Annotated in this window: 48 protein-coding genes (2 of these 48 cut by a window edge); 33 read left to right on the top strand and 15 right to left on the bottom strand. The window is 61.5% G+C overall.

Features of this window, described 5'->3' with window-relative positions:
* From ACDC66_RS10605 to ACDC66_RS10585, 5 genes are all read right to left on the bottom strand, one after another.
* Nucleotides 1-41, bottom strand: the 5' portion of a protein-coding gene (locus ACDC66_RS10605; protein WP_376696692.1) for a hypothetical protein. The gene continues 1144 nt to the left of window position 1, outside the view; 41 of the gene's 1185 nt are visible here — the first part of the coding sequence; the start codon lies at nt 39-41; the stop codon falls past the left edge of the window.
* A 135-nt stretch (nt 42-176) separates the two neighbouring features.
* Nucleotides 177-392: a hypothetical protein gene (locus ACDC66_RS10600; RefSeq protein ID WP_376696691.1), complete on the bottom strand. Its 216-nt coding sequence runs from the start codon at nt 390-392 to the stop codon at nt 177-179.
* Between the two features lie 95 nt (nt 393-487).
* Nucleotides 488-988 carry a response regulator gene (locus ACDC66_RS10595; RefSeq protein ID WP_376696690.1) on the bottom strand — a complete coding sequence of 167 codons (501 nt, stop codon included), beginning with the start codon at nt 986-988 and terminating at the stop codon, nt 488-490.
* Nucleotides 989-1050: 62 nt separating this feature from the next.
* The gene (locus ACDC66_RS10590; protein WP_376696689.1) at nt 1051-2328 is read right to left on the bottom strand and encodes an HD-GYP domain-containing protein; all 1278 of its coding nucleotides are present in this window, start codon (nt 2326-2328) and stop codon (nt 1051-1053) included.
* Nucleotides 2329-2401: 73 nt separating this feature from the next.
* Complete coding sequence (locus ACDC66_RS10585; protein ID WP_376696688.1) at nt 2402-3688, bottom strand: HD-GYP domain-containing protein; 1287 nt, start codon at nt 3686-3688, stop codon at nt 2402-2404.
* Between the two features lie 165 nt (nt 3689-3853).
* Between ACDC66_RS10585 and ACDC66_RS10580 the strand changes: the two genes are divergently transcribed.
* From ACDC66_RS10580 to ACDC66_RS10520, 13 genes are all read left to right on the top strand, one after another.
* Entirely contained in the window at nt 3854-4534 is a 681-nt protein-coding gene (locus ACDC66_RS10580) for a TIGR00153 family protein (protein ID WP_376696687.1), read from the top strand.
* A gap of 33 nt (nt 4535-4567) precedes the next feature.
* Nucleotides 4568-5818 (top strand): inorganic phosphate transporter, encoded by a 1251-nt coding sequence (locus tag ACDC66_RS10575; protein ID WP_376696686.1) that lies wholly within the window; start codon nt 4568-4570, stop codon nt 5816-5818.
* A 123-nt stretch (nt 5819-5941) separates the two neighbouring features.
* Complete coding sequence (locus ACDC66_RS10570) at nt 5942-6289, top strand: ArsR/SmtB family transcription factor (protein ID WP_376696685.1); 348 nt, start codon at nt 5942-5944, stop codon at nt 6287-6289.
* A gap of 58 nt (nt 6290-6347) precedes the next feature.
* Nucleotides 6348-6551 carry a YgaP family membrane protein gene (locus tag ACDC66_RS10565; RefSeq protein ID WP_376696684.1) on the top strand — a complete coding sequence of 68 codons (204 nt, stop codon included), beginning with the start codon at nt 6348-6350 and terminating at the stop codon, nt 6549-6551.
* A complete protein-coding gene (locus tag ACDC66_RS10560) occupies nt 6551-7114 on the top strand; it encodes a Tll0287-like domain-containing protein (RefSeq protein ID WP_376696683.1) in 564 nt (187 codons plus the stop codon). Before ACDC66_RS10565 ends, ACDC66_RS10560 begins: the two co-directional genes overlap by 1 nt.
* 247 nt (nt 7115-7361) lie before the next feature.
* A complete protein-coding gene (locus ACDC66_RS10555) occupies nt 7362-8465 on the top strand; it encodes a Glu/Leu/Phe/Val dehydrogenase dimerization domain-containing protein (protein ID WP_376696682.1) in 1104 nt (367 codons plus the stop codon).
* Nucleotides 8466-8723: 258 nt separating this feature from the next.
* Nucleotides 8724-9872 carry an isovaleryl-CoA dehydrogenase gene (locus ACDC66_RS10550; RefSeq protein ID WP_376696681.1) on the top strand — a complete coding sequence of 383 codons (1149 nt, stop codon included), beginning with the start codon at nt 8724-8726 and terminating at the stop codon, nt 9870-9872.
* Between the two features lie 251 nt (nt 9873-10123).
* The gene (locus ACDC66_RS10545; protein ID WP_376696680.1) at nt 10124-11944 is read left to right on the top strand and encodes an SLC13 family permease; all 1821 of its coding nucleotides are present in this window, start codon (nt 10124-10126) and stop codon (nt 11942-11944) included.
* A 190-nt stretch (nt 11945-12134) separates the two neighbouring features.
* Nucleotides 12135-13304, top strand: a complete 1170-nt coding sequence (locus ACDC66_RS10540) for an acetyl-CoA C-acyltransferase (protein WP_376696679.1) — start codon at nt 12135-12137, stop codon at nt 13302-13304.
* A gap of 4 nt (nt 13305-13308) precedes the next feature.
* Nucleotides 13309-14202 carry a hydroxymethylglutaryl-CoA lyase gene (locus ACDC66_RS10535; RefSeq protein WP_376696678.1) on the top strand — a complete coding sequence of 298 codons (894 nt, stop codon included), beginning with the start codon at nt 13309-13311 and terminating at the stop codon, nt 14200-14202.
* A 122-nt stretch (nt 14203-14324) separates the two neighbouring features.
* Nucleotides 14325-14711 (top strand): GxxExxY protein, encoded by a 387-nt coding sequence (locus ACDC66_RS10530; protein WP_376696677.1) that lies wholly within the window; start codon nt 14325-14327, stop codon nt 14709-14711.
* Nucleotides 14712-14794: 83 nt separating this feature from the next.
* Nucleotides 14795-15565: an SDR family NAD(P)-dependent oxidoreductase gene (locus tag ACDC66_RS10525; protein WP_376696676.1), complete on the top strand. Its 771-nt coding sequence runs from the start codon at nt 14795-14797 to the stop codon at nt 15563-15565.
* Nucleotides 15566-15796: 231 nt separating this feature from the next.
* The gene (locus tag ACDC66_RS10520; protein ID WP_376696675.1) at nt 15797-16633 is read left to right on the top strand and encodes a mechanosensitive ion channel family protein; all 837 of its coding nucleotides are present in this window, start codon (nt 15797-15799) and stop codon (nt 16631-16633) included.
* 146 nt (nt 16634-16779) lie between these two features.
* Here ACDC66_RS10520 and ACDC66_RS10515 read toward each other — a convergent pair whose 3' ends face one another.
* The 3 genes from ACDC66_RS10515 to ACDC66_RS10505 all read right to left on the bottom strand — a co-directional run bounded on the left by ACDC66_RS10515 (nt 16780) and on the right by ACDC66_RS10505 (nt 20435).
* Nucleotides 16780-17583, bottom strand: a complete 804-nt coding sequence (locus ACDC66_RS10515; protein WP_376696674.1) for an NYN domain-containing protein — start codon at nt 17581-17583, stop codon at nt 16780-16782.
* Between the two features lie 336 nt (nt 17584-17919).
* Nucleotides 17920-19824: a DUF2207 domain-containing protein gene (locus tag ACDC66_RS10510; RefSeq protein ID WP_376696673.1), complete on the bottom strand. Its 1905-nt coding sequence runs from the start codon at nt 19822-19824 to the stop codon at nt 17920-17922.
* 35 nt (nt 19825-19859) lie between these two features.
* Nucleotides 19860-20435, bottom strand: coding sequence for a LemA family protein (locus ACDC66_RS10505; protein ID WP_376696672.1), 576 nt, complete (start codon nt 20433-20435; stop codon nt 19860-19862).
* A gap of 320 nt (nt 20436-20755) precedes the next feature.
* On the opposite strand from ACDC66_RS10505, the gene ACDC66_RS10500 reads away from it, so the two are divergent.
* On the top strand, nt 20756-21283 hold the full coding sequence (locus ACDC66_RS10500; protein WP_376696671.1) for an alpha/beta hydrolase: 528 nt from the start codon (nt 20756-20758) through the stop codon (nt 21281-21283).
* A gap of 285 nt (nt 21284-21568) precedes the next feature.
* Here the strand turns inward: ACDC66_RS10500 and ACDC66_RS10495 are convergent, their stop codons facing one another.
* Nucleotides 21569-23518 carry an acetoacetate--CoA ligase gene (locus ACDC66_RS10495; RefSeq protein ID WP_376696670.1) on the bottom strand — a complete coding sequence of 650 codons (1950 nt, stop codon included), beginning with the start codon at nt 23516-23518 and terminating at the stop codon, nt 21569-21571.
* 146 nt (nt 23519-23664) lie between these two features.
* Here ACDC66_RS10495 and ACDC66_RS10490 point away from each other — a divergent pair, with 146 nt between their 5' ends.
* The 3 genes from ACDC66_RS10490 to ACDC66_RS10480 are packed head-to-tail and all read left to right on the top strand — an operon-like array spanning nt 23665 to nt 26391.
* Nucleotides 23665-24648: a peptidylprolyl isomerase gene (locus tag ACDC66_RS10490; protein WP_376696669.1), complete on the top strand. Its 984-nt coding sequence runs from the start codon at nt 23665-23667 to the stop codon at nt 24646-24648.
* 22 nt (nt 24649-24670) lie between these two features.
* On the top strand, nt 24671-25618 hold the full coding sequence (locus tag ACDC66_RS10485) for an ABC transporter ATP-binding protein (protein WP_376696668.1): 948 nt from the start codon (nt 24671-24673) through the stop codon (nt 25616-25618).
* On the top strand, nt 25615-26391 hold the full coding sequence (locus ACDC66_RS10480) for an ABC transporter permease (RefSeq protein WP_376696667.1): 777 nt from the start codon (nt 25615-25617) through the stop codon (nt 26389-26391). Before ACDC66_RS10485 ends, ACDC66_RS10480 begins: the two co-directional genes overlap by 4 nt.
* Before the next feature lie 164 nt (nt 26392-26555).
* On the opposite strand, the gene ACDC66_RS10475 is transcribed toward ACDC66_RS10480, so the two are convergent.
* The 3 genes from ACDC66_RS10475 to ACDC66_RS10465 all read right to left on the bottom strand — a co-directional run bounded on the left by ACDC66_RS10475 (nt 26556) and on the right by ACDC66_RS10465 (nt 33195).
* Nucleotides 26556-28346: a DUF3300 domain-containing protein gene (locus ACDC66_RS10475; protein ID WP_376696666.1), complete on the bottom strand. Its 1791-nt coding sequence runs from the start codon at nt 28344-28346 to the stop codon at nt 26556-26558.
* 352 nt (nt 28347-28698) lie between these two features.
* Nucleotides 28699-30015, bottom strand: coding sequence for an alkaline phosphatase D family protein (locus ACDC66_RS10470; RefSeq protein ID WP_376696665.1), 1317 nt, complete (start codon nt 30013-30015; stop codon nt 28699-28701).
* 123 nt (nt 30016-30138) lie between these two features.
* Nucleotides 30139-33195 carry a DEAD/DEAH box helicase gene (locus tag ACDC66_RS10465; RefSeq protein WP_376696664.1) on the bottom strand — a complete coding sequence of 1019 codons (3057 nt, stop codon included), beginning with the start codon at nt 33193-33195 and terminating at the stop codon, nt 30139-30141.
* Between the two features lie 226 nt (nt 33196-33421).
* Here ACDC66_RS10465 and ACDC66_RS10455 point away from each other — a divergent pair, with 226 nt between their 5' ends.
* Entirely contained in the window at nt 33422-37048 is a 3627-nt protein-coding gene (locus ACDC66_RS10455) for a hydantoinase B/oxoprolinase family protein (protein ID WP_376696662.1), read from the top strand.
* A 247-nt stretch (nt 37049-37295) separates the two neighbouring features.
* On the opposite strand, the gene ACDC66_RS10450 is transcribed toward ACDC66_RS10455, so the two are convergent.
* From ACDC66_RS10450 to ACDC66_RS10440, 3 genes are all read right to left on the bottom strand, one after another.
* The gene (locus ACDC66_RS10450; protein WP_376696661.1) at nt 37296-40349 is read right to left on the bottom strand and encodes a diguanylate cyclase; all 3054 of its coding nucleotides are present in this window, start codon (nt 40347-40349) and stop codon (nt 37296-37298) included.
* 134 nt (nt 40350-40483) lie between these two features.
* The gene (locus tag ACDC66_RS10445; RefSeq protein ID WP_376696660.1) at nt 40484-41422 is read right to left on the bottom strand and encodes an electron transfer flavoprotein subunit alpha/FixB family protein; all 939 of its coding nucleotides are present in this window, start codon (nt 41420-41422) and stop codon (nt 40484-40486) included.
* Entirely contained in the window at nt 41422-42168 is a 747-nt protein-coding gene (locus tag ACDC66_RS10440; RefSeq protein ID WP_376696659.1) for an electron transfer flavoprotein subunit beta/FixA family protein, read from the bottom strand. The genes ACDC66_RS10445 and ACDC66_RS10440 overlap by 1 nt, the downstream gene beginning before the upstream one ends.
* A 165-nt stretch (nt 42169-42333) precedes the next feature.
* Here ACDC66_RS10440 and ACDC66_RS10435 point away from each other — a divergent pair, with 165 nt between their 5' ends.
* From ACDC66_RS10435 to ACDC66_RS10365, 15 genes are all read left to right on the top strand, one after another.
* Nucleotides 42334-42846, top strand: coding sequence for a transcription termination/antitermination NusG family protein (locus ACDC66_RS10435; protein WP_376696658.1), 513 nt, complete (start codon nt 42334-42336; stop codon nt 42844-42846).
* A gap of 218 nt (nt 42847-43064) precedes the next feature.
* Nucleotides 43065-44897 carry a glutamine--fructose-6-phosphate transaminase (isomerizing) gene (glmS, locus tag ACDC66_RS10430; protein WP_376696657.1) on the top strand — a complete coding sequence of 611 codons (1833 nt, stop codon included), beginning with the start codon at nt 43065-43067 and terminating at the stop codon, nt 44895-44897.
* Nucleotides 44898-45424: 527 nt separating this feature from the next.
* Nucleotides 45425-46486: an NAD-dependent epimerase gene (locus tag ACDC66_RS10425; RefSeq protein WP_376696656.1), complete on the top strand. Its 1062-nt coding sequence runs from the start codon at nt 45425-45427 to the stop codon at nt 46484-46486.
* 184 nt (nt 46487-46670) lie between these two features.
* Nucleotides 46671-48083, top strand: coding sequence for a nucleotide sugar dehydrogenase (locus ACDC66_RS10420; RefSeq protein WP_376696655.1), 1413 nt, complete (start codon nt 46671-46673; stop codon nt 48081-48083).
* A gap of 239 nt (nt 48084-48322) precedes the next feature.
* Nucleotides 48323-48568, top strand: a complete 246-nt coding sequence (locus tag ACDC66_RS10415) for a type II toxin-antitoxin system ParD family antitoxin (RefSeq protein WP_376696654.1) — start codon at nt 48323-48325, stop codon at nt 48566-48568.
* Complete coding sequence (locus tag ACDC66_RS10410; protein ID WP_376696653.1) at nt 48565-48852, top strand: type II toxin-antitoxin system RelE/ParE family toxin; 288 nt, start codon at nt 48565-48567, stop codon at nt 48850-48852. Before ACDC66_RS10415 ends, ACDC66_RS10410 begins: the two co-directional genes overlap by 4 nt.
* Nucleotides 48853-49263: 411 nt before the next feature.
* Complete coding sequence (locus ACDC66_RS10405; protein ID WP_376696652.1) at nt 49264-49599, top strand: MarR family EPS-associated transcriptional regulator; 336 nt, start codon at nt 49264-49266, stop codon at nt 49597-49599.
* 210 nt (nt 49600-49809) lie between these two features.
* Nucleotides 49810-50091 (top strand): type II toxin-antitoxin system ParD family antitoxin, encoded by a 282-nt coding sequence (locus ACDC66_RS10400; RefSeq protein ID WP_376696651.1) that lies wholly within the window; start codon nt 49810-49812, stop codon nt 50089-50091.
* A gap of 11 nt (nt 50092-50102) precedes the next feature.
* Complete coding sequence (locus ACDC66_RS10395; RefSeq protein ID WP_376696650.1) at nt 50103-50390, top strand: type II toxin-antitoxin system RelE/ParE family toxin; 288 nt, start codon at nt 50103-50105, stop codon at nt 50388-50390.
* Nucleotides 50391-50529: 139 nt separating this feature from the next.
* Nucleotides 50530-52215, top strand: coding sequence for a bifunctional sulfate adenylyltransferase/adenylylsulfate kinase (locus ACDC66_RS10390; RefSeq protein ID WP_376696649.1), 1686 nt, complete (start codon nt 50530-50532; stop codon nt 52213-52215).
* A gap of 10 nt (nt 52216-52225) precedes the next feature.
* Nucleotides 52226-53833: an aldolase catalytic domain-containing protein gene (locus ACDC66_RS10385; RefSeq protein WP_376696648.1), complete on the top strand. Its 1608-nt coding sequence runs from the start codon at nt 52226-52228 to the stop codon at nt 53831-53833.
* A gap of 3 nt (nt 53834-53836) precedes the next feature.
* Entirely contained in the window at nt 53837-54586 is a 750-nt protein-coding gene (locus ACDC66_RS10380; RefSeq protein ID WP_376696647.1) for a 3-deoxy-manno-octulosonate cytidylyltransferase, read from the top strand.
* Nucleotides 54583-55494 (top strand): hypothetical protein, encoded by a 912-nt coding sequence (locus tag ACDC66_RS10375; protein ID WP_376696646.1) that lies wholly within the window; start codon nt 54583-54585, stop codon nt 55492-55494. The genes ACDC66_RS10380 and ACDC66_RS10375 overlap by 4 nt, the downstream gene beginning before the upstream one ends.
* 9 nt (nt 55495-55503) lie before the next feature.
* Complete coding sequence (locus ACDC66_RS10370; protein ID WP_376696645.1) at nt 55504-56226, top strand: HAD family hydrolase; 723 nt, start codon at nt 55504-55506, stop codon at nt 56224-56226.
* A gap of 83 nt (nt 56227-56309) precedes the next feature.
* On the top strand, nt 56310-57671 hold the 5' portion of the coding sequence (locus ACDC66_RS10365; protein WP_376696644.1) for an ABC transporter ATP-binding protein. The gene runs 336 nt beyond the window's last position; only the first 1362 of its 1698 coding nucleotides appear in the window; the start codon lies at nt 56310-56312; the stop codon falls past the right edge of the window.

Raw genomic sequence — 57671 nt, 5'->3', positions numbered from 1 at the left:
GCTCTTGCGCTTGCGCCATGAAAAAAAGCAATCCGGGTCATAATGAGGTACCTGCCTTGATCTGAGTGAAACGTGAATGGCGCAGCGCGCCATCGACGACGCGGTATTATGTGGCGGAAATATGACAGATAAGTTAAAAAGTCACGCCATTGCAGCGTGACTGTCATATTTCTGGCTCAATCGCCCGATGAATCGAACTCTGCAAGCTTACGCTCGACTTCGGCCAGCTCCGCCTCGGCGATCCGGGCGATCTCCATCAGCGTCTCCTGGTTCTCCAGTTGCTGCGCCTGTTCTTCCAGGTCTCGATCCAGGCCGCCTCCGATATCCCGGCGAATGGCGCCCAGACGCTGTTCCAGTTCATCTTGGCGCTCGAGCAATTGCTTGCGATTCATGGAGAAACCTCCGACTATGCGCGATAGCCCAGTCTAGTCGCGAGTGCAAAAGCACGGATTGACGTGGATCAATCCGATTCCGACGGTGCGAGGTTTCATTCGACCTGGGAGGGCTCCTCCCGGACGCCACGGCTGGGAAGCTCGCCGGCACCAACCAGCTGCTCGATGCGCGAGAACACTTCATAACGCCCGAACGGTTTTTTCATGAACCCGTCGGCACCGATCTTCTTGAGGTAGAACTCCTCGACCGCCTGCGGGTTGCCGCTGATCATGATGACGGGCACGGACTCGGTGGCAGGATTGCGACGCAGCTTGCGCAAGGCGGTGAATCCGCTCATGCCGGGTAACACGATGTCGAGAAAGATCAGGTCCGGCGGATCATCTGCGGCCAGCTTCAGCGCCGTCTCGGCATCTTCGGCACTGCGCGTTTCGTAACCGTTCTGACCCAGCATGTGGCTGAGGGCGGCCACGATCGTACGGGAATCGTCGACAACTAGAACCCGCATCCCGCGCCGCGCGTGCAGGCGTCGACTTTGGCGACGGTCGTCGGGCTGCCGCATTCCCAGCAGCCGTCGAAATCGATCCAACTGACTCATCCAGACTCCCTCTGATTGTGGATGGCGTAGTCGATGCGCCGATTATTTACCGGAAAGACCGGTCAAGCCAAGTCCAGCGAAGAATCGAAAATCCTGGAGAGCTCATGGATGTCCACATCCTCAGTACCATCGGGAAGGACTTCAGCAATGCGAACGGGCGCATCTCCGACCTCGGGTCTCTGGCTGGCCAGGTCGAGCGTGTCTCCCAATGTGTGGCCGGCGTCGGTGGTTTCAAGCAACCGAACCATTGGCAACAGTCCGCGCCCTTCACTCGCTTCCAGAACGAGTGCGAGATCCCCGCTGGTCAAGCGTACCAGCGTACCCGGTGTCACCCAGCCGAGGTACTGGGTAAACGCTTCGACCATCGGCCCGTCGAACTGCTGATTCCGCTGCTTCCAGAGAACGCTGAAAGCGTCGTGATGGGAACGTGCCGGATCGTATACGCGCCGGGAAGTAATCGCATCATAGGCATCGACGATACCAACCAGCCGCGCCAGTGGCGGGATGGCGCCGCCGGCAAGACCGTGCGGATACCCCAGACCGTCGGGACGCTCATGGTGGTGCAAAACGGCCTGGATCACTGCGTCCGGCAGACCGCCTTCCTCATGAAGAAGCTGGTATCCAATCGTCGTATGCGTCTTGATGATCTCGTACTCTTCAGCCGTCAAGCGGGCCGGCTTGTTGAGTATTTCAGATTCAATTCGCAGCTTGCCCAGGTCGTGGAGCAGCCCCGCCAGACCGGCATATTCGATCTTTTTGTCTTCCCAGTTCAGTGCATGGGCCAGCCCCAACGAAAGGATCGAGGCATTGATACAGTGCTGGGCCGTGTAGTCATCGCGATTCTTGATGCGCGTCAGCCAGACCAGAGCCGCCGCATGCTCCTCCAGAACCTCGGCAAGTTCGGAGACTACGGATTGGGCCGAATCCACGTCGACCTCACTGCCCTTCTGGAACTGCTCCGCCAACTCCTGAATGCGACTGTCCAGGGAATTGCGGATCTCAAGCGCCCTTTCGAGGGTCTTGGCGTTGACCTCGCCCTTGAGTGGCTTTCCCTTGCCCGAGCGAAGCGATCTTATGGGCCGGGGACTATCCGAACCAGGCGCAGCCGGCAATGGTCTCGGGGGAACCCATTGGCTGGGACCGCGCTCCCGGGATATGACCACCCAGGCGCAGTTTTCCTGCATCCAGCGCTTCTTCTCCGCTGAATCGATCAAAACGCCCTTCAGGGGAAACTCCGTTTCCGACCAGGGGATGTCCAAACGCGTGACAAAATGTCCGAACTGCAGTTCGGAAGGATCGACGCGGCTCTCGAAAGCCCACCCGTTGGGATACTCTGGCATGAGATTCCCCTTGCTCTAGCCATGGCCCTGCCGGGGAACTGTACTTCCGATGGGGAGGCCTTGTCCAGACAGCTCACTCCAGAACGGATACCAGCATGGCCTTGACATTGACGCCGGGCAGCCCGTCGGGGAGGACTTCCTCGATATGAATCATCGGATTTCCCTCGTCATCGCGCAGCTCGGCCAGGTCGATCCGCTCCCCGGGCCGATAGCCCGCTCCACCATGAATGAGCTTGCGCACAACCGGATAAAAGCCATGGACGATGTTGGTTTCCTCGACGATCGCCAGCTCCCCGTTCGACAGGCGCACCAGCGTACCCGGGGCCACCCAGCCCAGGAAGTGGATGAAGGTCTCGACCATCTTCCGGTCGAACTTGTGCAAGCGGGCTCGCCAGAGCACACCCAGGGCGTCGTGGTGGGACCGCGCGGGACGGTAGCTTCGCTGGGACGTCACCGCATCGTAGACGTCGACGATCGAGACCAGGCGCGAAACGGGGTTGATATCGCCCGACTGTTTGCCGTGGGGGTAACCCTTGCCGTCACTTCGTTCGTGATGTTCCAGCGCGGCCAGGGCGATGGCCTCGTCGACTTCGTCACGCCCTGCAAGCAACTCGTACCCGCGCGCCGTATGCGTCTTGACATGCCGATATTCCTGCTCATTGAGAAGATCGGGCTTGTTGAGCACGGATGCATCGATATCGACGTTGCCGACGTCATGAAGCAATGCAGCCATTCCCGCTCTCTCGACCTGGTCCGGCGGCCACTCGAGGGCATGGGCCAGTCCCAGTGCCAGAATGGCGGAATTGATGGAATGCTGTGCCGTGTAGTCGTCGCGTTCCTTGATCCGGGTCAGCCAGACCATCGCTGCGAGATTCTGCTGGAGGTAACCGGCCAGTTCGGCCACCACCCGCTCGGCCGTCTTGATTTCCACCGTACCCTTCTGGGCGAATCCCCGAATGAGTTGCCGGGCCTGGCTGTCGAGGATGTTGTAGGCGCGAAGCGCCACGCCCACGCTGTCCTTGTCGATGCGATCGCCGCGTAGCGCATTGATGGGATCCCGAAGATCCGTGGACGGCCGGACAGGTTCGTCGTCATCCTTGGACTTACCGGATTTCGGTAGCAGTCGGGTCGGAGGCTGGGGCGTATCGCTGCGTTCGAAGTCGATGACGACCCACTCGCAGTGATCCTCGAACCATACCTTGGTGTCTTCCGAATCGATCAGCACGCCCTGCAGCGGGAAGGGCGTATCGATCCAGGGGATATCCAGGCGCACGACGAAGTTGCCCACCTCCAGGTCGGAGGGGTGGACGATCATCTCGCGCGTCCAGATTGATTCGGGCTGTCCCTTTTCCTGCGCCATGTCCGGAAACTCAGGAATCCATCGACTTATTATGCCAGCAAAGCACTGAGACTCCTGTCACACAATGCAAAATTGACCGCGATCACAGAGGGTCATGATTTCGTCACGAAACTGTTACAATCGCCGCCGCTGGCTCTCCTTTGGGCAAATCAAGGCAAAAATCCAATGAATCCAACCGGTTATATTTCAAGGGTATTCGGCCAGTCGCCGGTCCGCCCGCTCCAGAAACACATCGAGAAAGCGGCCGGATGCGCCCTGCAACTGCCTGATTTCGTGCGCGCGGCCCAGGCCGGGGACTGGGAAAGAGCCGCCGAAATCCGCAAGAACATCGTCAACCTCGAACACGAAGCCGACGATCTCAAGCGCGAACTGAGGCTTAACCTCCCACGCAGCCTTTTCATGCCGGTGGCTCGAACCGATGTACTGGAGATGCTCTCGGTACAGGACCGCATTGCCAACAAGGCCCGCGACATCTCCGGCCTGATGCTCGGCCGTCGAATGGTCATCCCTGCTCCCCTCCAGGATCTTTACCTGAACTTCGTCGACCGCTGCCTCGAGGCCGTGGAACAGGCACACAAGACGGTGAATGAACTCGACGAGTTATTCGAGACGGGGTTCAGCGGCAGTGAGATCGATCTCGTCATGGGCATGATCAAGAAGCTCGACGAAATCGAAAACGACAGCGACAACCTGCAAGTTCAGTTTCGGGCCAAGCTGTTCGAAGTAGAGAAGGACCTACCCCCCATCGATGTCATGTTTCTCTACAAGATCATCGACCGGACAGGTGACCTGGGCGACCTGGCCCAACGCGTCGGCAGCCGCCTGCACCTTATGATCGCTCGCTAAACCAACCCCCGATAGACCCGAGAGACGCAGCTCATGGAACAGGCGATTTTCTATATCCTCCTGGCGGCTTTGTTCGGCCTGTTCATGGCCTGGGGCATCGGCGCAAACGATGTGGCCAATGCCATGGCGCCCTCGGTAGGCTCGCGCGCCATCACCATCAAGCAGGCGATCCTGATCGCGGCCGTGTTCGAATTCTCCGGCGCCGTGCTGGCCGGCGGCGGCGTCACCAGCACTATCCGAAAGGGCATCGTCGATGCCAGTCTGCTGCAGGGGCAGCCCGAGTTGCTCGTCTACGGCATGCTGGCCGCCTTGCTCGCCGCAGGCACGTGGCTGATGATTGCCTCGGCCCGCGGCTGGCCGGTCTCCACGACGCATACCATCATCGGTGCCGTGGTGGGCTTTGCCGCCATCGGCATCGGAAGTTCCGCCGTTCACTGGGACCAGGTCGGACGGATCGTCATGAGCTGGGTGATCAGCCCGATGCTGGCCGGCTTCATCGCATGGGTGCTGTTCACCAGTGTCCAGCGACTGGTTCTGGAGCGATCCGATCCGCTCAAGGCGGCTCGACGCTACGTCCCCGGCTACATATTCCTGGCCGGGTTCTTCATGACCCTGGTTACCGTCTTCAAGGGCCTCAAGCACATCGGTATCGACCTTGACCCGATTCATGCCTATGGGCTGGCGGTCGCGATGGGGGGTGTCGTTGCCGGCATCGGCACCATATTCATCATGCGCATTCCCGATACGGATCTGCAGGATACCGATTTCCACTACTACACCGTTGAGCGCATATTCGGCGTACTGATGGTAGTAACGGCCTGCTCCATGGCTTTCGCACACGGCTCCAATGATGTCGCCAACGCCATCGGTCCGGTGGCTGCGGTGGTCAGCGTTGCCGGCAGCGGCAGCGTGAACCAGGAAGCCGTCGTCCCGGTCTGGATCCTGATCCTCGGGGGTACAGGGATCGTCATTGGACTGGCCACCTACGGCCATCGGGTCATTGCCACGGTCGGGAGCAACATTACGACGCTCACGCCCAGCCGGGGCTTCGCAGCCGGCCTGGCCGCCGCGGCCACCATCGTCATGGCTTCGGGTACGGGGTTACCGATTTCCACCACGCATACGGTGGTGGGCGCCATTCTGGGTGTTGGCCTGGCTCGAGGCATAGCCGCGATCAACCTGCAGACGGTCGGCTCCATTTTCATGTCCTGGGTCATCACGATTCCCGCCGGCGCACTGCTTTCGGTCTTTTTCTATCTGATTATCCGCGCCGTGGCAGGCTGACCCCGCCGACTCGAGGATTGCTTGACCGGCTGCGCTTGGCCGTTTATATTAGTAATACCTTAATTAATGCCTGGTTGTTCGGGGCTCGACAAAACGACACGAGCTCCTCGCAGGCCGCCCACCATGCCCGACAGGTTTCAAGGTGTAATTCCGGAACTCGCTGATCTTGACCCGGAACAGGCGCACCACGCCGCCACGCTGCTCCGGGCGCTTGCCAATCCCACCCGACTGATGCTGTTGTGCTCGCTCGTCGAGGGCGAACACTCCGTGGGGGAACTCAATCAGCGCATCGCCATGAGCCAGTCGGCCCTGAGCCAACACCTGGCGCGGCTACGGGAAGAAAAACTGGTCGCGACGCGGCGCCAATCCCAGACCATCTATTACCGCATTGCCGATCCGATGGTTCTGGAGCTGATCGCACCTCTGCACCGCCGCTTCTGCAAGCCCGAAGACGAAAACGGCAGGACTTGACATTTATATTAGTTGTTGCTTATATTATAGGCATCCTCGCCCCAAAGGGAAGCACACGATGAATATCGACAGACTGGTTTTCGCCATTGCCGGCTTGATGATTCTTCTCAGCCTTGCGCTGTCACAAATCTATAGCGTCTACTGGTTGCTACTGACAGCGTTTGTCGGCATCAACATGCTGCAGGCGTCCTTTACCGGGTTCTGCCCCCTGGCAAAGATTCTCAAGTCCGCCGGAAAACAGCCCGGACGGGCGTTCAACTGATGGGGCGCGCCGCCCTGGCGCTGGTCGCCTTGCTGAGCGTATCGGCCAGCGCGGCTGAAGATCCGGCCCCGGCCTGGGTCGAAGATGCCCGGTCGGGTGCCGCAGCACTGGGCAGCCAACTCCAGAAAGCCCTGCAGGCCGCGATGGCCGAGGGTGGGCCAGTGACGGGCATCGAGGTTTGCAGAATCCAGGCGCCGGAGATTGCCGAAAACGTCTCGGGCCCGGGCGTGCAGGTGGGGCGCACGGCACTCAGAGTACGCAACCCCGACAACGCCCCCGATAGCCTGGAGGCACGGGTTCTCGAACACTTCGAACAACGCCTGGCCAAAGGCGACGCGCCGGGACAGATAGAGACCTTCGTCATTCGGCGACAGGGCGAGCGGCGCTTCGGCCACTGGATGAAGGCCATCCCCACCCAGGGTTTGTGCACCGCCTGTCACGGCAGCAACATCTCGCCGGAACTTGACGAAGCCATCAACGCGGCCTATCCGCAGGACCAGGCCCGCGGTTTCTCCGTCGGCGACCTGCGCGGCGCGTTCTCCGTCAAGGTCGAGCTCGACTAGAACCACACCCCTCCGGCTCGGCGGTCCTTCCCGCCGATCGCCCCCAAACTGGCACGCCCTTGCCGTTCAGGCTAAAATAGGCGGCTGCCTCGTCACGCTTCATGAACAGTAAGCAAGCGAGGTGATCGCGGCCCGGATATCTTGTCACCGCCGGGCGTGTCAACCTACAAGTCAAACCCGGCCGATTCTTCGGGGGATCGGCGCAATCGCCTGCGACTTAGTTGCCGCAGGCCCTGGAGGACTGTCAATGAATCTGTTTGAAACCATCCACACGACCGAGCACGAGCAGGTCATCTTCTGCCATCACAAGGATGCCGGGCTCAAGGCCATCATCGCCATTCACAACACCACGCTCGGACCGGCCCTGGGTGGCATGCGCATGTGGCCATACGCCACGGAGCAGGATGCCCTCGACGACGTACTGCGCCTGTCGCGCGGCATGACCTACAAAGCCGCTGTTGCCGGCCTCAACCTGGGCGGCGGCAAGTCCGTGATCATCGGCGACCCGCGCAAGGACAAGTCCGAGGCGCTGTTCCGCGCGGTCGGGCGCTTCATCGATTCCCTGCACGGCCGCTACATCACGGCCGAGGACGTCGGCATCGACGTCAACGACATGGAATACGTCTTCCAGGAAACCGACAACGTTGTCGGCGTGCACCAGGTCCACGGCGGATCGGGCGATCCTTCGCCGTTTACCGCTTTCGGCACCCTCCAGGGCATCCGAGCCAGCCTGCAGCGCCAGTTCGGCGACGAAGACATCGGCAAGTACAGCTACGCCGTGCAGGGTGTGGGGCATGTCGGCATGGAACTGGTCAAGTTGCTGCGCAAGGAGAACGCCAAGGTATTCGTCACCGACATCAACGAAGAGGCCGTCCAGGCCGCTGTCGACATGGGCTGCGAAGCAGTCGGAACCGACGAAATCTACGATGTGGACGCAGAAGTTTATTCCCCGACAGCGCTGGGGGCGACGGTCAACGAACAGACCATTCCCCGCTTCAAGTTCAAGATAGTCTGCGGTGCCGCCAACAACCAGCTCGCCACCGAGGAATGCGGCGACGAACTGGAACGCCGCGGCATCATTTACGCCCCGGACTATGCGGTCAACGCCGGCGGCCTGATGAACGTCTCGATCGAGTTCGAGGGCTACAATCGCGAACGTGCCAAGCGCATGACGCGCGCCATCTATTACAACGTCTCGAAGATCTTCCAGATCGCCGAGCGAGACGGCATCCCGACCTGGAAAGCCGCCGATCGCATGGCCGCCGAACGCATCGCGATGGTCGGCAAGCTCAAACTGCCGTTCATGGGCCGAGCCCATCGCTTCCCGGGCCGCGAGCGCGGGAATCACTGATTGAGTGGGGCTTTGGCACCCGTGGCGCCAGCGGCAGGTGTCGAGGCCCCTGATCTGATCTTTCGTAAATGGCTACTGGTGAATAGAAAATAGAAAATAGAGAATAGAAAAGTGCCTAGGCGGCAATGGTTTGGCTGCAACGCTACTGCGATGGCAGTGCGACTATTTACTTTTCACTATTTACTATTTACTGGTGATTCTTCGAAACCGAAAGGCCGGATGCAGTCCCCGACCCCAGCCGAAAACTAGAGTGCCAGAATGAGACTTCACGAAGACATCGAGATGCTGCGCGAGAGCGTCCGCCGCTTTGCCGAGGAATCGATTGCCCCGCGCGCCGAGGCCATCGACCAGGCCAACGAGTTTCCGCAGGAGCTGTGGCGGGAGCTGGGCGAAATGGGCCTGCTAGGCATCACTATTCCCGAAGAGCATGGCGGTTCGGATATGGGCTACCTGGCTCACCTGGTCGCGATGGAAGAAATCTCGCGCGCATCGGCTTCGATCGGCCTGTCCTACGGGGCACACTCCAACCTGTGCCTGGACAACCTCTGCCGCAACGGCACCGAGGCGCAACGAGAGAAGTTCGTACCCAAGCTGGTGTCCGGGGAATGGGTCGGTGCACTGGCAATGTCCGAACCGGGCGCCGGCTCCGACGTCGTCGGCTCGATGAGTTGCCGGGCCGAGAAAAAGGGCGACGTCTGGGTCGCCAACGGCTCGAAGATGTGGATCACCAACGGTCCGGAGTGCGATGTCGCCATCGTCTACATGCGCACCGCCGGCAAGGATGCCGGCAGCAAGTGCATGACCGCCTTCCTTGTAGAGAAGGACTTCGATGGTTTCCAAAAGGCCCAGAAACTCGACAAGCTGGGCATGCGTGGCTCCAACACCTGTGAACTGGTGTTCGAGGACTGCGAGATCCCGGAAGAAAATGTGCTCGGCGAGGTCAATGAAGGCGTCAAGATTCTGATGTCGGGACTGAATTCCGAAAGGCTCGTGCTCTCCGGCGGCCCCATCGGCATCATGCAGGCGGCGATGGACAACGTGCTGCCCTACGTCAACGAACGCAAGCAATTCGACCGCCCTCTGTCCGATTTCGGTCTCATGCAGGCCAAGATCGGCGACATGTACGCCGCACTGCAATCCTCGCGCGGTTTCGCCTACCAGGTTGCAGCCGACTATGACCAGGGCGAGCGCTCGCGCATCGATGCGGCCGCCTGCCTGCTGCACGCCTCGACCAGCGCGGTCAACGTCGCCCTCGAGGCCATTCAGGCCCTGGGCGGTAACGGCTACATCAACGAATACCCCACCGGCCGACTGCTGCGCGACGCCAAGCTCTACGACATCGGCGCCGGCACCAACGAAATCCGCCGCATGCTCATCGGCCGGGAACTCGCCGCCGGGCGTAGCTGAGACGGAAAATCTTTAAAACGCAAAGACGCAAAGCAGCGAAGAACGCTAAGAAGTAAAAAATACAAAAAGCATCGGACTCACGGAAGACACGGGGCATGCGGAATTTGAAGATCAAAGGGATCTTCTTCTGTGCCTATAGTATTGTCCGTGTTCGACATTTTTTATTTCATAAGGTTTTCTTTGCGCTCTTTGCTGCTTCGCGTCTTTGCGTTAAACAGGGTTTTGATTTTTTTGCTCCGGCTGGATCCTAAATGACCGTCGAGATTGCGCTGGTTTTCATCATCATCGGCATCGCGCTGTACCTGTTCGCCAGCGAGAAGCTGCCACTCGACGTCACCGCTTTTCTGATTCTGATCACGGTCATTGCGATTCCACAGTTGTTCCACTCCGAGTGGCTGCTCCAACGCGGCATCGATCTCGAGTCGGCCTTCCCGACGGTGCGGGAAGGCCTGTCGGGTTTTTCGAATCCGGCCACCATCACCGTGCTCGCGATGTTCATTCTCTCGTCGGGCATTCAGCGCTCCGGCCTGATTCATAGCGTCGGTAAGGTGCTCGGCCCCCTGATGGGCGGCTCGGAAACGCGACAACTGATCATTATTGCGCTGTTGGTCGGCCCGGTCTCCGGACTGATCAACAACACTGCAGCCGTCGCGGTAGCCATTCCGCTCGTACTCGACATGGCGCGCCGCTCCGGTTCGAAGGCCTCGCGCATGCTGATGCCGTTGAGCTTCTTCGGCATGCTCGGTGGCACACTCACCCTTATCGGCACCTCGACCAACCTGCTTGCCTCGAGCCTCCTGGCCGATGATCCCGCCTTCGGTCGCCAGATCGGCATGTTCGAGTTCCTTCCGGTCGGTATCGTGGTTCTCGCAACCGGGCTGGTCTACTTCCTCACGCTGGGGCGCTGGCTACTGCCGGCAAGCGACCGGGTCAATGTGCATGACGAGGCCGAGAGCAAGTTCATCTTCGAGGCCCGTGTTGCCTCGGGTAGCAACCTGGTCGGCAAGAGCCTTAGCGAGGCCGATTTCGAGACTCGCCACGATGTTGACGCCCTCAAACTGGTCCGCGGCCGTGAATCGTGGGTCAAGAAGGCCGCCACCACGCGACTCAAGGTCGACGACATCGTGCACCTGAGCGGCACCCGTCGCCAGGTTATGGACCTCATCAAGGGCGACGAAGTCCAGGTGCTCTCCGAGTTCGGCGAGCGCCGCAGCGTACGCCGCGACGGCAAGCTTGCCCGCGTCCTGCTTCGCAATGAGACGGTTTTCGGGGATTCCACCGGCCAGAGCGTCGGCTTCTGGCGCCGCTACAAGGCGCGCCTGGTCGGCCTGGAAACCGACTCGGTGCGATCGCGCCGCCTGGCCGACGAGCGCCTGCGCGTCGGTGAGATCGTGCTGGTCGAGATCTCGGCCACTGCGCTGGTGCACCTTCGCCGCCATCCCGACCTGATCGTTCTCGATGTCTTCGAAGACCGCTTCGACAACCGTCGCAAGTGGACGGCCGGACTGATCGTCGCTGGCGTGGTTCTGGGCGCCACGCTGACGCCACTGCCCATCGTGGTCACCTCCCTGATGGGTGTCATGGCGATGTTCTTCACCGGCCTGCTGGCACGTGAGGACCTCTATTCGGGGGTGAGCTGGAATGTCATCTTCCTGCTCGCCGGCGTCATCCCGCTCGGCATTGCCATGTCAAAGTCGGGCGGCGCAGACTGGCTGGGCGGCCTGCTCGCCGTCCACGCCGACAACTGGCACCCGATGCTCGTCATGATGGCGCTTTACCTGCTGACAGCCCTGCTGACTTCCATCGTTTCCAACAATGCCGCCGTCGTCGTTCTCGTGCCGGTCGCAATCTCGCTTGCCCATGCGCTCGACATGGCCGTCTTCCCACTCGCCCTGGTGGTCATGTTCGGTGCCTCGTCAAGCTTCCTGTCCCCGGTGGGCTACCAGACCAACACCATGATTTTCGGCACCGGGCTGTATCGCTTTACCGACTTCGTGAAAGTCGGCGCGCCATTGAATTTGGTGCTGATGGTCGTCACCAGCGCCGCAATCTACTGGATGTGGTCCGTGTAAGCTGGCATTTTGCGCCTCAGGGGCGTAACGGGCCACGTTGATCCCGATCCGTACCCGACCAGGCTTCAAGAGCCTGAAATGCCTCTGAGCGTGAACGAATCTCCGGCCGGCGCCCGGGCCGGTCCGCCCAATCTCGATCGTCCCGCATGCGATAATACGCGGCTGAGTCCCACAAACACGGATAGACCCCATGAGCGATTCCATTGTCATCGTTTCCGCCCGCCGTACCGCCATCGGCTCCTTCCAGGGCCAATTCGCGCCGGTCAAGTCACCCGAGCTGGGCGCCGCGGCCATCCAGGCCGCCCTGACCGATGCCGGCGTCGAGGGCGGCGACGTCTCCGAAGTCATCATGGGCTGCGTGCTGCCGGCCGGTGTCGGACAGGCGCCGGCGCGCCAGGCTTCGCTGGGTGCCGGGCTGCTGGTCAGCACCGGCTGCACCACCATCAACAAGGTCTGCGGCTCCGGCATGAAGGCCGTCATGCAGGGTCATGACGCCCTGCTGGCCGGCTCCGCCGACATTGTCGTCGCCGGCGGCATGGAATCGATGACCAACGCCCCCTACATGGCCGAGCGCGGCCTGCGGATGGGACACGCCAAGTTCCTCGACCACATGTTCTTCGACGGACTGCAGAATCCCTACGACGGCCAGATGATGGGGCAATTCGGCGAAATGTGCGTGGCCAAGTACGGTTTTACGCGCGACGAGCAGGATGCCTTCTCCAAGGCCTCGGTCGAACGTGCCATGAAGGCGATCGAAACGGACGCCTTCGCCAGCGAAATCGCCCCGGTGACGGTCAAGACCCGCAAGGGCGAGGTCGAGGTGAACACCGACGAGGAGCCGGCCAACTGCCCGGTCGACAAGATGCCCAAGCTGCGCCCGGCATTTGCCAAGGACGGCACCATCACCGCCGCGAGCTCCTCCAAGATCTCCGACGGTGCGGCCGCTACCGTGCTGATGCGCGCCTCCGAGGCCGAATCACGCGGTCTCACACCGCTGGCGCGAATCGTCGCTCATGCCACGCATTCGCAGGAACCGGAATGGTTCACCACCGCCCCGGTCGGCGCCATCTCGAAGCTACTCGACAAGACCGGCTGGAAGGCCGCTGACGTCGACTTGTTCGAAATCAACGAAGCGTTCGCCACCGTCACCATGGCGGCGATGAAGGAACTCGACCTGCCGCACGAAAAGGTCAACGTCAACGGCGGCGGCTGTGCCCTGGGACACCCGATCGGCGCCAGCGGCGCACGCATCCTGGTCACCCTGATCCACGCGCTCAAGAACCGAGGCGGCAAGCGCGGCATCGCCAGTCTCTGCATCGGTGGCGGTGAGGCCACGGCAATCGCCGTCGAGCTCGACTGAAGCGATGACCGATCGAGTCAGCATCGTCGAGGTCGGGCCACGTGACGGGCTCCAGAACGAGTCCTACACCATCCCGACCGAGGTCAAGATCGAGCTGATCGAACGCCTGGCCGACACGGGATTGGGCGTGATCGAGGCAACCAGCTTCGTCGCCGCCCCGGCCATTCCGCAGTTGGCGGACGCCGAAGAAGTCTTCAGCCGCATCGAGCGCAAACCGGGCGTGCGCTACCCGGTCCTCGTGCCCAATTTGAAGGGATACGATCGCGCCCGCGCTGTCGGTGCCGAGGAGATCGCCGTTTTCACGGCGGCCTCCGAGGCCTTCAACCGCAAAAACATCAACTGCTCGATCGCCGAATCGCTGGAGCGCTTTGTCCCGGTAATGGACCGTGCCCGCAAGGACGGCGTACGGGTTCGCGGTTACGTGTCGACCGTTCTCGGGTGCCCGTACCAGGGCGACGTCCCGGTTGCCGAAGTCGTGCGCGTAGCCGAAGCACTCCATGAGGCCGGCTGTGCCGAAATCTCACTGGGTGACACCATCGGTGTCGGCACGCCGAAGCAAGCACGAGGCATGCTCGAGACGGTGGCGGCTTCAGTCCCGATGGGCCAGCTGGCCGTGCACTTCCACGACACCTATGGCCAGGCCCTGGCCAATATCCACGCTTGCCTGGACGCAGGCGTGCGCGTAGTCGATTCCTCGGTGGCCGGCCTCGGCGGGTGCCCTTATGCCCGCGGTGCGACCGGCAACGTCGCCTCGGAAGACGTCGTCTATATGCTGCACGGCCTGGGGCTGGAAACCGGCGTCGACCTGATGGCCCTCGCCCGAGTTGGCGACTGGATCGCCGGCGAACTCGACCGGCCCCGATCCCGCACCGGGCAGGCCATCCTCAAACGCAGCTAGAAAGGCTCTGGAAGTCAAAAACCTTTAAAACGCAAAGACGCAAAGCAGCAAAGAACGCCAAGAAAAAGAGAAAAGTAAAAAGAAAAGAGGAAAGAAAGAAAGAGCAATCAGAACCCGTAGCCATGAATCGAACTGAACTGGAAAGTCTTGCGAGAGAAACTGTGGACTGTGTGTTCAGGGTACACAATGCTCTTGGGCCCGGCCTGCTCGAATCCGCTTATCAGGCATGCCTGGCCCATGAGCTCGGCAAACGCGGGCACAGCGTTGCTACTGAGGTTCTACTTCCACTTCACTACGACGGGATGCGAATCGAAAAGGCTTTCCGAGTTGACATGCTGGTGAACGACGCCTTCCTGATCGAGAACAAAGTGACGCAGGAGATTCTTCCCGTTCATAAGTCACAGGTTCTTACATATCTGAAACTGACGGGCCTTCAGCTAGGCATACTCGTCAATTGGAATTCCCGGCTCATCAAGCACGGCATTTCCAGAGTTGTCAATAATTTATAGCTTTTCTTTGCGTTCTTTGCTGCTTCGCGTCTTTGCGTTTTCAAGGTTTTGAATTTGATTTTCGAATAATCAGGAGAATACGAATGGATACCAAGAACATCAAGGCCGTTATTACCGGCGGTGTTTCGGGGCTGGGGTTTGCAGTAGCCGAGCATTTCGTTTCGCTCGGCGGCAAGGTTGCCCTGCTCGACGTCAACGAAGACAAGGCCAGCGAGGCCGTCGGGAAGCTCGGCGAAGGCAATGCCAGGTTTTTCAAGACTGACGTCACCAGCGAATCGCAGGTCGAGCAGGTGCTGTCCGAGGCGAAGGACTGGCTCGGCGAGATCAATGTCACCGTCAACTGCGCCGGCATCCTCGGCGCCGGGCGCGTGCTCGGCCGTGAAGCGCCGATGCCGCTGGAGACTTTTTCGAAAACGGTGATGGTCAACCTCGTCGGCAGCTTCAATGTGGGCAAGGCCGCAGCCAACCTCATGCAGCACAACGAGCCCAATGACGACGGCGAGCGCGGGGTAATCATCAATACCGCATCGGTAGCCGCCTACGAGGGCCAGATCGGCCAGGCCGCCTATTCCGCCTCCAAGGGCGGCGTGGTCGGCATGACCCTGCCGATGGCGCGCGAATTCACCCGCTTCGGCGTGCGCGTGATGACGATCGCACCGGGCGTGTTCCACACGCCGATGGTCGATGTCATGCCCGAAAAGGTCCAACAGGCCCTGGGCGAGTCGATTCCCTTTCCCAAGCGACTGGGCAAGCCGGCGGAATACGCCCGCCTGGCCGCGCACATCGTCGAGAACGCTTACTTCAACGGCACGACCCTGCGCCTAGACGGCGCCGTGCGTCTCGAGCCCAAATAAGCAGAGGAAACCTATGGAACCACGGAATTCACGGAAAGCACGGAAAAAGAAATTTAAGTATTCCGTGTATTCCGTGCCTTCCGTGGTTCCCAGGTCTTTTATTGGAGGTGCCCCGACCGGGGGATTCGATCCTCCAATACCCCAGTGTTGACGCCCCGGCGACATTCTTGACGTAGGCTCACAGGTTGAATCATGATTCCGCAATAACCCGAACAAATCAGGGAGACCCACATGGAAAGCTTGCAAGAATGGTACGCCAACATCGAAACGGCCCAGGTCATGGCCATTGCCTGGAAGGTAATCGGCGCGCTGCTGATCTTCATCATCGGTCGCTGGGTCGTCAAGGCTGCCGTCGGGATCGCGCGCAAGACCATGAGCAGGCGACAACTCGATGCCATGCTGGTTACCTTCCTGGGCACCATCCTCTACGTTGTTTTGCTGCTGTGCGTGCTTCTCGCGTCCCTCAGCTATCTGGGCGTTTCCGTCACGCCAATGATCGCCGTGCTTGGTGGCGCCGCCCTCGCCGTTGGCCTGGCCCTTCAGAACAGCCTGTCGAACTTCGCATCCGGCGTGATGCTGGTGGGACTCAGGCCCTTCACCAAGGGGCACTTCGTCGAGGCCGGCGGCGTGTCCGGCACGGTCGAGCGTGTCGCCCTGTTCAACTCGTATCTGGTCACCCCGGACAATCGAAGCGTGATCGTGCCCAACAGCCAGATCACGTCAAACCCGATCACCAACTACTCGGCCTTCGAAACACGTCGCTGCGACCTGCTCATCGGGGTCGACTATGGTGACAACCTGAAGATAGCCCGCGACACCATCTGGAAAGTCATCACTGGCCACGAAAAGGTGCTCCAAGACCCCGAGCCGGCCATTCTGGTCATGGATCTGGGCGACTCCAGCGTCAACTTCGCCGTACGGCCATGGGTGCTGGCGTCCGATTACTGGGTCGTGCGCAGCGAGCTACTCGAACAGATCAAGGCCGAACTCGAAAGCGCCGGCTGCTCGATCCCGTTCCCCCAGCGAACGATCCACCACATCAACGAGGGATCGGCGGGCGCGGACTGAGAACACCGCAGGAAAACCTTATAAACGCAAAGACGCAAAGACGCGAAGAGATCTTGAAGAACAAAATTCTTCTGTTGATTTCTTTGCGTCTTAGCGTCTTGGCGTTTCAAAGGTTTTGGTTTTGATATCACGGCCTTCCGGCTAAGTCAGTCCTCGGCCTTGATTGACTGGATGATGTAGCCGCCGGACTTCTCGTCCGGCTTGAGTTCCAGCAACCCCTGCTTCTCCGCCTCTTTCAACAGTTCGGAGAAATTCCGGAAGCCGTGGTATGACTCGCTGAAACCGGGCTTGCGCCTTTTGAGTGCCTGCTTGACCATCGAGCCCCAGACCTTTTCTTCTTCATCACGGTCTGCGAAAAGCGCCTCGGTCGTTTCCAGCACCAGGTCGAATGCTTCCTGCTTCTTGTCGTCGACAGGACTTGCAACAGCCGTCTTTTTCTTCTTCGAAGCCTTCTTTTTTGCCGGCTTTTTCGGTTTCTTCCGGATCAGGTCGTCGTAGAAGATGAACTCATCGCAGTTGGCCATCAACAGATCCGATGTCGAGCTCTTCACGCCCACTCCTATGACCATCTTGTTGTTCTCGCGCAGCTTGGAAACCAGCGGGGAGAAGTCCGAGTCACCGCTGAGCAGCACGAACGTGTCTACGTGCCCCTTGGTGTAGCACAGGTCCAGCGCATCGACGACCATCCGGATATCGGCTGAATTCTTGCCGGACATGCGAACGTGCGGGATATCGATCAGCTCGAACGCCGCTTCGTGCATCGGCGGCTTGAACTCCTTGTACCGCCCCCAGTCGCAGTAGGCCTTCTTGACCACGATATTGCCCTTTAGCAGGAGCCGCTCGAGCACCTTCTGGATATCGAACGCCTCGTAACGCATGTCGCGCACGCCCAAGGCAATATTCTCGAAATCGCAGAACACCGCCAGGTTGCGGGTCGGGTTGGATGTCATACGGTTACCGTTGCAGGTGGAATATTAGGCGATACTTTGCGGGAAAAACCTTTAAAACGCAAAGACGCAAAGCAGCTAAGAACGCAAAGTTTTTGAACCAGAAAAATCAACCAACAGAAATAATGATCGCATCCCCGAGGGTGACGTGGAAAATCTGCATAGGAGTAGCCCTAGTGCACAGTCCCGAACCGTTCTCCGAGAGCGGGAATACAGCCCACTTTGCTGAAGGGCAGTGAATCGGAAAAGAACAATAAATCATTGTTTTCTTTGCGCCCTTTGCTGCTTTGCGTCTTTGCGTTTCAAAGATTTTAAACGACACACCATCCCCCGGGCCAACTACCAGCCGCCGCCGCCGCCACCGCCGCCACCGCCGCCGGAGGAGCCACCTCCCCCGCCACCGGAGCTCGACCCCGGTGCGGTCGACGCTGATGCCGTGGCGCTGGCCAGGCCCGAGCCCAGGGCCGTGCCCAGTCCCGCGGCCGTCAGGCGACCCTCGCTCATCGTGGCCGGATACCAGTGTCTGGACTGGGCGCTGCCGGCCTGTGCCGCCGCCTCGATCTCGGCGGCAAAGCGCTCGGCCCAGGTATCGGCCGCATCGAGGGCCACGGCATAGGGCAGCAGACGCTCGAACTCCTCGAAGGTCTGCGGCGGCGCCTGTTCATGGCGCGCCTCGATATCATCGCGCTCGGCCACCGTCAGGTACAGGCGCAGCCCCTCGACATGGTCGAGCAACTTGCGCCCGCGCATGGTCGGCGCGCGCATCCAGCTCCAGAACAGGCCGTTGACGATGCCGATGACGACCACGATCAGGCCCGGAAGCCAACCGATCATGTTGCCGAAGATGGCCAGCACCACCACGCTGGCAATGACGAACGGCAGGCTGAAGGCGGTCATCAGGATCGCGCCGATCAGCCCGGTCACCCCCTTGAGATCGCGCCAGGTCCGGTACACGCGCATCACCAGCACCGCCGTGCCGATGTTCCAGATCGTCTGGTGAACGGCCAGGAAGCCGGCCAGGAACTTCTCATCGCCCGGCAGGCTGAGCACCATGCCGACCAGGGTGACCACCGAAATCACGATGCCGGGAATCACCCACCAGCGATTGAGCTTGAAGTAGCGCCCCTCCATCCGTCCGGACAGGGCTTTCTCGTGCGCCTTGAGGGCCGCCCGGATCTCGGCGTGGTTGCTCTGCTTGAAAACGATGCGATCGCCCGGCGCGTCGAGCAGCTTCGACAGAAGCTTGCCCTCGGTCGCAGACTCGGTCTCGCCGTCGAGCCGCTCGGCCACGTAATCGTCGTCGTCCTTGTCGAGCCTGATCGCACCCTTGACCGCCAGGCTGACCAGCGCGGCGGCCAGGCAGGTCTTGTCGTAGCCCATTCTCCAGACATAGCGCAGCATGCCCGGTGAGTAACCCTCGGGCGGGTCATAGCGCGGGTAGACGGCACCGCCGTCCGGATCACGCCCCACGCGTACCCAGGCGAACAGGTACCAGAGCACGATCACGATCGTGCCGACGCCCCCGATCACCGTCACGCGGTTGTCCTCCAGGTCCTTCTGAAACTCTTCGGCCGCGGTGGGCTTGCTCACCAGTCCCTTGGGAAAGCCGACGACCACGGTCAGGCCTTCATTGGGCGCCAGGCGCCGCGTCGTCTCGAAGCGTGCGCGCCGGCCGCTGAGCACCTCGCCCGTCGTATCGCCGCCAGACTCGCCCTGCCGACCGGTGTAGGCATCCAGCCTCAGATCCTCGGGCGAGGCGCCGGCAGGCAGCGTCACCACCGCGCTGGCCCGTTCGATCGGAAAACCCCAGGCGTTGCCGGTGACGTTCCAGTACAGCTCGTCGTAGCCATCGAAGAAACCGACCTGCCATCCGGTCCGATAGACCAGGGTGTAGGTATGCTCGCCCGGTTCGAGCATGCGACCTTCACTGCCCATGTAGATGCGCACACCGTTGCTGATTGACTCGACGCGCCGGTCTTCGAGCTCGCCGTTACGGCGCAGGCTGACCAGCTCGAACGGCACCGTCGTGTGCCGGCCGCTGCGATCCTCGTAGCGGGTCGGAAAGTCGCGGTAGATGCCGCGCCGGATATCCCGGCCTTCGGCAACCACGGTGATGCGTTCGGTCACCTCCAGCTCGCCCGAGGCCTGCACCTCGATCTCGCTGGCGAACTCGACGATGCGCTCCTCGGCAAATGCTGTGAGCGACAGCAGTGACAGCAGGATCGTCAGCAATCCTCGCTTCATCCATTTCTCCCTGAATTCTCTATAGGTTGTTGTTTTTAATCGATTCCCCGAAGCAGCCCGGCGACCTTCGGCGCCGACCGCGCCTCGATCTCTGCGCTGAAAAAGGTGGCTTCCTCGAATCCCGTCAGCCGTGCGACAAAAAGGTCCGGGAACTGCTGGATGCGCGTATTGAGATCGCGCACGGCGCCGTTGTAGAAACGCCGCGCGTGTGAGAGAAGATCCTCGGTCTCCACCAGCTCACGGGTCAGCTGCTGGAAATTCTCGGTGGCCTTCAGGTCCGGGTAGTCCTCGGCCAGCAACAGCAAACGCCCCAACCCGGCAGCCAGCGCCACCTCCGCGCCCGCCATGGCCTGCGCCTGCTGCTTGCCCTCGGCCTGCCGGGCGCGCGATCGCAGGGCGGTCACCTCCTCCAGCACCCGCTGCTCGTGGCCGCTGTAGGCCCGAACGGCCTCGACCAGCTGCGGCACCAGGTCGTGCCGACGCTGCAGCTGCACGTCGATATCGGCAAAGCCGTTGCGCACAAGATTGCGAGCGCGCACCAGGCGATTGAAGATGGCAATGCCCCAGACCAGCAGGACGACCAGAACCGCAATCAGAATTCCCTCGATCATCCCCAGATTCTAAGCCATCCAGCAGCTGTGGGGCGAACCCGAAAGCACTGAAAATCAAAATCTTTGAAACGCAAAGACGCGAAGCAGCAAAGAAAAATCAAATCAAAAACGATAGTTATGGAAGGCTAACAAAGAACACGGAAAAATGAATCAATCTCTTCTTCCCTTAACCCGTGTATCCCGCTCCCTTCGTGGTTCCGTTGTTTTTGTTTCTTAGCGTCTTGGCGTCTTTGCGTTTTAAAGGTTTTGCCCGCCCGATCCTTGGCACCAAGCATGAACGATGCAACAATCCCGAACCGAACGAAAGAACGAATAAACGAATGAACGACTCAACGCGCAAAGTCATCTTCAGCCACGGCCACCTCTCGAGCCCGCAGAGCCTGAAGATCATCGAACTCGAACCCCTGGCGAAGGAAAACGGTTTCGACACCCTGGCCATCGACTACCGCGACCTGCAGGACGACCCCGTCGCGCGGGCCGACCGGCTGGTCGAAACGATTCGGCAACTGCGTGAAGAACCCATCCTGGTCGGCTCATCGCTGGGCGGCTGGGTATCCATGCACGCGGCTGAAACCGTACCGGTCGCCGGCCTGTTCCTGATGGCGCCCGCGCTTTACCTGGAAGACCGCGTCCCCGAAGGCGTTGTGCCCGAAAGCTACACACCGCGATGCGATCACGTGACCGTGGTTCACGGCTGGTACGACGACATCATCCCCTGGCAACACAGCCTGCGCTTCGCCGAGGCCGCCAATGCCAATCTGCACCTGCTCGACAGCGACCATCGCCTCGAATCCGCCCTACCCCAACTCAAAGCTGTCTTCACCCAGTTCATCGACGGGGTGGAATAGCGGGCTCGGAAGATCAAAACCTTTTTGAACGCAAAGACGCTAAGACGCGAAGGAAAACAACAATAAAGAGAAAATCAGCAACCCATCAGAAGCGCGGGTTCATCAAATCAGAACTCTGGCGCTATTGCCTTGGCGAGTCCGGGAAAACCAGCGGGCCGACAGAGCTCTTCTTTCTTGTCCTTCATTGATTGACTGATTCTGTTTTCAATCATTTTTATTTTCTTTGCGTCTTGGCGTCTTTGCGTTTTCAAGGTTTTGCCCGCCCTAAACCGGGCACCCGTCGATCTACGACTGCAAATCTTCCAGGTCCCGGTAATGCTCCAGCGCCTCGGGGTTGGCCAAGGCCGAGGTGTTCTTGACCTCTCGTCCGTGGATGACGTCGCGCACGGCCAGCTCGACGATTTTTCCCGAGACCGTGCGCGGAATATCGGGCACGGCGATGATTTTTGCCGGCACGTGGCGCGGGGTGGCGTTGGCGCGAACGGTCTTCCTGATGCGGTCGCGTAACTCGTCATCGAGTTCGACACCATCCCGCAGGCGCACGAACAGTACGACACGCACGTCGCCGTCCCAGTCCTGGCCGACACAGATCGACTCCAGGATCTCGTCGAGCTTTTCGACCTGGCGATATATCTCGGCGGTGCCGATACGCACGCCACCGGGGTTGAGGGTGGCATCTGATCGCCCGTAGATCACCACGCCGCCTCTGGGAGTGAGGCGGGCGTAGTCTCCGTGCGACCACACGCCCTCGAATTTTTCGAAATAGGCACCGTGGTACCGCTTGCCGTCGGGATCGTTCCAGAACTTCACCGGCATGCACGGGAACGGCATCGAACAGGTCAGCTCGCCGGTCTCGTCTTCGACCACGCGCCCGTCGTCAGCGCGGATCTCGACCTTCATGCCCAACCCGCGGCACTGCAGCTCGCCGCGGTAGACCGGCAGGATCGGGTTACCCAGTGCGAAGCAGGAAACGATGTCGGTACCACCGGAGATTGAGCTGAGTTGCACATCCTCTGCCACATCGCGATAGACGTAGTCGAAGGATTCCGGCAGCAGCGGCGAGCCGGTCGACAGGACCGCCTTGAGATGCTCGAGCCTGTGCGACTCGCGCGGCTTGATGCCGGCCTTGTCGCAGGCGGCGATCCACTTGGCGCTGGCGCCCAGTACCGAGATACCCACCTCGTCGACCAGGTCCCAGAGCACGTTGCCGCTGGGATGAAAGGGCGAGCCGTCGTAGAGCACGACGGTCGAGCCCACGGCCAGCCCGGAAACCAGCCAGTTCCACATCATCCAGCCGCAGGTGGTGAAGTAGAACAGCTTGTCGTCGCGCCGCAGGTCGGTGTGCAGCTGCAGTTCCTTGAGATGCTGCAGCAGCGTGCCGCCGGCGCCGTGGACGATACACTTGGGCACGCCGGTGGTGCCCGAAGAGTAGAGAATGTAGACCGGGTGATCGAAGGGCAGCTGGGCGAACTCGATCTCTTCTGCATCGTTATCGGCAAACTCGTCCCAGTTCACGGCCTGCTCGAGGCCGGACAGGTCGGGATCGTCGTCCATGTAGCCGGTCACGACGATGCGCTCGATCGAGGGCATCTTTTCGGCCAGCTCGGCCACCCGGCCCAGGCAGTCGAAGACCTTGCCGTTGTACTGGTAGGCAGCGGCGACGAAAAGCACCTTCGGCTCGATCTGGCCGAAACGGTCCATCACCCCCTGCACCCCGAAATCGGGCGAGCAGGACGAAAACACCGCGCCGATGGAGGTCGCCGCCAGCATGGCGATGACGGTTTCGGGCAGGTTGGGCAGGTAGGCGGCCACGCGGTCGCCCTCCTCCACGCCCATTTCCCGAAGGGCGGCGGCTACCCGCGCCACCTCAGCATGGAGTTCGGCGTAGCTGATAGCCCGATGCACGCCGTCCTCGTTGGCGAACACCAGCGCGGTGCGATCATCGCGAAACTTGAGCAGGTTCTCGGCGAAATTCAACCGCGCCTGCGGGAACCAGCGTGTGCCGGGCATGGCCGGCCAGTTCTCGACCGTGTCGTGGCCGCGGGTCTCGGCCACCACGTCGCCGAACTCCCACATCGCCTTCCAGAAGTCTTGCGGATTCTCCACGGACCACCGGTAGAGCGTTTCCCAGTCGTGTACGTGCGGGTCGAGCTGCTGGTTGATGAGCTGAATGAACCGCGACAGGTTGGCGCGGGAGCGACGCTCGGCCGAAGGCCGCCACAGAGGTTCTGTCATGATCTTGAATTCAATTCGATGTAAACCCAGCCACAAAGGGTACCCAACTCAACCCGGGGTCGTCACCTGTACTTTGGTGCGTCAACGACAATCTCGCCCGGTGCTGGCGTAGAATTCGGGACTTTCCCGCAGGACTGACGGACATCATGAAAAAGATCACAACCCTCATTCTCCTGGCCGCCGGCGCCGTTCAGGTCCAGGCCCAGGATCCGCACGTGTGGCTGGATACCGACATGGGCCCCATCATCCTCGAGCTCGACGAGGAAGCTGCGCCTGTCACCGTCGAAAATTTCCTGGCCTACGTAGACGACGGCTTCTACGACGGGCTGATCTTTCACCGCATAGCCGAGGAATTCGTCATCCAGGGCGGGGGGTTCGATACAAACCGGGAGCTTCGCGAACCCACTTACGACCCGATCGTCAACGAGTCGGACAACGGCCTGAGCAACCTCCCCGGCACCATCGCGATGGCGCGTACGCCCGATCCGGACTCGGCAACCTCCCAGTTCTTCATCAACCTGGACAACAACGACTTTCTCGACCCCGACGATGGCGAACCCGGTTACACGGTATTCGGCGAAGTCATCATCGGCCAGTCGACCGTCGAAGCGATGGCCTCTCTCAGAACCATCGACGCCACCAATGCCCGCGACCAGCGGCTGGCCGATCTCCAGGACTATCCCTACAATCCCCCGGCCATCATTCGCGCCGTGCGCACGGACGGCTTTCCCCTGGTGGCCGACCACAGCGGCTCCTGGTTCGACCCCGCCAATTCCGGCGTCGGCTTCAACGTTGAAATCGCCAACAACGCCGATGGCTCGGGCCCCATCGCCCTGGTCTACTGGTACAACTTCGACGAGCAGCGCCCGTTCTGGCTGCTCGGTATTTCCGACTTCGATTGGGGTGACAGCGAAGTGACGGTGGACCTGCTGAGTAATCCGGGGGACGAAGCAGGCGCCGGCTTCCAGAGCCCGCCCGAGTCGGAGTTCACGAACTTCGGCACGCTGACTTTGCGTTTCGACGACTGCGCCAACGGCACCTTCAGCTACGACATGCCCGAGTATGGCACCGGTGACATCGATGTAACGCGCCTCAGCCGGCCCGAAGACTTCACTTGCCGAGCAGAGTGACATTCATCGAATCGATCCCGACATGACCGCGCTGCTGAGCATCGAGAATCTCGACAAACGCTACGCGGGCGGACTGCGCGCGCTCAAGTCGGTGAACCTGCAAATCGAGCGGGGCGAGATCTTCGCCCTGCTCGGTCCCAACGGCGCCGGCAAGACCACATTGATCAATATCGTCTGCGGTATCGTCACACCCACCTCGGGCCAGGTCACCGTCGACGGCCGGGACACGGTCCGGGAATTTCGCTGGACCCGTCGCCACACCGGCCTGGTACCGCAGGAACTCTTTACCGACATGTTCGAGACCGTCCACGACACGGTCTCGTTCAGCCGCGGACTGTTCGGGCTGCCCCCGAATCCCGACCACATCGAACGCGTGCTGCGCGACCTGTCGCTGTGGGACAAGCGCAACCACGCCATCATGACGCTCTCGGGCGGCATGAAACGCCGCGTGCTCATTGCCAAGGCCCTGGCACACGAGCCGAAACTGCTCTTCCTCGACGAACCCACGGCCGGGGTCGATGTGGAACTTCGGCGCGATATGTGGCGGATGATCGAGAAACTGCGCGGCACCGGCGTGACCATCGTGCTCACCACCCACTACATCGAGGAAGCCGAACGCATGGCCGACCGCGTCGGCGTCATCCGTCGCGGAGAAATCATCCTGGTCGAGGAAACCGACTCGCTGATGAAGAAGCTCGGCCGCAAGCACCTGAGCCTGCATCTAGAGCATCCCATGAGTGAATTGCCCGCCTCGCTCGGTGACTGGACGCTGACCCTCGCCAACCGCGGCCGACGGCTCGACTACAGTTTCGCCGCCGACGAGGAACACAGATGTGTACCCGTTCTACTCAAGCGCCTGCAGGCCGAAGGCATCGAGTTCACCAACCTGAATACGCGCCAGAGCACCCTCGAGGAAATCTTTGTCGATCTCGTACACGAAGACGACGACGTGCCGGAGGAAAATGAATGAATGCCCCGATGCTCAACCTGCGCGGCACCTGGGCCATCTACAAGTTCGAGATGGCGCGCTTCAAGCGCACGCTCTGGCAAAGCCTGGCCACGCCCATACTGACCACGGTCCTTTACTTCATCGTCTTCGGCTCAGCCATCGGCTCGAGAATCGGCGACATCGACCAGGTCAATTACGGGGCCTTCATCGTGCCGGGCCTGATCCTGCTGACCGTGTTCACGCAGAGCCTCAACAACGCCTCGTTCGGCATCTACATGCCGCGCTTTTCCGGCACCATCTACGAAATTCTCTCCGCCCCCGTATCGACCACGGAGCTGGTCCTGGCCTATGTCGGTGCGGCCGCCACCAAGTCGGTGCTGCTGGGCCTGATCATCCTGGTCACAGCCCAGCTGTTCGTCGACCTGCATATCGGTCAGCCGGTGTGGATGCTGGGCTACCTCGTGATGGTGGCGTTTGCCTTCAGCCTGGCCGGCTTCATCATCGGCATCTGGGCCGAGGGCTTCGAGGCGTTGCAGTTCATCCCCATGCTGGTGGTCACGCCGCTGACCTTCCTCGGCGGGGTGTTCTATTCCATCGACATGCTGCCGGAAATCTGGCAGACGATCAGCCTGTTCAACCCCATCATCTACATCGTCTCGGGCTTTCGCTACTTCTTCTTCGGCAGCGGCGATGTCAGTGTCTGGGTCAGCCTGGCCTCGCTCATCGGCTTCATCGTCGTGTGCCTGGGCATCGTGTCCTGGATCGTAAGGACCGGCCACCGACTCAAAAGCTGAGGCCTGTCCTGTCCGTCGTCCCGGCCGAAGCGCCGGGACCTCGCACGCTGGGTTATTGCACGGCTCGGCTCCGTGTCAAAGCGAACCTGCGAGGCCCCGGATAGCGCCTGCGGCGCTTCCGGGGCGACAACTCGGATTGGGGCACAAATCGAAGCCTGATTCGATTACCGCCGTTCTTCACCGTCACCACGCCCACCACGCCGCGAATCACCGCCGCGCGAACGGCTCTGAGCCGAACCGCGCGACGAGCGGGTGCTCGTAGCGCTGCTGCGCGAAGGCGTCGAAGACTTCGAAGATCGGCTCGGAGCCGAAGACCGGCTGCCGCGACTCGGCGCGGAGGCGTTCGAACTGCGACTGGGCGCCGACGATCGAACACTTGGCGTCGAACGCGACTGGGCCGAACTACGGCTGCTCGAGCGGCTCCGGCTCGTCGTCGACTCCCTGCTCGGGGCCGAACTACGCCCGATGCTGGCCCCGCGTGACGGCGCCGAGGAACGACTGCTGCTCGACGGCGAGGAGCTGCGCTCCCGCGCATTGCTCGATCGCACGCTCAAATCGCGCGGAATGGATACGGACGAACGCTTGCTGTCCGAGCGGCTGTCGAAGCCGGCACTCGAGCGTCCGGAGGCGCGGCTGTTCGAGGTTCTCGCGCCCTCGGAAGAGCGCTCGACCCCGCGAGACCGGCTGGTTTCCGCCGCACGCGACCTTGAACCGCTACGCAACGACTCGCTTACGCGGCTCGAGCGGTCGGCGGACGAGCGTGCCGACGTCGTCGAGCCGCTTCGAGTAGCGGCGCGTTCCGGTGCCCGGCCGGTCACGCTGCGGCTGCGCTCACTCGACCGGCTGGATTCGGTTCGGGCCGAGCTTCGGCTGGCAATCCGGCTGTTGCTGTTACCGCGCTCGCTGCTTGCAATTCGCGACTGGCCTCGATCGCTGACCCGACTCTCGGCTGCGCGCTCCGAGCGAGACGCCGCACTTGTACGCGACTGGGCCTTGCGATCGAATGTCGTACTGGATCGGCGCTCTGCCGCCCACTCACGCCGATCGGAACGCACCGCTGAGCGCGTGGCGCTCGCATTCTGGCGTGCTGATACCGGACGCTTGCTGTCGACGAATCGCGCCTTCTGCACCTGGCCGCGATAGCTCACACCGCGACGATGCGTCGGATCGTGCTTCCAGTGGCGTGCTTGCTTGAAACGCGCGACGTCGCGGCCGGAACGAAAGCCGTGATCGCGATAGTAGTGATGATGATGATTGACCACCACCACGCGGCGCTGCGCCCAGTGGAAGGAGCTGAAGTAGAAGTTCGGACGGACGTGATACGGGCGGCCCCAATGGAAGTTCATGCTCACGCTGAAACCGCTGGGACGGTGCCAATACCTCGGCGGATGGCTCGACCAGCGCCAGCTCGAATAGATCACGCGCGGATCGTAATACGGCACATAGACGACACGGGTGCGCGCCGGCTCGATGTAGATGTATTCCTTCTCACGCACGACCTTGACGCGGTCGTTGCTCGCCAGATGGCCCTTGGAGTAGGCCTCCGAGCGCAGGTACTGGATCGAGGCGACCACCTCTTCTTCCTGCATCAGAAAGGCGTCGCCCAGATTCTGGGTCCAGTCCAGGTCCTCGTCCATGCGCCCAAGGAGCTCGGGAAAGGCCACCAGCGCCTTCACGCTGGGATCCCAGTTCCGGTACTCGACAGCGGCCACGGCATCCTCGCCGCGCAGGCCCGGGTGCTCGCGCGACCAGCGTGCCGCCTGTATGACCTCCAGCGGGTAGGTCGCCGCGATCAACACGTGCGACAGCACGCTGTCGGGGTACAGCGCTACGGGTGCGAGCATCGAGTCGAGCTCGGCCTGGCTGAAGTAGTCGTCTTCGGCCTGGACCTGGCCGGTCATGCTGCAACCGACGGTCAGCAGGGCGGAAAGAACCAGCGTCGTCAGGGTTTTCATGTCGTTGCCTCCTTGCGGCATATGGCGCCGCTACGGGGCCTTTGTACCCCGACCCGCCTGAAGTCAGGCTGAACGAATGATTCAGGGTTCAGGTTTCAGGTTTCAGGCGGCTTTTCGGCGCGGTGGGGGCTGGCGGCGCTTGCAGTGGAAGGGGGTTTCGGGGTTCGGGGTTCGGGGTTCGGGGTTCGGGGTTCGGGGTTCCGGAACCCTGAACCCCGATAAACCTTCCAGTTTCCCCCGACACGCCCCCGGAAAAACCGGCCCCAACACCAGACGCGCTGCCTGAGCCCAGACCCGGAACCCCAGGTTTCAGAGCGTTCCCTGAAACCTGAAACCTGAAACCTGAGTAACTTTACGGCTGCAAGTCCTGTTGTTGGATTTCCTCGCGCCAGACTTCCTCGCCGTCGCTGTCGTGCAGGGTCAGGGTGGCCACTCGCTCATTACGCGGCCCGGTCACCTCGATCATGCCGAAGTTGCGCTCGGTGTAGAGGCTGCCTTCGACGTCGTACTGCATCGCCTCGTCCTCCGGGTCGTGCGAGCCGGCGGTCAGCGGCGATACCGTCCACTCGTAAAGCGGATACGTGCCGTAGCGGTCCATCTCGAGCAGCACGGAGTGATGCCGGTCTCCGGTCAAAAAGACCACACCGGGAATGCGCTCGGCCTCGATGCGGTCGAGCAGCTCGCGTCGCTCACCGGGGGCGAGGTTGATGTAGCTCTCGCCGTTTTCGGCCGAGTTGAGGAACTGACCGCCCATGACCACGAACTTGAAGCTGGCATTGCTGGTCTTGAGCGCGTCGATCAGCCAGTCGATCTGTTCATCGCCCAGGATCGTGCGCTCGCCGGTGACGCGGTAATTCGCCTGGCGGAAATAGCGGTTGTCGAGCAGGAAGAAGCCGACATCGTGCCACTCGAAAGAATTGGTGACGCCCCCCGTTCCGGCGGCAGAGAACTCCGGATTGGGCCAGAACGCATCGAACACCTCGAGTGCAGCATCGCGCATGGCGTAGCCGCGATCGGAGTTGTTGGGGCCATAGTCGTGGTCGTCCCAGGTGGCGTAGTGATGCGTGCCGGTCACCAGCTGCGACAGGGCGTCATGCCCACGGGTGTGGCTGAAGCGCGCGTACATGCCCGACTTCGAGTTCCAGTCGGCCTCGCGGTAGTAGACATTGTCGCCGAGCCACAGCATGAACCCAGGCGACGCTTCGGCGATGGCGTCGAAAATGCGGTAGTCGCCGCCGTAGGGCTCGCCCGGCCGGTCGTACTCGGTCTGGTTGATATAGGCGCAGGAGCCCAGCGCGAAACGGAAATCGGGCGGGTCCTCGCGCCATTGCCACAGCGGCTGGGTGACGAAACGCTGTGTGTGCTCGGCCGGCTGCGCCTCGTCCTCCACCAGGATCTCATAGCGATAGGTCTGACCGGGCTCCAGCCCCGTGGCCAGCAGCGTGGCCGTGTTGGCCTTGTCCGAATCGGTGGCCTCGGGCGGGCTCGTCCGCCATTCCCCGTCGTCATCCGACCGGTAGCGAAGCTGCACCACCGCCGGTTCATCGGTCTGCACCCAGACCTTGACCTGTCGCATGGTCGAATGCCCCGGCATCGGCCCGGCGACGATCTCTGCCGCGGAAACGGACAGGGAACCGGCGGCAAGCAAAACGGCAACAACAAAACGCATCTTTGATACTCCGGTGGTCGGGATGAACGCTGCCGACTATACCTGCTCGAGGCTTGCGACGGCGTGAGATGTCCGTGTTTGGGGATCAGGGTTCCGGGTTCGGGGTTCCGGAAACCTGAAACCTTAAAACTGATTCAGACAGTCTTCGACGGGCACGCGCGCCTCCCCGGCGCCCGTCAATTCGAACAGCTCGGCCACCGTCTCGAACGCTGCCTCTCCCTCGACCTTCCGACGCGCCTCGACCAGCCACTGCCAGACCGCGCCCCGGTCGCTCGGCAATGCATCCTGCGGAAATCCGCCCGGCGGCGGCTTCGGCTGCCAGCGGCCGTCCAGCGACAGAAACCAGTCCAGCCGGTGCGTGGCGATCCACAAACGCTGCCCATTCTCCGGATTGACCAGCGCCAGCGCCCTGCCCTCGCGCACCAGCTTCGAGAACCAGCGCGTCCAGCCGCCGGCCGGCACCGGTTGCGCCAGGCCCAGGCCCGACTCGCCCTCGCGCTGGGTCAGGAACCCTGCCTGCTCCAGCAGCCGTTCCAGCGCCGTGGTGGAGGGTGTCCGAGACGTCAGTTCGCCGACACACGCCACCGCGGGTGCCGCGACAGCCGCACCGCGCGCCGGCGGCTTCGGCGAATTGCCCCGGCTTCCGGCCGAAGACCGCGGTCCGGCCCGGCTGCGCGTGGCCCCACCGGGCCGCGCCGCCGGCCGCTCGAAGTTGCGTGTGCGCCGCTCCTCGGCGTCGTCCTCGTCCAGGTAGCTGTGGCGCGGCGCGTGAACCAGGGCCTCGGCCAGGGGCGAGGGCCGCGGCGTCTCGACCGCGTGCACGGCAATTTCCCCGCCCTCGATCCGCGCCAGCAGGCGCTGCAGGCCGGCGAGGTCCATGTACTCGTCCAGGCAGTCGGAAAGCGCCTGCTGCACCAGCGGGTGGTCCGGCACCTCGCGCGCGCCGCTGAGATTCTCCAGGCAGGCCAGCTGGTCAGGAAACACGCAGGCGATCAGGTTCTCGGCCTGGCTGCGCTGGCGCTGCGAAGGCAGCGGTCCGTCCAGGCCGTTCTTGAGCAACACCAGGGCGTTGTTGGCGCACCAGCGGAAACGGGTGACGAACAGCGGCGTGTCGAGCATCGCCTGGGTGAGCACGTCGGCGACGTTGTGCGACTTCACGAAACCCGCCACCGCCGCCAGATCGAACTGGCTGGTCACGCCCAGCGAAATCAGCACGCCGTCGTCGGTGGCCGCGGCCTGCAGCTCGAAGTTGAACTGCCGGCAGAAGCGCTTGCGCAGCGCCAGGCCCCAGGCGCGGTTGATGCGTGCCCCGGCGAAGGTATGCAGCACGATATGCCGGTCGCCGCCGGGGTCGGAAAACTGCTCGATCACCATGCGGTTCGGCGAAGGCAGGGCCCCGAGCAACACGCGTGATTCATCCAGCAACTTCAGCGCCTGCGGATGCGGCGGCGTGCGCCCCTGCCCGGCAATCACCTGCAACATGGCCTGCGCCATCTCGCGGCTGCGACCAGGCCCCTCGCCGAACCAGAACGGCAGTTCGGCCGGTTCTTCCTCGGCCGGTTCCACGCGCACCAGTCCGGTCAGAACGCGCAGGATTCGCCAGGGACGATTGCCCAACTGCAGCACCTGCCCCGGCGAGGACTCGAAGGCCACTTCCTCGTCGAGCCTGCCCACCACTTCGCCGGTATCGGCGCGAACCACCTCGTACTCGAACCACTCGGGAATCGTGCCGGCGTTGGTCAGCACCAGGCGGTCAGCCTCCGGATGCGCGCGGTAGCCGCCGTGCTCGTCGGCGATCAGGAGCGGATCGAGCTGCTCGTTGGGCATCAATTCGGGCCGGTCGGCCAATGAGGCGAGCAGCGTTTCCAGGTCGGTCTTCGAGAGATCGCGGTACGGCCAAGCCGTGTGCACCATCGCCAGCAGGTCGTCGAGGTCGCCCGTACCGTTGGCGACCAGGGCCACAAGCTGCTGCGCCAGCACGTCCAATGGCGCCTCCAGCGGCTCGACGGCGTCGACGCCGCCGTCGGCGATCATGTCTTTTAACGCGCGCGTCTCGACCAGTTGGTTGAGCGTGAGCGGAAACAGGTGCATGCACGGGCGCCGGCCCGGCCGATGACCGCTGCGTCCGGCCCGCTGGCGCACCAGGTTGACCGATCCGGGCACGCCGATCTGACAGACCCGGTCGACATGCCCCAGGTCCAGGCCCAGCTCCAGCGAGGCGCTCGAGACCAAAACGCGCAGTTCACCGGCCTTGAAGCGCGCCTCGATCGCCTCGCGGTGGGCCGTATCCAGGCTGCCGTGATGGGCACCCACCTGGCCCGGCTGACCGGCGGCCTCAAGCAATTCATCCAGCGTCGCGGCCGTGCGCTCGACCCGCGCGCGGGTCTGGCAGAACACCAGCAAAGAGCGATTGCTCAAACTCAACTCCGCCATGCGCGCATGAATCTGCTCCCAGTGAAGGCTGTTGGGGTACGGCCCCAGCGGCATGCCCGGCAGTTCGACTTCCAGCTTCACCGGTCCGGGCGCATCCGGGGCCACGATTTCGCAGTCGGCCGACCCGGCCAGGAAACGCGCCAGGGCACCGGCCGGATGGGCCGTGGCCGACAGGCCGATCCGCTGGACGGGACGCCCCGCCAGTCGGTCCAGGCGCGCCAGCGACAGCGCCAGGTGGGCACCGCGCTTGTTACCTGCGAGGGAGTGCAGTTCGTCGACCACCACCGACTCGACCGTGCGCAGCAGCGCTCGCCCGCCGCGGCTGCCCAGCAGCACGAACAGGGATTCCGGCGTTGTCGAGAGAATTTCGGGCGGGTTGCGGCGCTGCCGGCTGCGCTCGGTGCGCGGCGTATCCCCGCAGCGCAGTGCGATCACCGGCGCACGGCCGCCCGCCACGGCTACCGCTTCGAGCAAGGGCGCCAGGTTATGCGTCATGTCCCGCGCCAGGGCCTTCAGTGGCGCGATATGCAGCGCCCGAACCCCGCGTGCACGACCAGGCCTGCTCGCCAACCCCTCCACCAGCGGCCGCCACGCCGCCAGGCTCTTGCCCTGCCCCGTCGAAGCGATCACCAGCGCATTACGCCCGGCCCGCAACACCGGCCAGGCCGAACGCTGCACCGCAGTGGGTTCGCCGACGGCGTTGGCAAACCAGGTATCGAGGGATTGTTCGGTATCGAATAGGGACATGGCGGACATTATGGTCGCAGGGTCTTCTCAAAAGGTGAGAAACAGATTGGTTGGCTGGTTGGCTGGTTGGCTGGTTGGCTGGTTGGCTGGTTGGCTGGTTCGGCAATAGTCTCGGTCACTCGCGATCTCTTCGCGGCGAAGCCGCCCCGCAATGCAGCCGGCTGCCGAACTAGCCAACGAGAAAACAAGCCAACCAGCCAACAAAACCCCTGCTAAAGTCTCTTCCATGTCCACGTCCTCTTCGTCGAATGAAGCCTCTCCAAGCCGCCGATGGCGCTTCTGGATCGATCGCGGCGGCACCTTCACCGACGTGATCGCCTGCTCGCCCGATGGCGAATTGCGAGCGGCCAAGCTGCTGTCGGAAAACCCCGACCACTACGACGACGCCGCCATCGAGGGCGTCCGGCGAATGCTGGCGCTGGGTACCGACGAGCCCATCCCCGACGAGCGCATCGAGCACGTGCGCATGGGCACCACGGTGGCGACCAACGCCCTGCTCGAGCGCAAGGGCGAGGCAACGGCACTGGTCACCACGCACGGCTTTCGCGATGCGCTGAAGATCGGCCACCAGAGCCGGCCCGACATCTTCGCCCTCGACATCCGCCGCCCCGAGCAACTCTGCGACGAGATCGTTGAGATCGACGAGCGCATCGACGCCGCAGGCGAGGTCCTGCAAGGTCTCGACGAAGACAGAGTGCGCGAACAACTGTTAGCCCTGCGCGAGAAGGACATCCGCGCCCTGGCCGTGATCCTGGTTCACGGCTACCGATATCCCGAACACGAAAAACGCATCGGCGAGATCGCCGAGAAACTCGGCTTCGAGCAGGTCAGCCTCTCGCACCGGGTCAGTCCCCTGATCCGTTTCATCGGTCGCGGTGACACGACCGTGGTCGACGCCTATCTCTCGCCGGTGCTCAAGCGCTACGCCGACCGTGTGGCCTCCGAGCTGGGTAACGTGCGACTGCAGTTCATGAAGTCCGACGGCGGCCTGACCGACGCTGCTAGCTTCGCCGGCAAGGACGCCATCCTCTCGGGTCCGGCAGGCGGCATCGTGGGCAGCGTGCGAACCGCGGCCATGGCTGGCCTGGAGCGCGTTATCGGCTTCGACATGGGCGGCACCTCCACCGACGTCTCGCACTACCGCGGCGAATTCGAGCGCAGCCTCGAGACGGTCATCGCCGGAGTGCGGCTGCGCGTACCCATGCTCGAAATCCACACCGTGGCCGCCGGCGGCGGTTCGAAGCTGCACTTCGACGGATCGCGCTACCGCGTCGGCCCCGACTCGGCCGGCGCCGATCCCGGTCCGGCCTGCTATCGAAAAAATGGCCCGCTGACGATCACCGACTGCAACGTCATGCTTGGCAAGCTGCAGCCGGACTTCTTCCCCAGAACCTTCGGCCCGGACGCCGACCAGGCCCTGGATGCCGATATCGTGCGCAAGCGCTTCGACCAGCTATGCCGCGAAATCCGCGCGGCCACCGGCGACACACGCGAACCGGTCGAAGTAGCCGAAGGCTTCCTGCGCATTGCCGTGTCCAACATGGCCAATGCCATCAAGAAAGTCTCGGTGCGGCGCGGCCACGACGTGACTCGCTACGCGCTCAACTGCTTCGGCGGTGCGGGCGGCCAGCATGCCTGCCTGGTGGCCGACGAACTGGGCATCGAGACCGTGCTGATCCACCCGCACGCCGGCGTGCTCTCGGCCTACGGCATGGGGCTGGCCGACGTGACCGCCCATCGCGAGTTCGCCGTCAACGACGAACTCGACGAGCCCCTGGCCGAAAAGCTGGCGTCGACCTTCGAGCAACACGCCCGGGACGCCGGCGAAGAACTGCATGAGCAGGACTTCGCCGACGAAGCCATCGAGGTTGAACGAACCTGCCGCGTGCGCTACACCGGCACCGACACCAGCCTGCCCGTGCCCTTCGGATCGTTCGATGCAATGAGGCGCGCCTTCACCGAAGCGCACCGCCGGCAGTTCGGCTTTGCCATGGAAGACCGCGGCCTGGTGGTCGAAGCCGGCCTGGTCGAGGCCGTCGGCCGAAGCCGAACGCTCGATGCCGAACCTGAGGTCGACCCGGACCGGCCGTTGGCCGGGCCGGCCGAGCGCGTCGAAACCTTCATGGACGGCGAGTCCCGCCCGAATACGCCTGTATACCGTCGCGATGACCTGGCCATCAACCAGGCCATTGACGGCCCGGCCCTCCTCATCGAGGCCAACTCAACCGTCGTGGTCGAACCAGGTTGGCGCGCCGCACTTAATCGCCACGGCCACTTGCTGCTCGAGCGTCGGGAGTCCAGGCGCGCCCTACAGGCGGGTACGGAATCCGACCCGGTATTGCTGGAAGTCTTCAACAACCTGTTCATGTCGATCGCCGAACACATGGGCGCGACGCTGCAGCAGACTGCCTGGTCGGCGAACATCAAGGAACGCCTCGACTTCTCCTGCGCCCTGTTCGACGAAGCCGGCCGGCTGGTATCCAACGCGCCGCACATGCCCGTCCACCTGGGCTCGATGGGTGAGAGTGTGCGCGCGGTCATCGACGAGTTCGCCGACGACATGGCGCCCGGCGACGTTTTCCTGCTCAACGACCCGTATCACGGCGGTACCCACCTGCCCGACCTCACGGTGGTCAGCCCCTGCTTCAACGAGCGAGGCGACATTCTGTTCTATACCGCCAGCCGCGCGCATCATGCCGATGTCGGCGGCATCACGCCGGGTTCCATGCCGCCCGACAGCAGGACCATCCACGACGAGGGCGTGCTGATCGGCCCGATGCGCGCCGTCAAGGGCGGCAACCTTTGCCGGCAAGAACTCGAAGCGGTCTTTACCAGCGGCGAGCATCCCGTGCGCAATCTCGACCAGAACTTCAGCGACCTGCACGCCCAGATCGCGGCCAACCAGCGCGGTCTTCAGGAAGTCGATCGCATGATCGACCAGTTCGGGCTGGATACCGTACGCGCCTACATGCACCACGTTCAGGACAACGCCGGTGAACAGGTCGCGCGCGCCCTGTCGAAGCTCGGCGACGGTCACTGGGTCAAGCACATGGACAACGGCGTCCGGATCGAAGTCCGCGTCGATGTCGACCAGGCCGCGCGCCGGGCAACGATCGATTTCACCGGCACCAGCGATCAAACCGGCGACAACTTCAACGCCCCGCGCGCCGTCACCCGGGCGGCCGTGCTGTACGTCCTGCGCACCCTGGTCGCCGACGACATCCCACTCAACGACGGCTGCATGAAACCGATCGACCTGGTGGTGCCCGAAGGCAGCCTGCTATCCCCCGTACATCCTGCCGCCGTGGTCGCCGGCAATGTCGAGACCAGCCAGGTCGTGGTCGACGCCCTGTTGGCCGCAATGGGCGTGCTCGCCAACAGCCAGGGCACGATGAACAACCTCACCTTCGGCAACGACCGCTACCAGCACTACGAGACGCTCTGCGGCGGCGCGGGCGCCGGTAAAGGTTTTGACGGCGCCGACGCCGTCCATGTGCACATGACCAACTCGCGCCTGACCGACCCGGAAATCCTCGAGACCCGTTTTCCCGTGATGCTCGATGCCTTCGGTATCCGTCCCGACTCGGGCGGCGCCGGAAAATGGCACGGCGGCCGAGGCGCCGAACGCCGCATCCGTTTCCTCGAGGCGATGACGCTGGCCATCCTCGCCAACTCCAGAAAGATTGCCCCGTCGGGAATCGAGGGCGGGGAAGACGGGGCGCTCGGGAAGGCCTGGATCGAAAGGACCGACGGCAGCCGAGAAGAACTCTCCGGAACGGACCGGGCCGAAGTCGAAGCCGGAGATATTTTTGTTCTTCAGACGCCGGGCGGCGGGGGATACGGCACAGCCTGATTTGATTAGGACGACAAATCAAACCTGTCCACACATCGCTACTCGTGTCGACATCCGAAATGTTGCCCTACGCAGCCTTCGATCCGCACTCGCGGCGCAGCCGCCCCCCCACCCCCCGAACAATGCCGCCGGAAACCGGAAACCGGAAACCGGAAACCGAAATCATAAGCCGCCTCCTCATCCACACCAGACCAACCAGCGAACGAGCAAACAAGCCAACGAGCCAACGCCGCGCCAGCGGCCACCCCTACCCCCTCTCGATCGATACCTCTTCGCGCTCGATCAATAGACGCAGGTCCTCATCGAGGTGGCCAGACAGCGTGGCCGGTTCCACCCAGGGTGTCGGCCGCACACGGCACCAGCCATCACGACCGTTCTGCTTGAGATACAGCAGCGCCTTGTCGGCCAGCGTGACGGTCTGGCTCCAGCTCAGCGCCGTGGGGGCATCCCTGAACGGCGGATACTCGGCCACGCCCATCGAAGCGGTCATCCGGACGTTCGCACCGCTGTCGAGCAAAAACTCGTTGCGGCGAATCTCATCGACGATGCGGTCGGACACGCGGGGAACCTCTTCGGCCGGCATGGGACGGAAAACGATCAGGAATTCCTCGCCGCCCCAACGCACCACGTAGTCGCCGGTGCGCACCAGCTGAACAAGCAATTCCGAGAACTGCTGCAACACCGCATCGCCGGCGTCGTGACCATAGCGATCGTTGACTTCCTTGAAGTGATCGATATCGACGATGGCGAACGCCAATACCGAGCCACTCATTTGCGGCTTGGAGAGCTCGCGGTGGAAATGTGCCAGATCGGCCGGCAACTGGGAAGCCAGATAGCGCCGATTCCACAGCCTGGTGAGTGGATCGGTCATGCTCGCCGTCTCCAGCCGGGCACTGTAGTCGCGAAGATGTTCGTTGGCCACGCGCAACTCTTCGGTTCGCTCCTCGATGGTTGTCTCCAACGCGCGTTGCTGGCGTTGCATACTCCGGAGCCGATAATTGAAGCCCAGCCAGATCAGCATCAAGACGATGATCAGCAAGATGATCTGGAACCAGACGGTTTCCCAGATATAAGGTTGAATGCGAAACTCGAGGGTTGCCGGCTCCTCCACCCAGATACCCGCATTATTGCTGGCGCGAACCTGGAGCGCATACTTGCCGGACGGCAAGTTGGTATAAAAAGCCTGGCGCTGCATCGGCTCATCAAGTCTTTGCCACTCGTCACGGAATCCCTTGAGCCGATACTCGAGCCCCACGCTGGTCGGATCCTGGTAGGTCATCACGGCAAAGCCGAACGCGAGGTCCCGCTTGTCGGAAGGCAGGTCCAGGGCTGTTCCGGGTTCGATATCCCGCCACTGAGCATCGATCCGGACGCGATCGACCAGGACGCGCGGCGCCACCGAGTTTCTCTTGATTCGCTCGGGCACGAGGTGAACGATACCGCCCCGTGTCGGCAGCCAGAACTCGCCATCGTGCATGAATCCCTTGGCATTGCCGGCACCATTGCAGCAATAACCCTTCTGGGCCCCCGAAACATCACCGCGCTCGTTCAGGACCATGCGCCCCGGGAGCGCATCGATTGCGCCGGAGAGGTAGGTCTCGATGGAATCGAGCGGCAACTCGTAAAGTCCCCGGATACCGGCCACCCAGAGTCGACCATCGGCTTCACCGAATGCGAAGGGGCTGTTGACCGGCAGTCCGTCTTCGGCGTCGAATTCGTGCCACGTCGAATCCCGGCCGATATAGAGTTTTTCATCGAGCGTTCCGACCGCCAGGCGGCCATCGGACAGTTCGATGATCGCCGTCACGTCCCGGTCGGTTGCCACTCCCTCCGCACGCTGGAACCGGTTCTCATGCCAGTAGAGCAAGCCTCGCCGCGTTCCCACCAGTAGCTTGCCGTCCTCGGTCTTGTAGAGAAGACGAACGTCGCGACCACCCAGGTCACCGCTGGACGCCATTCTGTGCATCTGCTCGCCGTCCCAGCGCCAAACACCCTCCGTGGTAGCCAACCAGTAGTCCCCGGCAAACGGAACGATGCCATTGACCTGTGCGCTGTCGAGCGGGCTGAAAGCCGGCGGCTTCTCGACCTTTTCATCTCGGCGATTCCACCAGTACAAGCCGGTTCGCGTGCCGACCCACACCCGCTCGTCTTCCACCAGTAGCGTGTAGGCATGTGGATGCGGTTGGTCTCTGCCGGATACGAGTTTCTCGAAGCGACCATCCCGAAAGACCGCCAGCCCGTCCATGGTGCCGGTCCAGATATCGCCCTGCGAATCACGCGCCACCGTCCACACAAGGCTGTTGTGGAGGCCTTCGGGATGGTCGTACCGAAACACCCATCCGTTCCAGAGGCGGGCCACGCCCTCCCAGCGGGAACCGAGCCACAGGTTGCCCTCGCTATCCTCGGCCATGTCGAGCACGCTGCCGTGCGCGTATGGCGCTTCGTCGGGCACGACCTCGATCAGCTCACGACCCTGAATGCGCAACAAGCGCCCGGCGGCACCCACCCACAAGTTGCCGTCGCGGTCAGCATGGAGCGTTTCGATGACCGGATCTTTGATTCGTCCGGGCACTTCGTAACGTTGCCAGACACCATCCGCCAGGAAGAGCAGCCCGCGCGTAGTCGCCGCCCAGATACGTCCGTCGTAATCAACGAACTCGTTGACCAACGCGGACTCGAGCTCTCCTTCCAGAGGCATCGGCTGCCAATTGCCGCCCTGCTGGACGTGAATGACGCCATAGCCGCCGGCATAAATTCGGTCTCGATGGACAAAAACCGAACGCAGGGAATCTTCCGGATCGCCGGAGAAGTGCACGAAGGCGTCGTCGGCCAGGCGCATCAGCCCCTGGTCAGACGCCAGCAGGATTTCGCCCTCGGGGGTCTCGGCAAACTGGAAAACGTCGATTTCGCGCCCGAAACCATCGTCGACGCCGTGAAACTCTCCGTCACGGTAAACCGCAGCGCCCTTGTAGGTGCCTGTCCAGATCCGGTCCTGCGAGTCGACAAAGAGGGCCTGGACGAACATGCCGGGCATTTCAGGGGATGTACCAGGATCGAACACGGTAAAGCGAACGCCGTCGAAACGCGCCACCCCGGCCTGGGTGCCGACCCATATGTAGCCCTCCGGCCCCTGGACCAGGGCCTCCACGGAAATCTGAGGGAGACCCTCCTCGATGCTCCAGGTGTCTTTGACGTACTGGTGAAAGGCCTTGTCGGGCGCCAGCGCAAATGCCTGCGAGCCGGCCAGTGCCGCCAGGGACAGGCCGATCAAAGCAAGAAAACGCGCGCCGAAACGATCCAAATCCGGCTCCCCTCCAGATTCCGGCCACCCGATCCCCGGCTGCCAAACCGATGTCTTGAGGATACCGCAACGCGGCAGGGTGCGCGACTTGGGCCTGTGGCCTGTGGTCTGTGGTCTGACTACTGACTACAGAATCACAGCTTCCCTTCCAGTTCGGGAACAAGCTCGAACAAGTCTCCCACCAGCCCCAGATCGGCCACCTCGAAGATCGGGGCCTCGGGGTCCTTGTTGATGGCCACGATGGTGCCGGCGTCCTTGATGCCGGTCAGGTGCTGGATGGCACCCGATATGCCGATGGCGAAATACAGATCCGGCGCGATGATCTTGCCGGTCTGCCCCACCTGCAGCTCGTTGGGCACGTAGCCGGCATCGACCGCCGCACGCGAAGCGCCCACGGCCGCGTTGAGCTTCCTGGCCAGCGAGTAGATGATGTCGAAGCCCTCGCTCGACCCCATGGCACGTCCGCCGGAGACGACAATGGGCGCGGTCGCCAGATCCGGGCCCTCGCCCTCGCCACCTTCGACCTTGATCCAGCGGGTATGACCGGGGTCTTCAGCCTGCGGCTCGCGCGTTTCGATCTCGGCCGAACCACCCTCGCCCGCAGCAGCGAAGGACGCCGTACGAATCGTTGCAACCACCGGCTGGTCGTCGGCGACCTTGACCGTGACGATGGCGTTGCTGGCGTAGATCGGGCGCTTGAAGGTGCGCTCGTCGATCACTTCCTGGATATCGGAGACCTGGTTGACGCCGATCAGGGCCGCCGCGCGCGGCAGCACGTCCTTGCCGTAGGTGGTCGATGGCATCAGGATGTGTGAGTAATCATCGGCCAGGGCCTTGATTTCCGGCGCCAGGCGGGCCGCCAGGAAATGCTCGAAATCGTCGTGGGCGATACTGAGCACGCGCGTTACGCCCTCGAGCCCGGCGGCCTGTTCGGCCAGGGAAGACGGGTCGGCGGCAAACACCGCCACATCGATATCGTCGATGCCCATGCCCAGGGCACCGGTCAATGTCTTGGCCGTTGCGGCGCTGAGCGTTTCGCCGTCGTGTTCGGCAATGATCAGAATTCTGGACATTACAGCAACCCCTTCGACTTGAGTTCGGATACCAGTTCGTCGACGGACTCGACCTTCTTGCCGCCGCCGCGCTGCGGCGGGGGCTCGTAGGAAACGGCCTCGATACCGCCGGCGCGTTCAACGCCCAGGTCCTCGAGCGAGAGGGTCTCGAGCGGCTTGCGCTTGGCCTTCATGATTTCCGGCAACTTGACGAAGCGCGGCTCATTCAATCGCAGGTCGGACGTCAGCACCGCCGGCAGGTCGACCTCGATGGTCTCCAGCCCAGCATCGACTTCGCGCGCCACGGTGACCTTGCCGTCGGCCAGCTCGACTTTCGAGGCGAAGGTGGCCTGCGGCCGGTCCCAAAGGGCGGCCAGCATCTGGCCGGTCTGGTTGGCGTCATCATCGATCGCCTGCTTGCCCAGGAACACGATCCCCGGCTCTTCCTTTTCGACCAGCTTGAGGAAGGTGCGCGCGGCCGTCAGCGGCTGCACGTCGCCGTCGGAATTGACCTGGATGGCGCGGTCAGCGCCCATGGCCAGGCCGGTTCGCAACTGTTGCTGCACCTCGTCGCCGCCGATCGAGGCGACGATCACTTCCTCGGCCTCGCCGCGCTCCTTGATCCGCAGCGCCTCTTCGAGCGCAATTTCGTCGAACGGGTTGATCGACATCTTCACGCCGTCGGTCTCGACGCCGCTCCCGTCGCTCTTGACCCGCACGCGCACGTTGTAATCCACCACCCGCTTGAGGGTGACCAGAATCTTCATGGGCGTCATTCCTGTGTCAGGCTGTGAGTGGAAAGCGCTCTATTGTAACGGGTCGAGGCGTGGACGAAGGGTGGATTCGAGGGCCTTCGCCTTCCGAGTCCCGGCTTCCTGATGTATCCTGTTTGCTGCAAAAGGGCGGCACACACCAGCAACCGGGGCAGACCGATGCAACACGAGCGTCTCTGGCGGGTAGTTTTCTGCAAGCCCGCCCAGGAAAGACGGGCAGAAGCGCAGCTGGAAAACCAGGGATTCGAGGTGTTCCTGCCGCGTATCCGGGTACGAACCCGCTCGCGCGGAGGTTCACGGCTGCGCGTGCAGCCGATGTTTCCGCGCTACCTGTTCGTCAACCTCTGCGCCCACGCTGAAGACTGGAGTACCATTCGGTCCACACGAGGCGCAATCGGGCTGGTGCGCTTCGGCGAGCGGGTACCGACCGTACCGGGAGAATTCATCGAGATGCTTCGAAAGCGTCAGGGCGACCTCGGCGCCGTGGACCTGAGCGAGGCCATGGAGATCCGGCCCGACGACGCGGTTGAAATCACCGACGGCGCAATGGCCGGCCTGCGCGCCGTATTCCAGGCCCGCAGCGGCCAGGAGCGCGTGGTGGTCCTGCTGAAGCTGCTCGAACACGAAAGAAAGGTGGAACTGCCGGCCAACGCGATAAGAAAGGTGGTGTAACTTGTTGGCTGGTTGGCTGGTTGGCTGGTTGGCTGGCCAAGGATATCCGCTTGCCGCGGAGACTTCACGGCGCAGCCGTCCCGCAAAGCAATGGACTGCCGAACTAGCCAACAAGCGAACCAGCAAACAAGCTAACAAGCTAACAACCCATAGAGACGCCTCAACTCAAATCAGGCAACACTGTAACTCGAAGAGAACAGACTGGACGAACCCAACCCATGTGCGGAATCGTAGGCGCCACCTCGGCGCGCAACATCACCCCCATCCTGCTCGAAGGCCTGCGCCGCCTTGAATACCGCGGCTATGATTCGGCCGGCATTGCGGTACTCGACGGCGAGACCATCGACATCCGCCGCGCCGTCGGCAAGGTCGAGGCCCTGACCGATTCCCTCGCCGCCGACCCGCTGGAATCGCACACCGGGATCGCCCACACGCGCTGGGCGACCCACGGCAAGCCGACCGAGGCCAATGCGCACCCGCATCGATCCGGTCACCGTCTGGCGGTGGTCCACAACGGCATCATCGAGAATTACGAGCAACTGCGGCACGAACTGCAATCAGCCGGCTTCCAGTTCGCTTCCGAGACCGACACCGAGGTGGTCGCTCACCTCATCGCCCGCGAAATGGATCAGCACGACGACTTCGTCACGGCCTTCTCGCTTGCAGTCGCCCGCCTGGAAGGGGCCTTCGCCCTGGCCGCCATCACCCCGCAGGATCCCGAGGCCATCTATCTGGCCCGCATGGGCTCACCCCTGGTCATCGGCGTGTCGACCGAGGAAAACTACATCGCCTCCGACCCGCTGGCCCTGCTGCAGGTCACCGACCGCTTCATTCACCTGGAAAACGGCGACCTGGCCCGCGTCGACCGCCAGGGCGCTCATCTTTTCGATCTCGAGGGCAACACCCTCCAACGCGAACCCGAACGCTACGCGCATGAAGACCAGGTGGCCAACAAGGGCGACTACCGCCACTTCATGCTCAAGGAAATCCACGAGCAACCCGAGGCGGTGGCCAACACCCTGGCCGACAAGCTGGGCAGCCATGGATTGCTGACCGAGTCGCTGGGTCCGGAAGCCAACGCCATCCTGCCCAGGATCGAGGCCATCCACATCATCGCCTGCGGCACCAGCTACCACGCCGGGCTGGTGGCGCGCTACTGGATCGAGTCGATCGCCGGGGTCCCGGTCAATGTGGAAGTCGCCAGCGAGTACCGCTACCGCGAACCGGTGGCCCCGCCCAACACCCTGTTTATCGGCATCTCGCAGTCCGGCGAAACGGCCGATACGCTGGCCGCATTGCGTTTCGCCAAGGAAAACCGCTACCTCCAGACCCTGGCACTGTGCAACATGCCGGGATCCACCCTGGTGCGCGAATCGGGCCTCAGATTGCTTACCCACGCCGGCATCGAGATCGGCGTGGCCTCCACGAAGGCCTTTACTACCCAGCTCACGGCCCTTTACTGGCTGGCCCTGGTTCTGGGCCGCTCCCGCGGACGACTCGACGACGTCGCCGAAGAAAAGGCCGTGGCCACGCTGCGCAACCTGCCGAACGCGATGCAACAAGCCCTGGCCCTCGAGGAAGACGTCAAGCACATCGCCGAGGACTTCGTCGACAAGCACCACGCCCTCTTCCTGGGCAGAGGGACGCACTTCCCGATTGCCCTGGAGGGCGCGCTCAAACTCAAGGAAATCAGCTATATCCACGCTGAAGCTTATCCGGCCGGTGAACTGAAACACGGCCCCCTGGCCCTGGTGGACGAAGACATGCCCGTGGTCACCGTCGCCCCGGACGACCACCTGCTCGGCAAACTCCGGTCCAACCTGGAAGAAGTCCGCGCCAGAGGCGGCCAGCTGATCAACTTCATCGCCGACAACGTGGACATACAGGCCGGCGAGGGTGTGACCAACCTGCAAGTGCCGGGCATGAACGCCGCTACCAGCCCCGTCATCGCTACTATCCCCCTGCAACTCCTCGCCTACCACGTGGCGCTGCTGAAAGGCACGGACGTGGACAAGCCTCGAAATCTCGCAAAATCGGTAACCGTGGAGTAGGTCGGGGTAACATCCCCGACGGACTGCCATTCGTTGACACCCGCGCAAAGACCTCGCTAGACTGAATATGACGCTGGAAAATATGGGGGGGACGTCCGAGTCCAGCGGTTCCCTGATCCAAGCAACCGATCTTCTTCCCCCAGCCCCGCGCCCGGGCTTGTTCAACTTTGAACAAGCCGCACAACCCGGCCAACTCGGGCCATTGGGGCCAAACCCAATGGCGGTAGCGTGCCCGAAAACCCTGATCCCAACGCAAACCGTCGTCCCGGACTCCGATCCGGGACCTCGCACCTTTGCGCCGGCACGGCCAGACTCACTGCCACCCGAATCGTGCGAGGCCCCGGATAATCACGCGCTACCGGCATTCCGGAAGCCCTTCTTTCGCCTGACGGCGAAAACCGGCCTTCCTCCATTGCCTGCGCTGCGCGATTTCCGGGGCGACAATATTGCCTTTAACCTTTGACCTTTGACCTTTAACCTTCAATCCCAAACAACCGCCAACACCGAGTGCGAGCCGCCCCAAACGAATGAACGAAAAAACGAAAGAACGCACCAAACCAATCCTCGTAACCGGCAGCGCAGGCTTTATCGGAAGCCACGTAACCCGCCGCCTCCTCGACGCGGGCGAAACCGTAGTCGGCCTGGACAACCTGAACGAATACTACGACCCAAAACTGAAGTCCGACCGACTGGCCCACTTCGCCGAGCACCAGAACTATACGCACATCACCGGCGACCTGGCCGACCGGGACCTCATTGAAGTCGTCTTCGCCACACACCAACCAAAAAGAGTTGTCCACCTCGCCGCCCAGGCCGGCGTGCGCTACGCCGCCGAAAACCCGCACGTCTACGTCTCGTCGAACGTCACCGGCACCCTGCACATCCTGGAAGGCTGCCGCCACCACGACGTCGAGCACCTGGTCTTCGCCTCGACCAGCTCCGTCTACGGCGCCAACACCAACATGCCGTTCAACGAGAGCGACAGCACCGACCACCCGCTGACGCTATACGCCGCCACCAAAAAAGCCAACGAGATGATGGCGCACAGCTACGCCCATCTCTACAACATCCCCAGCACGGGTTTGAGATTCTTCACCGTCTACGGCCCCTGGGGCCGGCCCGACATGGCCCTGTTCCTGTTCACCAAGGCCATCCTCGCCGGCGAGCCGATCCAGGTCTTCAACTACGGCAAACACAGACGAAGCTTCACCTACGTGGACGACATCGCCGAAGGCGTAGTGCGGATCCTCGACAAGCCACCAGAACCGGATGCAAACGCCGGGGAACCCGGAACCCGGAACCCGGAACCCGTCGTTCCAGACCCCGCGACGAGCAGGGTTGCCCCCTACCGCATCTACAACATCGGCAACGAAAACAGCGTCGAACTCATGCGCTACATCGAGGTGCTGGAAAAAGAACTCGGCAAAAAAGCAAAAATGGAAATGCTCCCCCTACAACCCGGCGACGTCCCCGATACCGAATCCGACGTCACCAGCCTGGCCGAGGCCATCAACTACCGCCCACAAGTCAACGTAGAACAAGGCGTAGCCAACTTCGTCAAGTGGTACAGAGACTACTACCAAGTCTAAGAAGACTGTCGTCCCGGCCGTAGCAAAGCGAAGAGCCGGGACCTCGCACCTTTACTAAGCTTTTCAGAACCCGGCAAAGCCGCAGGCGAGCCGACCCCCGGAAACCGGAAACCGGAAACCGAAACACATTGGTTCCCCTTACCCCTTTAACCTTTGCCCTTTGCCCTTTAACCTTTAACCTCAAATGCCACCCCACTTCAACCAACTCCAAACCAACCTGAAAGCCGGCCACGCAAAAATCGCCATAATCGGCCTGGGATACGTCGGCCTACCCCTAGCCGTCGAATTCGCCAAAAAATACAAAGTCATCGGCTTCGACATAAAACAACCCAGAATCGATGAACTACGGGCCGGAAAAGACACCACCCGAGAAGTCGAACCCGAGCAACTCGCAACCGCGGCAGCCAACCTCGAACTCACCAGCAACCCGGCTGACATCGCCGAAGCAACCGTCTACATCGTCACCGTCCCGACCCCCATAGACGACTACAGACGCCCCGACCTCCGCCCCCTGCTCGCAGCAAGCAAAACAGTAGGCAAAGCCCTGAACCCCGGCGATGTCGTCATCTACGAGTCCACCGTCTACCCCGGCTGCACAGAAGAAGACTGCGTCCCGATCCTCGAACAAGAAAGCGGCCTAACCTACGCCACAGATTCTGTCGTCCCGGCCCCCGAGCCGGGACCTCAAACCGGCAAAGCCGAAGGCGAGCCGAATCTTTCGAACGAAAAAACGAAGGAACGAAAAAACGAAAGAACTTTCTTCGCCGGCTACTCCCCCGAACGCGTCAACCCCGGCGACAAAGCCCACAGAGTGGCAGACATTGTAAAGGTGACCTCGGGCTCGACCCAGGACTGCGCCGAATTCGTGGACCAGCTCTATAGAAGCATCATCACCGCCGGAACGCACCAGGCGAAAAACATCCGCACCGCCGAAGCCGCCAAAGTCATCGAAAACACCCAACGCGACGTCAACATCGCCCTGATCAACGAACTGGCCATGCTGTTCCACCGCCTGGGGCTGGACACAACGTCCGTCCTCGAAGCCGCCGCCACCAAGTGGAACTTCCTGCCGTTCAAGCCCGGCCTGGTCGGCGGCCACTGCATCGGCGTCGACCCTTACTACCTGACCCACAAGGCCCAGCAGATCGGCTTCCACCCGCAGATGATCCTCTCGGGCCGGCGCACCAACGACGGCATGGGCCCCTTCGTCGCCGGCGAAATGATCAAGCTGATGGCCGCAAAAGGCTGCTACCGCCCCGGCGCCCGTGTGCTGGTGCTCGGCCTGACCTTCAAGGAAAACTGCCCTGATCTTAGAAACACCCGCGTGGTGGACGTCATCGCCGCCCTGAAGCACTACAACCTGCAAGTCGACGTCCACGACCCCTGGGCCGACCCGACAGAGGCAAGGGAAGAATACGGCCTGGACCTGACCCCAAAACCCGAAACCGAAGCCTACGACGCCGCCGTCCTCTGCGTCGCCCACAACCAATTCAACACCCTGGCCGACCCCGGCATCCGCCAGTGGCTGAAACCCGAAAGCATCATCTACGACCTCAAAAGCGCCCTACCCCCGGAAATCGTAGATGCACGCCTCTAGCAAAGAACCGGCAAAGCCAAAGGCGAGCCGATCCCCGAAACCAACGCGAAGCGTCGTCCCGGACGCGATCCGGCACCGCGCTCCCCGGAAACCGGAAACCGGAACCCGGAAACCGCTGTTTTCCCTTTAACCTTTCACCTTCACCCTAAAACCTTCCCAGCTCCCCAAAACCTTGACAATAATTGCCAATATTTGCCAAAATCGTGGAGTGCCGCCCACTGGCAATCAGGAGGTCACTAATGGCAACAATGAACGTCTCACTACCAGATGCAATGAAAACCTGGGTCGAGGAACGCTCCCGCTCGGGCCGGTACAGCAACGCCAGTGACTACGTGCGCGACCTGATCCGCCGCGACCAGGATCGCGCCGAGAAGATTTCCAGAATGCAGGTGCTGGTCGATGAAGCCGTCGCTAGCGGTGAAGGCCAGCGCTCCATGGAGCAGATTGAACAACAGGCACAAGTCAGACTCTCCAGCAGCAAGTGAGCCCCTTCACCCTCAGCGTTATTGCTGAAGAAGACCTGATCCAGATCTACACCGACGGTGCAACCACCTTCGGGCTTGAACAGGCGAAACGCTATCACCGAAAGCTGTTCCAGGTTTTCCGGTTTCTCGCAGAAAACCCGTTGGCCGCACCCATTCGGCCCGAATTGAGGACGGATGTTCGGGTTCACCCCGCAGAGTCGCACATCGTGCTCTATACGGTACGAACGCAAGACATCCTGAGCCTGCGCATTCGCCACGCCCACGAGGATTGGCTCGACCATTGATGCCCGACCACAAATCTCCGCATCTCCGGTTCCCTTGAACCTTCTCCTTCCGGCAAAGCCGCAGGCGAGCCGACCCCCGGAAGCCGACGCGAAGCGACATCCCGAACTTAAACCGGCACCTCGCTCCCCGGAACCCGGAAACCGGAAACCGGAAACCGCTCTTTTGCCCTTTAACCTTCCACCTTTGACCTTTGACCTTTCACCTTTAACCTTAAATGCCGTTGACACCCCCCACCCCCCGTGGCTAGACTCCCTCCAGCGCTGGAAAAAACGGGGGGATCCGAATCCAGCGGTTCCCGAACACTGAATCGCAACACCCAGCCCCCGCCCCGCGCCCGGGCTTGTTCAATTTTGAACAGGCCCCACAACCCGATTTCCCGGGCCATTGGGGCCGCACCCAATGGCGGTAGCGTGCCAGAAAGCCCAACACCCAACACAGAAACCCGTTTCCAGATTCTCCGCGCCCTGTCGCACAATCCGGAAATGACCCAGCGCGAGCTCGCCGGCGAGCTCGGCATCAGCCTGGGCAAAACCAACTATTGCCTGCGCGCCCTGGTCGACAAGGGCCTGATCAAGGCCGCCAACTTCAAACGCAGCAAACGCAAGGCGCGCTACCTGTACCAACTGACACCCAGCGGCCTGACCGAAAAAGCCGGCCTGACAAGGCGCTTCCTGCAAAGAAAGCTCGAAGAACACGAAGCCCTGACCGCCGAAATCCAGCGCCTTCGCGAAGAAATCGCTGGATAGACGGCTCGCCCAAGCCCGAAACTTGCCCCAATGCGCCTGACAGACCACCAAATCGAAACGATCAAACAGGCCACCGGCGAGCCGCCCCCGGGACCCGGAATGTTTTGCTTCCGTAAACCGTTTATCCGTAATCCGATTTTTTGCTTTTCCTGAAACCTTATTTCCCCATGTATATAATATGGACATTCCATGTACATGCAGGACAGCCCCATGACAATGCACATCAACCTGTCGCCAGAAATGGAGGGGTTTATTAAAAACCTCGTTAAAACAGGCGAGTATGGCAATGCCACAGAAGTGATTCGCGATGCGATCCGGCGTTTGAAAGCGCAGGAGATGCACAAGGCTGCATGGCGTCAAGCCATTGAGCTGGGTGATACTGATCCTGAGAGCGATACCCCGTATACCGCGACCACTGCCCGGGAGCTGGCCCAAAAAGCCCAGCAGAGTCCGGCAGACAGCGCATCAATCGATCCTGAGTTGATGCCCTGACGCACCGGCCCGTGGAAGTTCTCCTCTCGGACAAAGCCCGCCGGGACTTCGAGAGCATACTTCGCTATACGGTTCAGCAATGGGGCCGACGGCAAATGGAGGCGTACAGCAACACCCTGGATGCCGCCATCCATCAGATCTCGCGAAACCCGGAAATCGGCATATTGCGGACCGATTTGAAGCAACCGTATCGGACCTATCCGACTGGCGTGCACGTCATCATCTACCGCCAGTCTTCCAGGCAGATCAGAATCCTGCGCATCCTTCATCAACGGATGGACCCAGCAAAGCACTACTGAAACCAGCACGGAACCCGGAGTGTTTTTCTTCCGCAAACCGTAAACCGTCATTTTCTTGCTTTTCCTGAAACCTGCACCCTGAAACCGTTCATCACCCTGGTTTCCTTTAACCTTTAACCTTTCACCTTTAACCTTCAACATGCCCAACCAGCACCCAAACCAGAGCACGCAAAAAGGCCCAGTCGAAGCCCCCAAGCAAGACTACGCCCTCTCCCCCCGCCACCTCTGCGACCTCGAACTCCTAACAAACGGCGCCTTCCACCCGCTTACTGGCTTCCTGGGGGAAAAGGACTACGAGGCGGTGCTGCAAACCATGCGCCTGGCCGACAACACCCTGTGGCCCATGCCGATCACCCTGGACGTCCCCGAGACCTTCGCAAAAACCATCGACACCGATGAGACCATCGGCCTGCGCGACCCCGAAGGCGTCCTGCTGGCCACCATGCAGGTCAGCGACATCTGGCAACCCGACCGCCGCGCCGAGGCCGAGGCCGTCTACGCCACCACCGACGCCAACCACCCCGGTGTGGCCCGCCTGCTCGAGCGCACGCACCCTTACTACATCGGCGGCAAGGTCGAGCTCATCCAGCCGCCGCTGCACTACGACTTTGTCCACCTGCGCCACACCCCGGCCGAACTCAAGGCCTGGTTCAAGAAAATGGGCTGGGAACGCATCGTCGCCTTCCAGACGCGCAACCCCATGCACCGCGTTCACCAGGAACTGACCTTCCGCGCCGCACGCGAGGTGGAAGCCAACCTGCTCATCCACCCGGTCGTGGGCCGCACCCAGCCCAACGACATCAACCATTTCACGCGGGTGCGCTGCTACGAGCACATCCTCAAGCGCTACCCCGAGCAGACCACTGCCCTGTCGCTGCTCAACCTGGCCATGCGCATGGCCGGCCCCAGAGAGGCCCTGTGGCACGCCCTGATCCGCGCCAACCACGGCTGCACGCATTTCATCGTCGGCCGCGACCACGCCGGCCCGCGCAACCCCAAAACGGGCGAGGGCTACTACGGCCCCTACGACGCCCAGGAACTGATCGCCGAACACGAGCAGGAAACCGGCATCACCATGGTGCCGTTTCGCGAGATGAAGTACGTCGAAACCCGCGCCCAGTACGTCCCGGCCGACGAAATCCAGGCCGACGACCAGGTGCGCGAAATCTCCGGCACCGAAATCCGCCGACGCCTGAGCGAGGGCCTGGATATCCCCGAATGGTTCAGCTACCCGGAAGTCGTCGCCGAACTGCGCCGCACCCACCCGCCGAGAGCCAAACAGGGGGTGACCATCTTCTTCACCGGCCTGTCCGGATCGGGAAAATCCACCGTGGCCAATGCCCTGCAGGTCAAACTGATGGAACTGGGCGGGCGCCAGACCACCCTGCTCGACGGCGATATCGTCAGAAAGAACCTCTCGAGCGAACTGGGCTTTTCGAAAGAACACCGCAACCTCAACATCCTGCGCATCGGCTACGTCGCCAGCGAAATCACCAAGAACGGCGGCATCGCCATCTGCGCCCCCATCGCGCCCTACACCGCCACAAGACGCGAAGTGCGCGACATGATCGAACCCCACGGCGGCTTCATCGAAATCCACGTCTCCACGCCGCTGGAAGTGTGCGAACAACGCGACCGCAAGGGCCTGTACAAGAAAGCGCGCGAGGGCATCATCAAGGAATTCACGGGCATTTCCGACCCTTACGAGGAGCCGGAGAACCCGGAACTACGCATCGACACGACCGAGATCGAGCCTGACAAGGCCGTGCAGCAGATTCTGCTGAAACTGGAGCATCTCGGATACCTTGCAGGACAACCCTCATAGAGACCGCCCTATGACACTCCGGTTTCTCGACTGCACGCTCCGCGATGGCGGCTACTACAACGCCTGGGACTTCTCCGAAGACCTGCTCACCGACTACCTTGAGTCGATGAAATCGGCCGGCGTCGACATTGTTGAGCTGGGCTTCCGGTTCCTTAAGAACCAGGGTTTCAAGGGAGCCTGCGCATTCACCACCGATGAGTTTCTTGAAGGTCTTTCGGTTCCAGAGGGACTGACCATCGGTGTCATGATCAACGGCGCTGATCTGTGCACCCAAATGGGTGTCGACGAAGCCCTCACCCGGCTGTTTCCTCGAGCGGCCGATGAAACCTGCGTCGAACTGGTGAGGATGGCTTGTCATTTCCATGAACTGCCGCAGGCCTTTAAAGCAGCAGAGAAGCTGTCCGAGAGCGGTTATCGAGTCGGGATCAACCTGATGCAGATTGCCGATCGCAGCCAAGCCGAAATTCTGGATCTAGCCAGTCGAGCAAACGAATCTCCCATTGAAGTACTCTACTTCGCCGACAGCATGGGCGGCATGAGGCCGGATGATGTCGGGAAGATCGTGAAACTGCTGCGCCAAAGATGGGAAGGAGATGTGGGCATTCATACCCATGACAACATGGGACTCGCTCTGGCGAATACGCTTAGAGCCCAGGATGAAGGCGTAAACTGGCTGGATGCAACAGTTACCGGCATGGGGCGAGGGCCAGGAAACGCCCGGACCGAAGAGCTCGCAATCGAAGTGGCTGCATTGCGCGACCAAGCACCCAACCTGGTGCCATTAATGACGTTGATTCGAAAGCACTTCGCACCCATGAAACAGCAATACGGCTGGGGCACGAATCCCTATTATTACCTGGCCGGAAAGTACGGAATCCATCCTACCTACATCCAGGAAATGCTTGGCGACGCCCGCTACGACGAGGAAGACATCCTCGCCGTCATCGACCACCTGAGGGAAGAAGGAGGGAAGAAGTTCAGCTTCGACACCCTCGACGGCGCCCGCCACTTCTACCGCGGCGAACCGCGCGGCAGCTGGGCACCGGCCGATGCCATGAATGGCCGCAATGTGCTGATCCTGGGCACTGGGCCAGGTGTTGCTGCTCATCGTTCCGCTCTCGAGGCCTACATCCGTCGTACCAGCCCCCTGGTCATGGCGCTCAACACACAGGAAGCCATCGATCCAGAACTCATCGATCTACGAATTGCCTGCCACCCGGTTCGCCTGCTCGCGGATGCCGATACGCACTCCAGACTGCCTCAACCGCTGATCACGCCGGCTTCAATGCTACCCGAAAGTCTCCGCAATGAACTCGCCAGTAAGGAGTTGCTCGATTTCGGTCTCGGTATTGAGCCGGGTCACTTCTATTTTGGAACGACCCACTGTGTTGCGCCCACGTCGCTCGTATTGGCCTACGCACTAGCCGTAGCGACCAGCGGCAATGCAAGCGGCATCCTCATGGCAGGATTCGACGGATACGCTTCGGGTGACATACGGAACGCCGAAGTCGAGTCGATGCTTGCTGAATTCACAAGCTCCGTAAACAACAATTCCTTGGTGTCCATAACACCGACCCGATACAAGGGTCTACCTTCCACCAGCTTGTACGGTCTCTGAACAATGCGCGCTTGCATTGTTATTCCTGCCCGTTTCGACTCAAGTCGCTTTCCTGGAAAGCCTTTGGTGCCACTGCTCGGAAAGCCCATGATTCTCTGGGTTGCAGAGCTTTCAGCGAAAGCTGTAGGGCAGAACCATGTGTACGTGGCCACCGACGACAACCGAATCGCCAGTGTCGTGCGTGAAGCCGGATTTTCGGCGCTGATGACCAGTCCCGATGCGCTCACCGGAACCGATCGACTGGCAGAGACCGCCGAAGTAATCGACTACGATATCTACATCAATGTGCAGGGTGACGAGCCACTTATCGACCCGCAAGATATTCTGCGATGCATTGAGCTCAAGTCCGAGCATCCCGAAATGATTGTGAATGGTTTCTGCTGGCTCAGCCAGGACGAGGATCCTGAGAACGTAAATATCCCCAAGGTAATTACTACCGAAGCCGGAATCATGGTTTACATGTCCCGTAGCCCGTTGCCAGCATGCAAGGATCCAAAAAATGCGCCCGAGAACTACAAGAAGCAAGTCTGCATCTATGGATTCACTCGAGAGGAGTTGCGCGCCTACACCGGATTCGCTCGCAAGAGCGAGCTGGAGAGGTTGGAGGATATCGAGATCCTCAGATTTCTCGAACTGGGTTCTCGCGTTTTGACGTATGAATGCCTTGCTGGAAGCGTGGCGGTCGATGTACCGGACGACGTAGGAAAAGTAGAACAAGCTCTCTCAAAAAAACACGGAAGCAAAAAGGAGTGAGCTATCAACTGGTAAAAGTCTTCGGGCTTCAAAGGTCTGGAAACCACGCCATCCTGAACTGGCTCATCGGCCTTGATGTTGAAAAGACATTGTTTATAAACAATCAGAAAGCCGGCAGACCCCTTCGCGGCGGCGCAGTGTCTCTTCCCGATGAGTTCAATGCAAACGCGAAACGGCACAATGGAAGGGTCACAGAGTATTCTGAGTTGGTGTCCAGTTTTAGTAGCTGGGGCAATAAACTCATCGTCAGCTTCGAGAACTTTGACCTGCGATTGCATGATCCTGCCACTGCGAATGGGCCAATTTACAATGCTTTTGGACCCCCGGACGATGAGCGCATTGTTTTGATTTTGCGCAACCCATTTTGCGTAATTCCTTCACTTTCCCGACTGCACCCGATTGACGAATACGAGCACGCCTCGCGCATTTTTAGGCAGAATGGCCTGGTCAACCTGCTTCTCTACACAGCACAGAGCATTCGGAGACTTGCCAAGCGCAAGCCTGAAGCTCATAGCCTGCACGCTCGCGGAAGGGTGGTAGATATTATTGAACTTTGGCCCGAGTATGCAAATGCAGCGAGCAGCGGGAAGATTGGCCGTAACCCAGTTACCCCTATAATATTTGATCGCTGGTTAAAGTGTCTGAACTATCGGAATTCCATTGCTACAACGCTTGGGTGCACCAACGAAGACAAGTATATGGACTTCATTTCAGATGCCGGCGGCGGCAGCAGCTTTTATGGCACTTCTGCGAACGCTTCTGAGCTCAGTGGATACTCTTGTATCGAGCGATGGAATTTCCTCTCCAGAAAGAAAAAGGTAGTAAAGGTCATCAAGAACAATCCAGATTTTCTGCGGCTGAGTCGTGAGCTATTTCCTTCCTCGGAAATACCACCGGTTTTTCGATAAGAGCAATTCATGGAAATGTCACGCCGGATCGATTTCAACTTCAAAAACTACAATTGTTTCGTCTTCGATTGTGACGGGGTTGTTCTCAACTCCAACTCTTGCAAAACAGAGGCATTTCGGGCGGCCGCCCTACCTTGGGGTGAAGCCGCCGCCGAGGAGCTCGTCGCGCACCATGTCGCCAATGGTGGTGTATCACGGTACGAAAAATTCCGGCATCTCATAGAAGAAATCCTTCCACGTGTTGCCCCACAAAGCATCCCCGGTCGCGACGGCCCCGACTTCGAAAGTATGCTAGAAACCTATGCCGAAGCGGCGCGAGAAGGTTTGTTGACCTGCGCGATTGCAGACGGACTTCAAGAATTGCGCGTAGCAGCCCCGCAGCAACGCTGGATGATCATCTCCGGCGGGGACCAGACCGAGTTGCGGGCAATCTTCGAGCAACGAGGACTGGCCAAATTGTTCGACGGTGGCATCTTCGGAAGCCCAGACCCAAAGAAGTCTATTCTGGAACGCGAGATCAAGCTTGGCACCATTCGCCGTCCGGCCCTCTTCCTCGGCGACAGCCGTCTCGACCACGAGGCGGCCAGCGAGCATGATCTGGATTTCCTGTTTGTCAGCAAGTGGACGGATTTTGCCGGCTGGGAAGACTATTTCGCTTCCCGCCACGTAGACGTCATACCGACCATAAGCACCTTGTTGACTACGTCACCCGGCCACAGAGGCAGGATCTGAATTCAGTGTCAGTGTCTTCTTCGGATCAGTCCCTGTTCCAGCTTCTCCGCGACTTTGTCCCACACATCCCGCGGAGACGTCGCTTGCAGTTCCTCGGACTGTTCGTTCTCATGCTCGTCGGAGCCGGTGCAGAACTGGTCACGATTGGCGCGGTCATCCCGTTCATCTCCCTCATGTCCGAGCCTGAAGCGGCGTTTCAGTACCCACTCTTGCAGGACATCTTCTCTGCACTTGGTTGGCGCAGACCTGAGGCCATCGTTTTCCCAATGGCCATCGCTTTCGTGGCGCTGGTAGCCGCTGCAACCAGCATTCGACTCCTGCTGCTATGGGTCAGCACTCGGCTCGTTTTCGCGCTTGGCTACGACATTGGCGTGTCACTCTACAACCGTGTACTCAGTCAACCCTACAGCTATCACATCTCGCACAACACCAGCGCGATCATCGCCGCAGTCAACAAAGTGCAAGCCGTCATTAATGGCGCCGTTCGGCCTGTCATGGAAGGCGCAATCGCTCTGATTCTCTCGCTGGCCATCATCGGAGCACTGGTAGCCATCGACCCGGGGGCGACACTCGGTGCTGCCATCACTTTCGTCATTTTCTACTGGATTATCGCGACCGCTGTACGAGTCCGACTACGCGCGAACGGCAAACGGATCGCCGCGGCTCAGACCGACCGCGTGCGCTGTGTCCAGGAAGGCCTGGGCGGCATCCGCGACGTGATTCTCGACCAGAGCCAACGACACTACACAAGTGCATTCGCCCGTACCGACCAGAGCCTGCGCCAGGCCCAGGCGCGCAACAACTTCCTCAACCAGGCGCCTCGGTATATCGTCGAAGCCATCGGAGTCTTTCTTATTGTCAGCCTAGCGCTAGTTCTATCCGGTCAAACCGGGGGGCTGGTGGAGGCGCTTCCCATACTGGGGGCGCTGGCCCTGGGGGCCCAACGCCTACTACCTTTGCTGCAGAGAATTTACGGTGCCTGGTCGCGGATGACCGGCAACCACCAGATGTTTGCCGACGTACTCAGCATGCTCCAACTACCGAGGAACACTCTGCTGCCCCGCCATAAGATCATCGCTCAGCCGTTTGAGAAAGAGATACGACTGGAGAGCGTAGGGTTCCAATATGACACCAGCGGTGAAGAGGTACTCAAGGACATCGACGTGACGATCTCAAACGGTGCGCGAGTTGGCATCATTGGTCCTACCGGCAGCGGAAAATCCACCCTGGCCGACATCATAATGGGTCTACTCGAACCAACCCAGGGCCAGCTTACTGTCGATGGAGTTCCGATCGATTCCAGTAATCGTTCGGCATGGCAGAAGCGTATATCCCACGTTCCACAACACATCTACCTGGCCGACGCCAGTATCGCCGAAAACATTGCCATCGGCGTTCCCGAATCGAGGATTGACCGAGATCGCATCACATGGGCGGCCCGCTGC

The sequence above is a fragment of the Wenzhouxiangella psychrophila genome (assembly GCF_042310375.1).
Taxonomy (GTDB): Bacteria; Pseudomonadota; Gammaproteobacteria; order Xanthomonadales; family Wenzhouxiangellaceae; genus Wenzhouxiangella.
This window is presented reverse-complemented; position numbering and strand designations above follow the sequence as displayed.

Bases quoted from the DNA above. Each gene is read 5' to 3' on its own strand.
- ACDC66_RS10600 (WP_376696691.1), bottom strand. From the start codon at position 392: ATGAATCGCAAGCAATTGCTCGAGCGCCAAGATGAACTGGAACAGCGT.
- ACDC66_RS10400 (WP_376696651.1), top strand. From the start codon at position 49,810: ATGACAATGCACATCAACCTGTCGCCAGAAATGGAGGGGTTTATTAAA.
- ACDC66_RS10540 (WP_376696679.1), top strand. From the start codon at position 12,135: ATGAGCGATTCCATTGTCATCGTTTCCGCCCGCCGTACCGCCATCGGC.
- ACDC66_RS10380 (WP_376696647.1), top strand. From the start codon at position 53,837: ATGCGCGCTTGCATTGTTATTCCTGCCCGTTTCGACTCAAGTCGCTTT.
- ACDC66_RS10495 (WP_376696670.1), bottom strand. From the start codon at position 23,518: ATGACAGAACCTCTGTGGCGGCCTTCGGCCGAGCGTCGCTCCCGCGCC.
- ACDC66_RS10535 (WP_376696678.1), top strand. From the start codon at position 13,309: ATGACCGATCGAGTCAGCATCGTCGAGGTCGGGCCACGTGACGGGCTC.
- ACDC66_RS10465 (WP_376696664.1), bottom strand. From the start codon at position 33,195: ATGTCCCTATTCGATACCGAACAATCCCTCGATACCTGGTTTGCCAAC.
- ACDC66_RS10425 (WP_376696656.1), top strand. From the start codon at position 45,425: ATGAACGAAAAAACGAAAGAACGCACCAAACCAATCCTCGTAACCGGC.
- ACDC66_RS10550 (WP_376696681.1), top strand. From the start codon at position 8,724: ATGAGACTTCACGAAGACATCGAGATGCTGCGCGAGAGCGTCCGCCGC.
- ACDC66_RS10505 (WP_376696672.1), bottom strand. From the start codon at position 20,435: ATGATCGAGGGAATTCTGATTGCGGTTCTGGTCGTCCTGCTGGTCTGG.
- ACDC66_RS10390 (WP_376696649.1), top strand. From the start codon at position 50,530: ATGCCCAACCAGCACCCAAACCAGAGCACGCAAAAAGGCCCAGTCGAA.
- ACDC66_RS10455 (WP_376696662.1), top strand. From the start codon at position 33,422: ATGTCCACGTCCTCTTCGTCGAATGAAGCCTCTCCAAGCCGCCGATGG.
- ACDC66_RS10420 (WP_376696655.1), top strand. From the start codon at position 46,671: ATGCCACCCCACTTCAACCAACTCCAAACCAACCTGAAAGCCGGCCAC.
- ACDC66_RS10575 (WP_376696686.1), top strand. From the start codon at position 4,568: ATGGAACAGGCGATTTTCTATATCCTCCTGGCGGCTTTGTTCGGCCTG.
- ACDC66_RS10595 (WP_376696690.1), bottom strand. From the start codon at position 988: ATGAGTCAGTTGGATCGATTTCGACGGCTGCTGGGAATGCGGCAGCCC.
- ACDC66_RS10530 (WP_376696677.1), top strand. From the start codon at position 14,325: ATGAATCGAACTGAACTGGAAAGTCTTGCGAGAGAAACTGTGGACTGT.
- ACDC66_RS10470 (WP_376696665.1), bottom strand. From the start codon at position 30,015: ATGCGTTTTGTTGTTGCCGTTTTGCTTGCCGCCGGTTCCCTGTCCGTT.
- ACDC66_RS10445 (WP_376696660.1), bottom strand. From the start codon at position 41,422: ATGTCCAGAATTCTGATCATTGCCGAACACGACGGCGAAACGCTCAGC.
- ACDC66_RS10415 (WP_376696654.1), top strand. From the start codon at position 48,323: ATGGCAACAATGAACGTCTCACTACCAGATGCAATGAAAACCTGGGTC.
- ACDC66_RS10585 (WP_376696688.1), bottom strand. From the start codon at position 3,688: ATGGCGCAGGAAAAGGGACAGCCCGAATCAATCTGGACGCGCGAGATG.
- ACDC66_RS10510 (WP_376696673.1), bottom strand. From the start codon at position 19,824: ATGAAGCGAGGATTGCTGACGATCCTGCTGTCACTGCTGTCGCTCACA.
- ACDC66_RS10525 (WP_376696676.1), top strand. From the start codon at position 14,795: ATGGATACCAAGAACATCAAGGCCGTTATTACCGGCGGTGTTTCGGGG.
- ACDC66_RS10480 (WP_376696667.1), top strand. From the start codon at position 25,615: ATGAATGCCCCGATGCTCAACCTGCGCGGCACCTGGGCCATCTACAAG.
- ACDC66_RS10545 (WP_376696680.1), top strand. From the start codon at position 10,124: ATGACCGTCGAGATTGCGCTGGTTTTCATCATCATCGGCATCGCGCTG.
- ACDC66_RS10590 (WP_376696689.1), bottom strand. From the start codon at position 2,328: ATGCCAGAGTATCCCAACGGGTGGGCTTTCGAGAGCCGCGTCGATCCT.
- ACDC66_RS10440 (WP_376696659.1), bottom strand. From the start codon at position 42,168: ATGAAGATTCTGGTCACCCTCAAGCGGGTGGTGGATTACAACGTGCGC.
- ACDC66_RS10520 (WP_376696675.1), top strand. From the start codon at position 15,797: ATGGAAAGCTTGCAAGAATGGTACGCCAACATCGAAACGGCCCAGGTC.
- ACDC66_RS10490 (WP_376696669.1), top strand. From the start codon at position 23,665: ATGAAAAAGATCACAACCCTCATTCTCCTGGCCGCCGGCGCCGTTCAG.
- ACDC66_RS10475 (WP_376696666.1), bottom strand. From the start codon at position 28,346: ATGAAAACCCTGACGACGCTGGTTCTTTCCGCCCTGCTGACCGTCGGT.
- glmS (WP_376696657.1), top strand. From the start codon at position 43,065: ATGTGCGGAATCGTAGGCGCCACCTCGGCGCGCAACATCACCCCCATC.
- ACDC66_RS10570 (WP_376696685.1), top strand. From the start codon at position 5,942: ATGCCCGACAGGTTTCAAGGTGTAATTCCGGAACTCGCTGATCTTGAC.
- ACDC66_RS10565 (WP_376696684.1), top strand. From the start codon at position 6,348: ATGAATATCGACAGACTGGTTTTCGCCATTGCCGGCTTGATGATTCTT.
- ACDC66_RS10555 (WP_376696682.1), top strand. From the start codon at position 7,362: ATGAATCTGTTTGAAACCATCCACACGACCGAGCACGAGCAGGTCATC.
- ACDC66_RS10515 (WP_376696674.1), bottom strand. From the start codon at position 17,583: ATGACATCCAACCCGACCCGCAACCTGGCGGTGTTCTGCGATTTCGAG.
- ACDC66_RS10500 (WP_376696671.1), top strand. From the start codon at position 20,756: ATGAACGACTCAACGCGCAAAGTCATCTTCAGCCACGGCCACCTCTCG.
- ACDC66_RS10385 (WP_376696648.1), top strand. From the start codon at position 52,226: ATGACACTCCGGTTTCTCGACTGCACGCTCCGCGATGGCGGCTACTAC.
- ACDC66_RS10560 (WP_376696683.1), top strand. From the start codon at position 6,551: ATGGGGCGCGCCGCCCTGGCGCTGGTCGCCTTGCTGAGCGTATCGGCC.
- ACDC66_RS10485 (WP_376696668.1), top strand. From the start codon at position 24,671: ATGACCGCGCTGCTGAGCATCGAGAATCTCGACAAACGCTACGCGGGC.
- ACDC66_RS10435 (WP_376696658.1), top strand. From the start codon at position 42,334: ATGCAACACGAGCGTCTCTGGCGGGTAGTTTTCTGCAAGCCCGCCCAG.
- ACDC66_RS10580 (WP_376696687.1), top strand. From the start codon at position 3,854: ATGAATCCAACCGGTTATATTTCAAGGGTATTCGGCCAGTCGCCGGTC.
- ACDC66_RS10370 (WP_376696645.1), top strand. From the start codon at position 55,504: ATGGAAATGTCACGCCGGATCGATTTCAACTTCAAAAACTACAATTGT.